Source organism: Bacillus sp. A015 (assembly GCF_053851875.1).
On sequence record NZ_JBSPZB010000009.1, the window covers coordinates 57,672 to 115,342 of the forward strand.

General features: G+C 43.0%; 46 protein-coding genes (1 of these 46 only partly in view). 28 read left to right on the forward strand and 18 right to left on the reverse strand.

Annotation, left to right across the window (positions count from 1 at the left end; all coding sequences use genetic code 11):
• Window positions 1-3: 3 nt before the first annotated feature.
• Genes proC through ACSLGF_RS09950 form a run of 3 tightly spaced genes read left to right on the forward strand, consistent with a single transcriptional unit; the run spans window position 4 to window position 3,234 of the window.
• Complete coding sequence (gene proC / locus ACSLGF_RS09940; RefSeq protein ID WP_456004873.1) at window positions 4-801, forward strand: pyrroline-5-carboxylate reductase; 798 nt, start codon at window positions 4-6, stop codon at window positions 799-801.
• A 27-nt stretch (window positions 802-828) separates the two neighbouring features.
• A complete protein-coding gene (proB, locus tag ACSLGF_RS09945) occupies window positions 829-1,947 on the forward strand; it encodes a glutamate 5-kinase (protein WP_456004875.1) in 1,119 nt (372 codons plus the stop codon).
• Window positions 1,948-1,965: 18 nt separating this feature from the next.
• Complete coding sequence (locus tag ACSLGF_RS09950) at window positions 1,966-3,234, forward strand: glutamate-5-semialdehyde dehydrogenase (RefSeq protein ID WP_456004878.1); 1,269 nt, start codon at window positions 1,966-1,968, stop codon at window positions 3,232-3,234.
• Between the two features lie 62 nt (window positions 3,235-3,296).
• Here ACSLGF_RS09950 and ACSLGF_RS09955 read toward each other — a convergent pair whose 3' ends face one another.
• Entirely contained in the window at window positions 3,297-3,866 is a 570-nt protein-coding gene (locus ACSLGF_RS09955; protein WP_456004880.1) for a GNAT family N-acetyltransferase, read from the reverse strand.
• Window positions 3,867-3,954: 88 nt separating this feature from the next.
• On the opposite strand from ACSLGF_RS09955, the gene ACSLGF_RS09960 reads away from it, so the two are divergent.
• A complete protein-coding gene (locus ACSLGF_RS09960; RefSeq protein ID WP_456004883.1) occupies window positions 3,955-4,776 on the forward strand; it encodes a MerR family transcriptional regulator in 822 nt (273 codons plus the stop codon).
• Between the two features lie 60 nt (window positions 4,777-4,836).
• Here ACSLGF_RS09960 and ACSLGF_RS09965 read toward each other — a convergent pair whose 3' ends face one another.
• The 3 genes from ACSLGF_RS09965 to ACSLGF_RS09975 all read right to left on the reverse strand — a co-directional run bounded on the left by ACSLGF_RS09965 (window position 4,837) and on the right by ACSLGF_RS09975 (window position 9,393).
• Window positions 4,837-6,666, reverse strand: coding sequence for an ABC transporter ATP-binding protein (locus ACSLGF_RS09965; RefSeq protein ID WP_456004885.1), 1,830 nt, complete (start codon window positions 6,664-6,666; stop codon window positions 4,837-4,839).
• Window positions 6,663-8,396 carry an ABC transporter ATP-binding protein gene (locus ACSLGF_RS09970; protein ID WP_456004888.1) on the reverse strand — a complete coding sequence of 578 codons (1,734 nt, stop codon included), beginning with the start codon at window positions 8,394-8,396 and terminating at the stop codon, window positions 6,663-6,665. The genes ACSLGF_RS09965 and ACSLGF_RS09970 overlap by 4 nt, the downstream gene beginning before the upstream one ends.
• Window positions 8,397-8,490: 94 nt before the next feature.
• A complete protein-coding gene (locus ACSLGF_RS09975; protein ID WP_456004890.1) occupies window positions 8,491-9,393 on the reverse strand; it encodes a LysR family transcriptional regulator in 903 nt (300 codons plus the stop codon).
• 153 nt (window positions 9,394-9,546) lie between these two features.
• Here ACSLGF_RS09975 and gltB point away from each other — a divergent pair, with 153 nt between their 5' ends.
• Together gltB and gltD are read left to right on the forward strand one after the other, a co-directional pair.
• Entirely contained in the window at window positions 9,547-14,118 is a 4,572-nt protein-coding gene (gene gltB / locus ACSLGF_RS09980; protein ID WP_456004892.1) for a glutamate synthase large subunit, read from the forward strand.
• A 16-nt stretch (window positions 14,119-14,134) separates the two neighbouring features.
• Window positions 14,135-15,619 carry a glutamate synthase small subunit gene (gene gltD / locus ACSLGF_RS09985; protein ID WP_456004895.1) on the forward strand — a complete coding sequence of 495 codons (1,485 nt, stop codon included), beginning with the start codon at window positions 14,135-14,137 and terminating at the stop codon, window positions 15,617-15,619.
• 62 nt (window positions 15,620-15,681) lie between these two features.
• Here the strand turns inward: gltD and ACSLGF_RS09990 are convergent, their stop codons facing one another.
• A complete protein-coding gene (locus ACSLGF_RS09990) occupies window positions 15,682-16,884 on the reverse strand; it encodes an MFS transporter (protein WP_456004898.1) in 1,203 nt (400 codons plus the stop codon).
• 172 nt (window positions 16,885-17,056) lie between these two features.
• Between ACSLGF_RS09990 and nirB (ACSLGF_RS09995) the strand changes: the two genes are divergently transcribed.
• The 8 genes from nirB (ACSLGF_RS09995) to ACSLGF_RS10030 all read left to right on the forward strand — a co-directional run bounded on the left by nirB (ACSLGF_RS09995) (window position 17,057) and on the right by ACSLGF_RS10030 (window position 29,158).
• Complete coding sequence (gene nirB / locus ACSLGF_RS09995; RefSeq protein WP_456004901.1) at window positions 17,057-19,333, forward strand: nitrite reductase large subunit NirB; 2,277 nt, start codon at window positions 17,057-17,059, stop codon at window positions 19,331-19,333.
• Entirely contained in the window at window positions 19,330-21,468 is a 2,139-nt protein-coding gene (gene nasC / locus ACSLGF_RS10000) for an assimilatory nitrate reductase catalytic subunit NasC (RefSeq protein WP_456004904.1), read from the forward strand. Before nirB (ACSLGF_RS09995) ends, nasC begins: the two co-directional genes overlap by 4 nt.
• Before the next feature lie 91 nt (window positions 21,469-21,559).
• Window positions 21,560-23,971: a nitrite reductase large subunit NirB gene (gene nirB, locus ACSLGF_RS10005; protein ID WP_456004906.1), complete on the forward strand. Its 2,412-nt coding sequence runs from the start codon at window positions 21,560-21,562 to the stop codon at window positions 23,969-23,971.
• 23 nt (window positions 23,972-23,994) lie between these two features.
• Window positions 23,995-24,318 (forward strand): nitrite reductase small subunit NirD, encoded by a 324-nt coding sequence (gene nirD / locus ACSLGF_RS10010; protein ID WP_456004909.1) that lies wholly within the window; start codon window positions 23,995-23,997, stop codon window positions 24,316-24,318.
• Window positions 24,319-24,384: 66 nt separating this feature from the next.
• Window positions 24,385-25,086, forward strand: a complete 702-nt coding sequence (locus tag ACSLGF_RS10015; RefSeq protein WP_456004911.1) for a DUF421 domain-containing protein — start codon at window positions 24,385-24,387, stop codon at window positions 25,084-25,086.
• 89 nt (window positions 25,087-25,175) lie between these two features.
• A complete protein-coding gene (locus ACSLGF_RS10020; RefSeq protein ID WP_456004914.1) occupies window positions 25,176-26,156 on the forward strand; it encodes a pectinesterase family protein in 981 nt (326 codons plus the stop codon).
• Between the two features lie 130 nt (window positions 26,157-26,286).
• A complete protein-coding gene (gene dacB / locus ACSLGF_RS10025; protein WP_456004917.1) occupies window positions 26,287-27,771 on the forward strand; it encodes a D-alanyl-D-alanine carboxypeptidase/D-alanyl-D-alanine endopeptidase in 1,485 nt (494 codons plus the stop codon).
• 19 nt (window positions 27,772-27,790) lie between these two features.
• Window positions 27,791-29,158 carry an MATE family efflux transporter gene (locus tag ACSLGF_RS10030; RefSeq protein WP_456004920.1) on the forward strand — a complete coding sequence of 456 codons (1,368 nt, stop codon included), beginning with the start codon at window positions 27,791-27,793 and terminating at the stop codon, window positions 29,156-29,158.
• A gap of 75 nt (window positions 29,159-29,233) precedes the next feature.
• Here the strand turns inward: ACSLGF_RS10030 and ACSLGF_RS10035 are convergent, their stop codons facing one another.
• Complete coding sequence (locus tag ACSLGF_RS10035; RefSeq protein WP_456004923.1) at window positions 29,234-29,413, reverse strand: hypothetical protein; 180 nt, start codon at window positions 29,411-29,413, stop codon at window positions 29,234-29,236.
• A gap of 429 nt (window positions 29,414-29,842) precedes the next feature.
• Here ACSLGF_RS10035 and ACSLGF_RS10040 point away from each other — a divergent pair, with 429 nt between their 5' ends.
• Entirely contained in the window at window positions 29,843-30,862 is a 1,020-nt protein-coding gene (locus ACSLGF_RS10040; protein ID WP_456004926.1) for an LLM class flavin-dependent oxidoreductase, read from the forward strand.
• 37 nt (window positions 30,863-30,899) lie between these two features.
• On the opposite strand, the gene ACSLGF_RS10045 is transcribed toward ACSLGF_RS10040, so the two are convergent.
• Window positions 30,900-31,520, reverse strand: a complete 621-nt coding sequence (locus ACSLGF_RS10045; protein ID WP_099727847.1) for an acetate uptake transporter — start codon at window positions 31,518-31,520, stop codon at window positions 30,900-30,902.
• A 142-nt stretch (window positions 31,521-31,662) separates the two neighbouring features.
• Between ACSLGF_RS10045 and ACSLGF_RS10050 the strand changes: the two genes are divergently transcribed.
• Window positions 31,663-32,484: a uroporphyrinogen-III synthase gene (locus ACSLGF_RS10050; RefSeq protein WP_456004929.1), complete on the forward strand. Its 822-nt coding sequence runs from the start codon at window positions 31,663-31,665 to the stop codon at window positions 32,482-32,484.
• Window positions 32,485-32,523: 39 nt separating this feature from the next.
• Here the strand turns inward: ACSLGF_RS10050 and ACSLGF_RS10055 are convergent, their stop codons facing one another.
• The 3 genes from ACSLGF_RS10055 to ACSLGF_RS10065 are packed head-to-tail and all read right to left on the reverse strand — an operon-like array spanning window position 32,524 to window position 34,412.
• Entirely contained in the window at window positions 32,524-33,126 is a 603-nt protein-coding gene (locus ACSLGF_RS10055; RefSeq protein WP_456004931.1) for a DedA family protein, read from the reverse strand.
• A gap of 52 nt (window positions 33,127-33,178) precedes the next feature.
• Window positions 33,179-34,000, reverse strand: a complete 822-nt coding sequence (gene galU / locus ACSLGF_RS10060; protein WP_456004933.1) for a UTP--glucose-1-phosphate uridylyltransferase GalU — start codon at window positions 33,998-34,000, stop codon at window positions 33,179-33,181.
• A gap of 4 nt (window positions 34,001-34,004) precedes the next feature.
• Entirely contained in the window at window positions 34,005-34,412 is a 408-nt protein-coding gene (locus ACSLGF_RS10065; protein ID WP_456004935.1) for a GtrA family protein, read from the reverse strand.
• Window positions 34,413-34,576: 164 nt separating this feature from the next.
• On the opposite strand from ACSLGF_RS10065, the gene ACSLGF_RS10070 reads away from it, so the two are divergent.
• Window positions 34,577-34,807: an excisionase family DNA-binding protein gene (locus tag ACSLGF_RS10070; RefSeq protein ID WP_099727842.1), complete on the forward strand. Its 231-nt coding sequence runs from the start codon at window positions 34,577-34,579 to the stop codon at window positions 34,805-34,807.
• 45 nt (window positions 34,808-34,852) lie between these two features.
• Here ACSLGF_RS10070 and ACSLGF_RS10075 read toward each other — a convergent pair whose 3' ends face one another.
• From ACSLGF_RS10075 to ACSLGF_RS10100, 6 genes are all read right to left on the reverse strand, one after another.
• A complete protein-coding gene (locus ACSLGF_RS10075; RefSeq protein WP_456004938.1) occupies window positions 34,853-35,953 on the reverse strand; it encodes a Ger(x)C family spore germination protein in 1,101 nt (366 codons plus the stop codon).
• Window positions 35,950-37,047, reverse strand: a complete 1,098-nt coding sequence (locus tag ACSLGF_RS10080) for a GerAB/ArcD/ProY family transporter (RefSeq protein ID WP_230030251.1) — start codon at window positions 37,045-37,047, stop codon at window positions 35,950-35,952. The genes ACSLGF_RS10075 and ACSLGF_RS10080 overlap by 4 nt, the downstream gene beginning before the upstream one ends.
• Window positions 37,048-37,059: 12 nt before the next feature.
• Window positions 37,060-38,547: a spore germination protein gene (locus tag ACSLGF_RS10085; protein WP_456004941.1), complete on the reverse strand. Its 1,488-nt coding sequence runs from the start codon at window positions 38,545-38,547 to the stop codon at window positions 37,060-37,062.
• Window positions 38,548-38,625: 78 nt separating this feature from the next.
• Entirely contained in the window at window positions 38,626-39,963 is a 1,338-nt protein-coding gene (locus ACSLGF_RS10090) for a (Fe-S)-binding protein (RefSeq protein WP_456004943.1), read from the reverse strand.
• A complete protein-coding gene (gene glcD / locus ACSLGF_RS10095) occupies window positions 39,960-41,369 on the reverse strand; it encodes a glycolate oxidase subunit GlcD (RefSeq protein ID WP_456004946.1) in 1,410 nt (469 codons plus the stop codon). Before glcD ends, ACSLGF_RS10090 begins: the two co-directional genes overlap by 4 nt.
• A 78-nt stretch (window positions 41,370-41,447) precedes the next feature.
• Complete coding sequence (locus ACSLGF_RS10100) at window positions 41,448-42,581, reverse strand: CdaR family transcriptional regulator (RefSeq protein WP_456004948.1); 1,134 nt, start codon at window positions 42,579-42,581, stop codon at window positions 41,448-41,450.
• A 125-nt stretch (window positions 42,582-42,706) separates the two neighbouring features.
• On the opposite strand from ACSLGF_RS10100, the gene ACSLGF_RS10105 reads away from it, so the two are divergent.
• A complete protein-coding gene (locus ACSLGF_RS10105; RefSeq protein ID WP_456004951.1) occupies window positions 42,707-43,285 on the forward strand; it encodes a branched-chain amino acid aminotransferase in 579 nt (192 codons plus the stop codon).
• Window positions 43,286-43,356: 71 nt separating this feature from the next.
• Here the strand turns inward: ACSLGF_RS10105 and ACSLGF_RS10110 are convergent, their stop codons facing one another.
• Complete coding sequence (locus tag ACSLGF_RS10110) at window positions 43,357-44,118, reverse strand: DeoR/GlpR family DNA-binding transcription regulator (protein WP_456004954.1); 762 nt, start codon at window positions 44,116-44,118, stop codon at window positions 43,357-43,359.
• 149 nt (window positions 44,119-44,267) lie between these two features.
• On the opposite strand from ACSLGF_RS10110, the gene ACSLGF_RS10115 reads away from it, so the two are divergent.
• From ACSLGF_RS10115 to ACSLGF_RS10160, 10 genes are all read left to right on the forward strand, one after another.
• Window positions 44,268-45,074 (forward strand): tyrosine-protein phosphatase, encoded by an 807-nt coding sequence (locus tag ACSLGF_RS10115; protein WP_456004956.1) that lies wholly within the window; start codon window positions 44,268-44,270, stop codon window positions 45,072-45,074.
• 24 nt (window positions 45,075-45,098) lie between these two features.
• On the forward strand, window positions 45,099-46,637 hold the full coding sequence (locus ACSLGF_RS10120) for a glycoside hydrolase family 10 protein (protein ID WP_456004958.1): 1,539 nt from the start codon (window positions 45,099-45,101) through the stop codon (window positions 46,635-46,637).
• 160 nt (window positions 46,638-46,797) lie between these two features.
• Window positions 46,798-47,940, forward strand: a complete 1,143-nt coding sequence (locus tag ACSLGF_RS10125) for an acyl-CoA dehydrogenase family protein (RefSeq protein WP_456004960.1) — start codon at window positions 46,798-46,800, stop codon at window positions 47,938-47,940.
• Window positions 47,941-47,982: 42 nt separating this feature from the next.
• A complete protein-coding gene (locus ACSLGF_RS10130) occupies window positions 47,983-49,620 on the forward strand; it encodes an AMP-binding protein (RefSeq protein WP_456004962.1) in 1,638 nt (545 codons plus the stop codon).
• Between the two features lie 8 nt (window positions 49,621-49,628).
• Window positions 49,629-50,978 (forward strand): acetyl-CoA carboxylase biotin carboxylase subunit, encoded by a 1,350-nt coding sequence (locus ACSLGF_RS10135; RefSeq protein WP_456004965.1) that lies wholly within the window; start codon window positions 49,629-49,631, stop codon window positions 50,976-50,978.
• Complete coding sequence (locus ACSLGF_RS10140) at window positions 50,975-51,190, forward strand: acetyl-CoA carboxylase biotin carboxyl carrier protein subunit (protein WP_456004967.1); 216 nt, start codon at window positions 50,975-50,977, stop codon at window positions 51,188-51,190. The genes ACSLGF_RS10135 and ACSLGF_RS10140 overlap by 4 nt, the downstream gene beginning before the upstream one ends.
• A 12-nt stretch (window positions 51,191-51,202) precedes the next feature.
• Entirely contained in the window at window positions 51,203-52,111 is a 909-nt protein-coding gene (locus ACSLGF_RS10145; RefSeq protein WP_456004970.1) for a hydroxymethylglutaryl-CoA lyase, read from the forward strand.
• 12 nt (window positions 52,112-52,123) lie between these two features.
• Window positions 52,124-52,906: an enoyl-CoA hydratase gene (locus ACSLGF_RS10150; protein ID WP_456004972.1), complete on the forward strand. Its 783-nt coding sequence runs from the start codon at window positions 52,124-52,126 to the stop codon at window positions 52,904-52,906.
• An 18-nt stretch (window positions 52,907-52,924) separates the two neighbouring features.
• Window positions 52,925-54,448 (forward strand): acyl-CoA carboxylase subunit beta, encoded by a 1,524-nt coding sequence (locus tag ACSLGF_RS10155; protein WP_456004975.1) that lies wholly within the window; start codon window positions 52,925-52,927, stop codon window positions 54,446-54,448.
• A gap of 17 nt (window positions 54,449-54,465) precedes the next feature.
• Window positions 54,466-56,397, forward strand: coding sequence for an AMP-binding protein (locus ACSLGF_RS10160; protein WP_456004978.1), 1,932 nt, complete (start codon window positions 54,466-54,468; stop codon window positions 56,395-56,397).
• A 29-nt stretch (window positions 56,398-56,426) separates the two neighbouring features.
• On the opposite strand, the gene cysI is transcribed toward ACSLGF_RS10160, so the two are convergent.
• Window positions 56,427-57,671 carry the 3' portion of an assimilatory sulfite reductase (NADPH) hemoprotein subunit gene (cysI, locus tag ACSLGF_RS10165; RefSeq protein WP_456004980.1) on the reverse strand. It continues 474 nt past the right edge of the window, so the window shows 1,245 of its 1,719 coding nt (coding positions 475-1,719); its start codon lies beyond the right edge, outside the window; its stop codon occupies window positions 56,427-56,429.

The following is a 57,671-nucleotide window of genomic DNA, read 5'->3' on the forward strand; positions in this document are numbered from 1 at the left end:
TCTATGGCGGAAGGAATGATTGCAGGTATTGTGCGATCAGGACAGCTGCCGCTCAACCATATTTACGCAACAAACAGAAAAAGTCAAGTTCGATTGAATGAACTAACGAAACGATACGGGATACAAACAGCCGCAATGGATTCATTTCCTTTTGAAGAAATGGATATCTTGATCCTGGCAATGAAGCCAAAGGATGCTGAAACAGCACTTGAATCATTAAAACCTCATATTCAGCCAGATCAGCTCATCTTGTCTGTACTTGCAGGTGTTAAGCAATCGTATATTGAAGACATGCTGCATGGGGGTCAGCCCGTCATGAGGGTGATGCCAAATACGTCAAGTACGATTGGGGCGTCAGCGACCGCTCTATCTGCTGGACGTTATGTGAAAAAAGAACATGTGAGCATGAGTCAGGCCCTTTTATCTGAAATGGGAGAAGTCTATACCATTCAGGAAGAGCAAATGGATATTTTCACAGGAATTGCCGGAAGCGGGCCAGCCTATTTTTATTTCTTAATGGAAAGAATCGAAGAAGCAGGAGAAGAAGCAGGTTTATCAAAGGAAATGTCTCGCCAAATCGGTGCACAGACACTTCTCGGTGCAGCGAAAATGCTTCAAGAAACAGCTGAAAATCCTTCTGTCCTAAGAGAAAAAATCACGTCACCGAATGGAACAACTGCTGCAGGACTGAATGCATTAGACGATTTTGGCGGGGGAGAAGCAATCAAGCAGGCCGTCAAACATGCCGCCAATCGATCAAAAGAGATAAGTGAACAGCAAAAACAAAAAGTAACGATATAAATAGAGCCTCAATACAGGAGTGATAAGGTGTACGCAGATAAAGAGAGAAAACGAATTGTTGTGAAAATCGGAAGCAGCTCTCTTACTAGCTTTCAAGGTGAGATTAGTTTAAAAAAACTAGAAAACCTCGTCAATCAAATTGTGAAACTGAAAGATGAAGGACACGAAGTCATTTTGGTTTCATCAGGTGCGGTTGCAGCTGGTTACCGAAAACTAGGATTTATCGATAGACCCAAAACACTGCCAGAAAAGCAGGCATCTGCCTCAATTGGGCAAGGGCTTTTAATGGAATCATATTCCACTTTATTTTTATCGCACGGTTATATTGCCTCACAGCTTCTCATTACAAGAAGTGATTTTTCAGATGAAACGCGCTATCAAAATGTGCGAAACACCATGAATGTGTTATTAGATAGAGGCATCATCCCGATTATCAATGAAAATGATACAGTGACGATCAATCGGCTCAAGTTCGGGGATAATGATACATTGTCTGCAAAAGTAGCTGGATTAATTGATGCGGATTTCCTTGCCATTTTATCTGATATTGATGGCTTGTATGAAGATAACCCGCATACAAACCCAAATGCGAAGAGAATTCTCGAAGTCACAGAAATCACAGAAGACATCGAAGCAGCTGCTGGAGGTGCAGGAAGCAGCGTTGGAACAGGCGGAATGAAATCGAAGCTCGACGCCTTTAAAATTTCAATGGCCGCAGGCATCAATGGCTTTCTAGGAAAAGCGGATACGCCGCACATTTTAGACAAAGCGATCAATGGCACAGAGGACGGCACTTATTTTACAGCTGATGAAAATTTAGCGCCGCTGAATTATAAGAAGCAGTGGATCGCATTTCATTCTGGACCAAAAGGCGAGATCGTTGTTCAAGAGAAATCACAGGAGCACCTCATGCACCGTGAGAAAAGCCTTGATTCTGATGGCATAGTAGATGTGAAGGGTACGTTTAAAAAAGGCGATGTCGTCCGTATTTTAGATCAAGATAGAAGAGAAATAGGGCTTGGCATTGTGAATTATACGTCTGACGAACTCGCGCTAAACAGTGACTTGTTACAAGATGAAGTTGTTCATGTCGTCGATCTTGAAGCATTTGTTTGTCATTTAGATCTATCTATACCAGTTTGCTAACCAAAAGGGAGGAATTTCATGACACTGACAGCTGAAGTTGTCACATCGGTCAAAGAAAAAGCGAAAAAAGCAAAGCACGCATCAAAAAAACTAGGTTTACTTCAAACAGAGGAAAAGAATGAGGCGCTGCTTAAAATAGCTCAAGCGTTAGAACAACAAAGCAGCTTCATTTTACAGGAGAATCAAAAGGATTTAGACGCAGGAAAAGAAAAGGGCTTCTCTGAGGCATTGATGGATCGATTAATGTTAAATGAGGAGAGAATTCATGAGTTTGCTGAAAGTTTGCGGCTTGTGACGAGATTAACAGATCCTGTTGGAGAAATATTGGATGAATGGACTCTTGAAAACGGCTTACATGTGGAAAGCCGAAGAGTACCGCTCGGCGTGATCGGTATGATCTATGAAGCGAGACCGAATGTCACTGTCGATGCAGCAGGACTTGCCTTAAAGGCGGGGAATTCAGTGATTTTAAAAGGCGGTTCCTCCGCTATTTCTTCCAACAAAGCCATCGTCAGCGTCATTCATGAAGCTTTAGATGATACAAAGATCCCTCGTGATGCGGTCCAATTTATTGAACAAACAGACCGTTCATCTGTTCAAGCGATGTTTCATCTAAAGGAATGGATCGATGTGTTAATTCCAAGAGGCGGGGCTTCTTTAATCAAAACAGTTGTTGAAGAATCAACCATCCCAGTCCTTGAAACAGGAACAGGGAACTGCCATGTTTTTATTGATCAAACAGCGAATATCGATAAGGCCATTGAGATTGTTATCAATGCGAAAACGAATCGTCCAGCTGTGTGTAATGCACTTGAGACACTAATCATTCATCGTGATTGGCTGAAAGAGAATGGCGCAGCATTGAATGAAGCACTGCTTCACCATCACGTCACTGTACATGGCGATCAGGAAGCACAATCTTTCTTTTCAAATGCGGTTCCTGCTGAGGAAGTGGATTGGACAGATGAGTATTTAAGTCTTGATCTTGCGGTAAAAGTAGTGGATTCAATCGAGGAAGCGATTGACCATATTGACCAGTACGGCACAAAACATTCAGAAGCCATCGTGACAGAAGATGAAAAAAATGCACTGACGTTTCTAAACGAAGTCGATGCGGCTGCGGTTTATCATAACGCATCCACCCGCTTTACAGACGGCGGCGCACTTGGATATGGGGCTGAAATAGGCATCTCCACTCAAAAGCTGCACGCAAGAGGGCCAATGGGGCTTCCTGCGCTTACGACAACTAAGCTGCTTTTGTCTGGTGATGGTCAGATTAGAGGCTGAGAAAAAATGTTAAAAACACTACCTTCTTCATGGGGTAGTGTTTTTTAATAGGTTCAATACTTTCATTCGTTTGAACAGTCTTTCTTCATGACTTTCTCAAATTTAAAGAACTCAAATGTCTCAGGTGCTAAAGAGTCATTTTCTTTATCACTGGTATGAGGAAAGTTTGGGTCTGGATGGTGTAAGTGATAGAACTCTACAATTTGAAACCCGCATTTATTGACATAAAAATGAATGTTCCGTTTTTCAAAATAAGGGGTCACAACCTCCCATACTTTGGTTTCTGGATATTGCGCCTCAATAGCTTTCCATGCAGCCTGACCAATGCCGCGGCTGTGTGATGATGAAGAGATGTAAAGTAAGTCAACTGAATTGTGATCTGTTTGTGGGTTGATTTTTAATACAACGCCTCCAGCCTTTTCACCATTTAGCAAAATATGATAAACATGGGCCCCGGCCGCATGAAAAGATTCATCAATCGCTTCATCTGGAGGAATCGGTTCACCTTGTGCATCGCCAAATGCCTCGATCACGCCAGCTGTAAAAGCCTCCTGTAATTCTTTTTTCATAGAAGGGAAATCCTCTTTATTTGCAAGTGATAATGTGACTTGATGTTGAGATGTTTTGTTCATTTTTATATCCTTTCTCCACGTAAGTGGTGTTGCTACATGTTATGATAAAGGATGGAGTAACTCCATAGTCAAGAGAGGAGACATGCAGATGATCAATGATGTCCAAAAAACATTTTTCACTGGAGAATTTGCGAAGTTATTCGATGTGAAGAAAGATACACTGCTTTATTATGATAAAATCGATTTGTTTAAGCCGGCTGGTGTCCATGAAAATGGGTACCGTTACTATACTCTCGAGCAATTTGATCACTTTATTGCCATTCAGTCCCTTCGAGCTGTTCAATTTCCCATTAAAGAGTTAAAACAATACTTTACAGAGCCTTCACAGGATAGACTGCAAAGCCTTGCGATTGAACAAGTCGGAAAGGTCAGGGAGGAAATTCAAAAACTGCAGGATATCCAATCTTTTCTCTTACGTGTGATTGAGACAACGAATGAATTATCATCTGTGAAGACAGGGGAGGTCTTGTTTCAAGAGCTGCCAGAAGAACCGATCGTACTAAGTGCATCAAACCCGATTGATTTGAATACACCCGTAGAAGAAATATCTCGTATTGTAGGAGAGTTTCTAAAAGAAATTGGCATTAAAGGCGCTGCGGCAAATGGTTCCGTTTTAAAAAAGGAGCAGTTCCTTCAGCGTCATTTTCATCAGTCCGATTTGCTGTTTTGCCGAATGGAAGGACCAAATGCAGTCAAAAAACCCGCCGGCCTCTATGCAGTCATGTATCATCAAGGAACATATGAAGAGGTTGAATCTGCCTATTCACGTTTATTAGATGAGATTGAGGCAGGGGAAATGGTGCTAGATGGAGATGTATTTGAGGAGTATTTGCTTCATTCGCTGATCTCTAAAAATGAAGCAGAATACATGACCAAACTCAGTGTAAAGGTGAGAAATAGGTCAGATTGAGAAATGAAAAAAGAGGATAGGCATGCATTTTTTCCATGCTGTCTATCCTCTTCTTTGTTTTTAACCGACTTGATGCTCGGCAAATTGACTCATATATAAGTCAGCATAAAAGCCTTTTTCTTTCAAAAGTTCACTGTGAGTTCCTTTTTCAATGATGGTGCCATCTTTCATGACTAAAATGAGGTCGGCATCCTTGATCGTCGAAAGTCTGTGTGCAATGACGAAGCTCGTTCTGCCTTTCAACAGGTCATTCATTGCTTTTTGAATGTGCATCTCTGTCCGCGTATCGACACTGCTTGTCGCTTCATCTAATATCAAGATCTTTGGATCAGATAAAATCGCACGGGCGATGGTTAAGAGCTGACGCTGACCTTGTGACAGGTTGCCGGCATCTTCTGTTAAGAGTGTGTCATATCCGTCTGGAAGCGTGCGGATGAAATCATCTGCATAGGCATGTTTTGCGGCTTTGATAACATCCTCTTTTGAGACGTGCTGCCTGCCATATGCAATATTGTCGTAAATCGTGCCTTCAAAAAGCCACGTATCCTGAAGAACCATTGCAAATAAATCACGTACTTGCTGACGGCTGAGGTCGGTTGTTTTGACACCGCCAATGCGAATGGAGCCTTGATCTAATTCATAAAAACGCATTAATAAATTGATAATGGTTGTTTTTCCCGCGCCAGTTGGCCCGACAATGGCAACCGTTTGTCCTTCCTGGACATGTAAATTCAAATCTTTAATAATCGGATGATCTTTCTCATATCCGAATTGAACTTGTTCAAAGGTCACATCTCCTGAAAGTGATTCAAGATCAATCACCGCATCCTCTTCGGCACTTTCTTCTTCCTCATCCAGGATTTCAAAGACCCTTTCAGCAGAAGCGATCGCAGATTGAACTAAGTTTGCGACACTTGATGCTTGCACAAGCGGCTGAGACATTTGCTGCGTGTATTGAATAAATGCCTGCACATCCCCAACACGAATATTCCCGTTAATGACAAGAATACCGCCGGCTACACTTACTGCCACATAGCCAAGGTTCCCGATAAAGGTCATCATTGGCATCATTAAACCAGAAATAAACTGCGCTTTCCTTGATGATTCATACAGCTGTTCGTTTAATTGATCAAATGTATCGATCGCTTTCTTTTCATAGCCATACGCACGAACGGTCTGATGTCCTGTGAACATTTCATTAATATGCCCATTGATCATACCGAGCTCTTTTTGCTGCGCCTTAAAATGCTTTTGAGAAAATGACGTGATGCCGCGAATCGCAAATAGACTAAGTGGCAGCGTCAAACAAACAAGCAAGGTGAGTAACGGACTAATGAAAAGCATCATGACGACAATCCCAATGACCGTAATCACAGATGTAATCACTTGGGTGAGTGCCTGCTGAAGCGATGTATTAATATTATCGATATCGTTCATCACACGGCTCAGCGTGTCCCCGTGGGTTGTTTTATCAAAATAACGAAGGGGGAGACGTGTGAGCTTGTCATTTGCTTCTTGCCGTAATTCAGCAATGGTCTGTTGGGAAACACCTGCCATCACGTATTGCTGAACGAATGAAAAGAGAGAGGCAACGACGTATAACAGGACAAGCAGCAATAAAATGCGTGAAATGACATCAAATTGAACGGCTGTCCCTTGTGTAAAGCTTTCAAATAGGGAAGAGGTGGCATCCCCGAGTAGTTTAGGACTAATCACGCTAAAGACGGTTGAACCGATCGCTGCAATCAGTACAAGAATCAGCTGAAATTTCCTCGGTTTTAAATAGCCAGTCAAACGAAGAAGTGTTTTCTTAAATTCCTTCGGTTTTGCAACCGTTTCCTTAGGGTGACCGCCTTTATGTCCCATTCCAGAAGACATTTTCTTACTCATCCTTGGTCCACCTCCTGACCTTCCTGTGATGCGACAATCTCTTGATACACAAGATTGTCCTTTATTAATTGTTCATGTGTTCCGATACCTGCGATTTTCCCTTCATCTAGCACAATGATTTTATCGCTATGCTTCACTGTACTGATTCTTTGGGCGACAATGATAAGGGCTGCATGCTCTTTTTCGGCTTCTAATGATGCCCGAAGCTTCGCATCCGTTTTGTAATCAAGTGCAGAGAAACTATCGTCAAACAGATAGAATGAGGGCTTTCTGACAAGTGCTCTTGCAATGGAAAGCCGCTGCTTTTGACCACCAGAGAGATTTGATCCACCTTGGTCTATCTCAGCATCGATTCCGCCATCTTTCTGCAAAACAAATTCCTCAGCCTGTGCGGTTCGCAGCGCTTTCCAAATGTCTTCATCGCTTGCATCCTGCCGGCCAAAGCGCACATTATCGGCAATACTTCCGCTGAATAAAACGGCTTTTTGAGCGACATAGCCCATCTGACTTCTTAGTTTTTCTTGGGGCAGCTCTCTGATATCTACACCATCTAGTGTAATCCGTCCTTCTGTCGCTTCGTAAAAGCGTGTCATCAGCTGGAGGAGAGTCGTTTTCCCGGAACCCGTACTTCCGATAATGGCAGTCGTTTCACCAGTTTTGGCTTCAAACGTAATATGTTGAACGGCCGGTTTCTCAGCATTTGAGTAATAAAATGAAACATCCTCAAAGCGAATGGATTGTGCGGGTTGATGAAGCTTGGTAACAGACTCTTCTTTGTCTTTAATCTTCGGTTCCGTGTTTAACACTTCGTTCATGCGTTTAGCTGATGCCTGTGCTCTTGGGACCATAATAAAGCTCATTGACAGCATAATGAGTGCCATTAAAATCATCATGGCATATTGAATGAAGGCAATGAGATTCCCAACTTCCATCTCTCCGGCATCAATCCGGTTTGCACCAAGCCAGACAATGCCAATATTCGTGAAGTTCATAATGATGAGCATAAATGGAAACAAGTATGCCATTAATCTGTTGACCTTGAGCCCGGTATCCTTATAGGATGTGTTGGCTTCTTGAAAACGTGCCTTTTCATCATCGACCCGGTTAAAAGCTCGAATGACCCGGATGCCAGAAAGAGATTCTCTCATAATTAAATTCAGACGGTCCGTTTTTTTCTGAAGTTGGCCGAATAGCGGTATGGCTTTTCTTGAAACCAAATAGATAAACCCGCCAAGCAGGGGAAGAGCTGCTAAAAAAATAAGAGACAGGACAGCATCTCTAGAGACAGCTAAAATAATTCCGCCCACAAGCATGAGAGGAGCTCTCGTCATCATTTGTAAGATCATGATCGTTACATCTTGGACTTGTTTCACATCATTTGTTGATCTTGTAATAAATGAAGACGTCCCGATCTTTTGAAATTCTTCTAGTGAAAATTGTTCGACATGAACGAACAGCTGTCTTCTCATATCACGGCCGAAGCCAAGTGCAGTCTTTGATGACAGGTAAGACTTCCAAATCGTGAGCAAGATGGCAAGTAAAGAACAGGCAACCATCCAGCCGCCAACCTTCCATATGTAAGCGATATCTCCTTGTACGATCCCGACATCTACGATATCTGCTGTCAAAGTCGGTAAATACAGCTGGAGCATACTGCTTAAAAAGGTGAGGATGACAATGGACACAACGGATAGCCGATATGGCTTTAAAAACGATAAAATTGATTTCATACGAATACCTTTCTTCCATATAGTCTGTTGTTCTGTAACCCATCATATACAAAGAGGAATTATTTCTACAAATGAAATGTCTTGTTTTAATGGATTATTTATATTGTTCAATTTTTGAAAAGAAATCCTTTACAAACACATAGAAATCATGTGCAGATGGAGACATCTCTCGAGACTTAGACGCGATAATACCAACGGTTCTTCTCACTTGCGGAAAGTCGATCGGAATTTTCACTGTAAATCGTGGTGTTGTTTCATAAAAGGCACTCTCGGGTAATAAGGTAACGCCCATATCAGCTGACACGAGACCTTTAATGGCATCCAAATCTTCTCCTTCAGATGAAATGGTTGGCTCATAGCCTGCCTGCTTACAAGCATCTACCGCAATTTGTCTCAGCACATACCCTTCAGGAAATAAAACGAAATGATCCTTTCTTAAATCACTTAAATGAATACTCCTTTGCCCGCTAAAGGGGTGGCTAAAAGGCAAAAGGGCATAAATGCTTTCTGAAAACAAAATATTTCCTTCTATTTGCGGATCGTTTGTCGGTACAGGTCCTAAAAAAGCGAGATCAATATCTCGATTTTTTACAGCTTCAATGAGAAATTTATAGGATCCTTGACGAAGTAAAAAATCGACCTCTGGATATTCCTGCTTAAATGCAGATATGACAGAAGGAAGTACTTGGCTTGCTAGACTTGTAGGAAAGCCAATATTCACCGTTCCTTTGTGCGGGTCTAAGTATTCATCAATTTGCTCTTTTGCGTAATCAATGGCCTTTAGTGCAGTTCTGACATGATCTAAAAATTGTCTGCCAATCTTCGTTAATTTAATATTTCGTCCTTCTCGTTCGAATAAAGCGACTCCAAGTTCTTCTTCTAAATTGGCAATCTGCCGGCTGATGGCAGATTGGGCAACATGTAAGTTTTCAGCCGCTTCTGACACGTGTTCACGGTCCGCAACTTCTACAAAATAACGTAACTGACGAAGCTCCATTTTTGCACTTCACACCCATCTATCTCAAAAAGAGATTGTTTTGATCTAAATTATATATTGTTTATATTAATTTGAAAACTTAAAATAAGTTACAGAGTTTGTGAGATTTTATTACTGTGAAAAAACGGATCTTTTAAACGGGGGAGAGAAACGATGACTTATAATCAACTACCACAACCACAAGGTCTCTACCGTCCTGAATTTGAACATGATGCATGTGGAATCGGACTGTACGCCCATTTAAAAGGGGAGGCGACACATAGCATCGTCAAAAAGGGATTACAAATGCTGTGCCAGCTTGATCATCGCGGCGGGCAAGGCAGTGATCCGTATACAGGTGATGGTGCTGGCTTAATGGTACAACTGCCAGACGCATTCTTTAGAAAGAACTGCAAAGAATTTGTACTTCCTGAAAAGGGCCGTTACGGGGTAGGAATGGTCTTCTTTTCAAAAGATGATGATGAAAAAACGCGTCAAGCTATCGAGCAGAAAATCAACGGGTTCATTAAACAAGAAGGTCAAACATTAATTGGCTGGAGAACGGTTCCTGTCGATGCTGGGAAAATTGGTACTGTTGCAGCGAAGAGCTGTCCGGTTGTCAGGCAAGTCTTTATCGGGGCAAACGACAACGTAACAGATCGTTTGTCATTTGAAAGAAAATTATATGTTATTCGTAAGCAGGCTGAAAACTGGGGAACAGCAGAGGAAAAACAATTTTACTTTGTCAGCCTATCAAGTCAGACCATTGTATATAAGGGGCTTTTAACGTCAGATCAAGTCGATGCTTTTTATCTTGATCTTCAGGATGAAACATTTGTTTCTGCATTTTCGCTTGTTCATTCAAGATTTAGTACAAATACATTCCCTACATGGGAAAGAGCCCATCCAAACCGTTACTTAATTCACAACGGAGAAATCAACACACTAAGAGGAAACATCAATTGGATGAGAGCAAGAGAACAACAATTCGTGTCTGAAGCCTTCGGAGAAGATCTAGACAAGATTTTGCCAGTGCTGAATGCAGACGGAAGTGATTCATCCATTTTAGACAATGCCTTTGAATTTTTTGTACTTGCAGGCCGTACTCCTGCTCATACAGCCATGATGCTCATACCTGAGCCTTGGACTGAAAATACGCACATGTCGAAAGAGAAACGGGCATTTTATGAATACCATAGTTCTTTAATGGAGCCTTGGGACGGGCCAACAGCGATTTCTTTTACTGACGGTAAACAAATTGGGGCCATCTTAGACCGAAACGGATTAAGACCGGCAAGATACTATGTCACAAATGACGATCATATCATTTTCTCTTCTGAAGTCGGCGTGATCGACACCAATGAAGAAGATGTCAAATATAAAGACCGTCTTGAGCCGGGCAAAATGCTGTTAATCGATTTAGAAGAAGGAAGAATTATTTCTGATGAAGAAGTGAAATCGACGATTGCGAATGAGCTTCCTTATCAAAAGTGGCTCGATGAAGAAATGGTCCACGTCAATCGCTCTGAAGAAAATTCAGAAAATTCTAGTATAATGGAGGATGTATTGACACGTCAGCGTGCTTTCCATTATACGTATGAAGACATTCAAAAGTATTTAATTCCTTTACTAGAGGAAGGCAAGGACCCCATCGGTTCAATGGGTAGTGACACACCGCTTGCTGTGTTATCAGATCGTGCGCAGTCTCTTTTTAACTATTTCAAACAGCTGTTTGCACAAGTGACGAATCCGCCGATTGATGCGATTCGTGAGCAGCTTGTGACATCAACCATGACTTGGTTAGGTGCTGAGGGAGATATTTTACATCCAAATGAATATTCATGCCGAAGAATTAAACTTTATACACCGGTCTTAACGAGCGGGCAATTTAACGGCTTGAAAACGATTGTTCACAATGCCTTTAAAAGCAAAACGATTCATACACTTTTCACCGATGATCTAAAACGCGGGCTGGATGCGATGTTTGAAGAGGCGGAAAAAGCCATTCGCGCGGGCGTATCTTTATTAATTCTTTCAGATCGTGAAATGACGGAAGAAAAAGTGCCGATTCCACCACTTCTTGCGTTAAGTGCACTTCACCAGCATCTTGTGCGTCAAGGCTTACGAACAAAGGTGAGTCTGATCGTCGAATCTGGAGAAGTAAGGGAAGTCCATCATTTTGCTGCACTGATTGGCTATGGAGCAGATGCGATCCACCCTTATCTGGTCTATGAAACGTACAAACAGCTCATTGAAGAAGAAGCGATCTCCATCAGCTTTGATGAAGCTGTCACAAAGTTTGGCAAAAGCGTGACCGAGGGTGTAGTCAAAGTCATGTCTAAAGTGGGTATTTCCACTGTGCAAAGTTATAGAGGGGCGCAAATCTTTGAAGCCGTCGGCATTAGTGAAGACGTCATTCAGGCGTATTTTACAGGAACAGCTTCGCAGCTTGGCGGTATCGATCTTGACACCATTGCTAGTGAGGCAAAGCTTCGTCATGAAGCAGGGTATCAGGCAGCTACTGACCAAACACTCGAATCAGGCAGTGAATTCCAATGGAGAAAAAATGGAGAGCATCATGCCTTTAATCCAAAAACGATTCATACCCTTCAGTGGGCATGCCGCAACGAAGATTATGACCTATTCAAGCAATATACAAAGGCAGCGGATGAAGAAAGAATTGGCTTCCTTCGAAATCTATTCGCTTTTCATCCAAAACAAAAGCGAGTTTCTCTTGAAGAGGTAGAATCTGCTGAATCGATTGTACGCCGCTTTAAGACGGGTGCGATGTCATTTGGTTCATTAAGTAAGGAAGCGCATGAGGCACTTGCCATTGCGATGAACCGAATTGGCGGTAAAAGTAACAGCGGGGAAGGCGGCGAAGATCCTGCTCGCTTTACAGTAGATGAACGCGGCGATGATCGCAGAAGTGCGATCAAACAAATTGCTTCTGGCCGCTTTGGGGTTAAGAGTCATTACTTGGTTAATGCAGATGAACTGCAAATTAAAATGGCACAAGGAGCAAAGCCTGGAGAAGGCGGACAGCTTCCGGGAAATAAAGTATATCCTTGGGTCGCCGATGTACGAGGTTCTACTCCAGGTGTCGGCCTGATTTCACCACCACCGCATCATGATATTTATTCCATCGAGGATTTGGCTCAGCTGATCCACGATTTGAAAAACGCTAACCGTGATGCTCGCATCAGTGTCAAGCTTGTGTCTAAAGCTGGCGTTGGCACGATTGCAGCAGGTGTAGCAAAAGGTACTGCGGATGTCATTGTGATCAGCGGATACGATGGCGGCACAGGGGCTTCGCCGAAAACAAGTATTAAACATACAGGACTTCCTTGGGAGCTCGGTTTGGCAGAAGCGCATCAAACCCTTGTCTTAAACGGTCTTCGCGAGAGAGTGGTTCTTGAAACTGACGGAAAGTTAATGACAGGCCGCGATGTTGTCATGGCTGCGATTTTAGGAGCAGAAGAATACGGCTTTGCGACAGCTCCACTAGTCGTTTTAGGCTGCGTGATGATGAGAGCATGTCATTTAGATACTTGCCCGGTCGGTGTTGCGACACAAAATCCAGAGCTTCGTAAAAAATTCATGGGTAACCCTGATCACATTGTGAACTTCATGATGTTTATTGCAGAGGAAGTAAGAGAAATCTTAGCTGAACTTGGCTTTAGATCAATGGATGAACTAATTGGGCGCACAGACGTTCTAGCGGTCAGTGAACGAGCAAAAGCTCACTGGAAAGCAGGACAGCTAGACCTTGAAACACTTCTTTATCAACCAGAAGGGGCGCGAACGTTCAGAACACCGCAAAATCATAAAATTGATGAATCACTTGATATGAATGAGATCCTCCCTTATGTACAGGAAGCGCTGAATCATCAAACACCGGTTGATCTATCACTAAACATTCGCAACATCAACCGTGTGGCCGGAACGATTACTGGCAGTGAAGTGTCTAAGCGCTACGGGGAAGAAGGATTACCAGAGGATACGATCACACTGCGTTTCACTGGTTCAGCTGGACAAAGCTTCGGCGCATTTGTGCCAAAGGGCATGTCCTTATATTTAACAGGTGACTCAAATGACTATATCGGCAAAGGACTCTCTGGAGGCAAAATTGCTGTCAAAACCTCTGATCACTTTGTGCAAAATGGACATGAAAACGTGATTGTTGGAAACGTCGCATTCTATGGTGCGACAAGCGGAAAAGCTTATATTAACGGGCGTGCAGGTGAACGATTTGCTGTTCGTAATTCAGGTGTCAATGTGGTCGTTGAAGGAATCGGGGATCACGGCTGTGAGTATATGACTGGCGGACGTGTTGTGATTTTAGGGAACGTCGGGAAAAACTTTGGCGCAGGCATGTCTGGCGGTGTGGCTTACGTGCATACATCTGATGCGAAGCAGTTCAAAAGAATGTGTAACATGGAAATGATCATGTTTGAAAAGCTTACAGATCATGAGGAAGAACAAGAAGTGAAGCAAATGATTAAAGAGCATCTTGATTATACAAACAGCTCAAAAGCATCAGCACTTCTAGAAAACTGGGCGCAAGAAAAGGACCAATTCATTAAGATCATTCCGAGAAATTACAAAATGATGCTTCAAAGCATTGAAGAACAAAAACAAGCGGGTCTCAGTCATGAAGAAGCAGTGATGTTCGCTTTTGAAGCAAATACAAAACCGAAAAATAAAGAAACGGCAAACGGGCAAAAAGCAGCCCTCGCTCATTAAGAAAGGGGAGAGGACAATGGGCAAAGCAACAGGTTTTATGGATTATAAAAGAGAAAAGCCAAATGAACGTGACCCTCTCACTCGTCAAAAAGACTGGAAAGAATATTCAGCTCCTTATACAGATGAGGTATTAAAAAAGCAGGGCGCTAGATGTATGGATTGCGGAACACCGTTTTGTCAAATTGGGATGGAAATCAGGGGCGGCGTGTCTGGCTGCCCGATCTATAATTTAATTCCAGAGTGGAATGACCTTGTCTATCGCGGGAGATGGAAAGAAGCGCTCGAAAGACTGCAAAAAACGAACAATTTCCCTGAATTTACTGGGAGAGTATGTCCAGCGCCTTGCGAAGGCTCATGTACAGTCGCCATCAATGATCCAGCTGTTTCGATTAAAAATATCGAACGCACGATCATTGATAAAGGCTTCGAGAATGGATGGATTACACCAAGAATTCCTTCAAGCCGTTCAGGGAAAAAGATTGCGATTGTCGGTTCAGGGCCAGCAGGACTTGCAAGTGCTGATCAATTAAACCAAGCAGGACACGCAGTGACAGTGTTTGAACGATCTGATCGACTTGGCGGACTGCTCACCTATGGCATTCCGAATATGAAGCTGGACAAAGAAGTCGTTGAGCGCAGAGTGAAACTTTTGAGACAAGAAGGCATTGACTTTGTCACGAACACAGAAATTGGCGTGGATATCACTGCCGATGAGCTAAAAGAGCAATTTGATGCGGTCATCCTTTGTACAGGTGCACAAAAGCAGCGCGACCTATTAATCGAAGGCCGTGAAGCAAAAGGGATACACCTGGCGATGGATTATTTAACACTCGCAACAAAAAGCATGCTTGATTCAGGATTTAAAGATAAAAATTTCATTGATGCAAAAGGAAAAGACGTGATTGTCATTGGCGGAGGAGATACAGGTGCTGACTGCGTAGCAACTGCGCTTCGCCAAAAAGCAAAAAGTGTTGTTCAATTCGGAAAGCATCCAAAGCTTCCAGATACACGTGTAGGGGATAACATGTGGCCAGAGCAGCCTTATGTCTTCTCGCTCGATTATGCTTATGAAGAAGCACAAGCAAAATTCGGAGAAGACCCGCGTCAATATTCGATTCAAACCACAAAGATTGTGGCAGATAAAAATGGGAAATTAAAAGAGCTTCATACCATTCAAATGGAAAAGGTGAAAAACGAACATGGGAAGTTTGAATTTCATGAGATTCCAGGAACAGAGAAGGTATGGCCTGCTCAGCTTGTCTTTATTGCAATTGGTTTTGAGGGAACTGAACAGCCGCTAGTGAAACACTTTGGCGTGGACAGCAAAAACAATCGCATTGACGCAAAGTATGGGGAATATACAACAAATGTAGAAGGCGTATTTGCAGCGGGAGATGCAAGACGCGGCCAAAGTCTGATTGTTTGGGCAATTAACGAAGGCAGACAAGTGGCACACGAGGTAGACCGTTATTTAATGGGGAGTTCGGTTCTGCCAAAATAGGTCAAATAAAGGGTGTTTACACATATAGAGAAAAGCCATGACCAAAGAGTGGTCATGGCTTTTTATGATTCAGAGATGGTGTGATTGATGATCACTTTTTTACGTTTAAGCTGCGATACGACTAAACAAAGAAAGACGACAAGCACAATAAGTGAAATGGTTAAAAAGCCAAACATATACGAGCCAGTCATTTCTTTGAAACTGCCAAGAACATTTGGTAAAAAGAATCCGCCAATGCCTCCCGCAGCACCAACAATCCCAGTCACAATGCCAATTTCCTTATGGAACACCTGCGGCACCAGCTGAAAAACAGCCCCATTCCCCATACCAAGACACATCATCCCGACAAATAAAAGCGCAATGACCACAGGTAAAGCTGGAAGACTGCTCACTGCTCCTAAGCAGATGCCGATGACTGCGAATAATCCAAGCAGCGCCTTCATTCCACCTATTTTATCGGCAATGAGACCGCCAACAGGTCGAAAGAAGCTGCCCGCAGCAACACAAAGAGTCACAAAATCACCGGCATGTATTTTCGAGATCCCATATTGATCCACAAAGAAAATACTTAGAAAACTTGAAAGCCCGACAAACCCTCCGAAGGTAATCGCATAAAGTAAACAGAAAAACCATGTTGATTTTACTTGAAATACTGAAAAATACGACCGAAGCGGCTGAGGAGCAGGCTGATTTGGTGCATCCTTTGCCGTGAAAATAAAAAACAAAAAGACAAGACTTAACGGGATAAGGGCGAGCCCCATCACTGCATGCCACCCGTAAATCTCGGCAAGTCTTGGCCCAAATAGCGTGGAGATCAGTGTTCCGCTATTTCCGGCGCCCGCAATCCCCATGGCTACTCCTTGTAAATGAGGAGGATACCAGCGGCTGGCCATTGGCAAAGCGACAGCAAAACTTGCCCCTGCCACTCCTAGCAAAATACCAATCAGCACAAGCTCCGAAAGGGTTGTACCAGCGATGAACCCCCAAATGAGCGGAATGGTGGTTAAGAGCATTCCCATCACCGCAGTCTTTTTAGGGCCTATTCGATCGGTTAATAAGCCCAGCATAATCCGAAAGAAAGAACCAGATAGAATCGGAATTGCGACAATCATACCTTTTTCCACTGTCGATAAAGCAAAATCTTGCGCAATAAAAGCCCCCAGCGCCCCTAATAAAACCCAAATCATAAAACTCACATCGAAATATAAAAATGATCCAAACAATGTCTTAGGATGACCACTTGATTTTAACTCTGAGAGTTTCATAAAACGCCTCCTATATTTTTGAATTTTCTGACTTAAAGATAGCGGGTTCATCAACATAATGAAAGTATTATGTTAGAAAAATTGACATGAATAAACACTTTTTTACAGCTTTGTGCCATAATCTAGCCATACTAATGTTTTGGAGCAAGAGGCTTAGAAAGGTTGATCACACATGGCAAAACGTAAACTCGTGTTTATCGGAAACGGCATGGCGAGTATGAAATGTATCGAGCAGATCGTTCAAAAGCAACCAGAACGCTATTTCATTACAATCATTGGAAAAGAGAAGCACCCTGCCTACAATCGAATAAAACTTTCGTCGATTTTACAAAAAAGCGAATCATTATCTCAAATTGAACTAAAGGAAAAAGAATGGTACACGAGGCATGACATCACGATGTACAGAGGGGAAACAGTTGTGCACATCGATACAAATCGGCAATGCATCATGACAGATGCGAGCCGGAATATTCCCTATGACAAGCTGGTGATCGCAACAGGGTCATCACCTTATTTCCTGCCTATTCAGGGCGTGTCCAAAAAAGGGATTTACGCTTTTCGTACGATTGATGATTATGAGGCCATTCACGCTGATTCCTTGCGTTATCAACGTGCAGCAGTGATCGGAGGCGGTGTGCTTGGCGTTGAAGTGGCGGCTGGACTACAGATTGCCGGACTTGAGACAACCATCATTCATCATACAGAGTGGCTCATGCAGCGCCAATTAGATGAAACAGCTGCCGGCCTATTACATCAACAATTAACGCGTAAAGGCATTCAGGTGAAAACAAATGCCCATACAATTGCATGCTTAGGAGATGAGAGGGTAGAAGGCGTTCTACTGAAAAATGGAGACATCGTGGATGCTGATCTCGTTGTTTTCACTACAGGTATCCGTCCGAATATACAGCTTGCAAAAAATCACGGCATTCACACTAGAAAAGCTATTGTCGTAAATGACGTGATGCAAACAAATGTCCCGAATATTTATGCCATTGGGGAATGTGCAGAGCACAAAGGAATGGTGCACGGTCTTGTTCAGCCCATTTATGAACAAGCAAGCGTGCTTGCCAAGCATCTATTAGGCGAACAAATAACACATGCACCTCATCACATTTACTCAACAAAATTAAAAACAAGTGACATGCCCATCTATTCTGCCGGATGTATTGAGAACCGTTCCCCATATACTTCGGTGGTGACCTATTTAGACGAAGAAATAGAAGTATATAAAAAATTCGTGTTTGAACGTGATGCCCTAAAAGGCGTTTTATTAGTTGGTCAGCTGGAGAAAGCCGATCAGCTTTTTCAAGATGTAAAAGTGGGGCGTGATAAAAGTGTGGTTATGACATTTCTTCATGAAGAGCAGCCATCCCCTCTAGATACATTAAAAATGGAAGACCTCGTCTGCCAATGTCAAACGGTTACAAAAGGAGCCATTTTAAAAAGCATATCGGTCCATCAGCTGACAAGCCTAGAAGAGATCAAAAAACAGACAGGGGCAGCAACCGGCTGCGGGGGCTGTCAAGAGCTTGTCCGTGCTTGCTGTCAGTTATCATCAAATGAACAAGTGGAAGCGCTGACCTCTTTTTGTCCATGTACAGATGTAGATGAACAGACCATTTTTTCATTTATAAAAAAACAACAGCCGGTGAATGTAGAGGAAATGAGAAAATACTTCGATTGGAAAACAGATAATGGCTGCGACATCTGCCGAGCAGCCATTCCATACTATCTCGAGCAGTTTCATGACCACCTGAAAAATGACAGTGCATCCGGTCAAGAGCATACATTGATTCCTCAGTTATATGGAGGCCGTCTTGATCTGAAGTTCTTGCACCTCATCACCTCTTTATTAGAGAAAAATCAGATTCAGCAGGCGGAGCTGACAGAGCATAAACGAATTCGGCTCATCGGCGTTTCAGAGCAGGCCGCACAGATCGTAAAAGAACATTACCGGGTCATGCCTAATGAGAGAAGGAGGCTATCTCATGTCCTTTCATGTGATTGTCGTCACGAGCCAGCTGTCACTACACTTGTCATGGAGATGGAAAGACAATTAGAAGACACGCTTTTACCAACAGTCACATCAATTCATGTAACCGGCTCTTTCTGCACGTGTAAACTCGGCCCAATCTATGACATCTGCATCAAGAAACAGCTGGATGAATGGAACATTTATTTAGGAGGCGACGTGCGTCATCCTAAGGCCGGTCAGCTTTTTTACGCTTTACCTCATTCAAGTGAGCTGATTCCTTTTTTAAAAGCGCTGCTCGAAGATTATAGAAAAAGTGCATACTTTGAGGAATCCATTGGGAATTGGCTTCTCCGGTATGGGGACATTTCCATTCGAGAAAAATTGCTTGATGAGGACATGAGAGAAGAGCTCTGTGGGCAATTTGACCAAAGCAGACAAGGGAATGTAAGACAAAAGGATGTGAAGGTATGAGTCAGTCTTTTTTACAATATGCGCAGCAAAAATCAGAACTGCAAGAGCGAAAGCGAGTGTTTCCATCCCAATGTCCATTTTGCAGTATGCAATGCAAAATGCAATTAGTCGAGCAGCATGTGGAGGGACGAACACGTTATCAAACGATTGGCGTTCACAACCCAACCACGCTCGGAAGAATTTGTATGAAAGGACAGCATGCACACCAGCACGCACTGCACCGAGAACGATTGAATCACCCGCTCATCAAAAGAAACGGACAATTTGTCAAAGCGACATGGCAGGAGGCACTTGACGAAATCAAAACAAACATTGAAGCCCTTCAGCTCGCGCATGGCCATGATGCCATCAGTGTGTACGGAAGCGCATCAATTACAAATGAGGAGGCTTACTTACTCGGAAAGTTTGCAAGGGTGGCGCTGAAAACGAAATACATTGATTACAATGGAAGACTATGTATGTCGTCGGCAGCAACAGCATCTAACCAAACATTCGGACTTGACCGTGGTCTCACGTTTCCTCTTTGTGACATTAAGCATACACGGGTGTTGATATTAGTTGGAACGAATATAGCCGAATGTCAGCCAACCCTCATGCCGTACATCGAAGAGGCGAAAAAGAACGGAGCGTTTCTTATCGTCATCGATCCGCGCAAAACACCGACAGCCAAATTAGCCGATTTACATGTAAGCCTTAAACCAGGGTCAGATGCCGCGCTGGCAAATGGCATATTGCACATCATGCTTCATGAAAACTTAATAGATGAAGCATTTACTAGAAAACGAACGTCAGGTTTCCAAGAATTAAAGGAGCATGTCTCGCGCATCTCTCTGTCAGACATCGCTGAGCAGACCGGTGTGACGACTGAAGTCCTTCAAAAAATAGCGAGGAAATTTGCCCAAGAAACGACAGGCATGATTCTCACCGCAAGAGGCATTGAGCAGCAAATAGACGGAACAGCAGCCGTTCGTAATTTCCTAAATATTCTGCTTGTGACTGGGAAGATCGGTCGCTTTGGATGCGGTTACGGTGCGATTACTGGACAGGGAAATGGACAGGGGGCAAGAGAGCATGGACAAAAAGCAGATCAGCTTCCAGGTTATCGTGATATCACAAACCCTGTTCACAGAAAAGAAATCGCAGGAATATGGAACATCGATGAAAAAGAACTGCCTGGAAAAGGCGTGTCTGCTTTTGAAATGTTTGAAAAAATGCAGGAAGGTGAGATAAAAGCGCTCTTTTTAATGTGCTCTAATCCTGTTCAATCTGGCCCGCATGCGCGCTTTATTAAAAAAGCGATCGAGCAGTTATCCTTTTTTGTGGCGATTGATTTATTTGTCTCAGAGACTGCTGAGCTGGCAGATGTCATTTTACCTTCTTCGTCATATTTAGAGGACGAAGGTACCATGACAAACGTAGAGGGGCGCGTTACGCTGAGAGAAGCAACATATCCACTCAAGCATCAAAGAAAGCACGATTGGCAAATCATTTGTGACATAGCAGCTGTATTAGGCAAAGGTGGCTATTTTTCCTTTTCATCAGCAGAAGATATTTTTGAGGAATTAAGGGCTGCATCGAAAGGAGGAAAAGCTGATTATTCCGGTATGACCTATGAAAGGCTGAGGAAAGAGCAAGGCATATTGTGGCCTTGTTCGAATTTAGAAGATCCAGGAACAGAAAGATTATTTGAACATGAATTCTCACACTCTGACAGTCTAGCAAAGTTTGCAGTCGTCGCGCACAAGCAAAAGGTTGCAAAGGAACCAGTCAGTCAAGAATACCCTCTTTATTTAACGACCGGCAGGGTGATGGCTCACTACCAAACAGGGGTTCAAACAAGAAAAAGTACCTCTCTTGTTGCCCGGCAGTTTGAAGCTTATGCAGAGCTTCATCCTGACACCGCGAAAACGCACGGATTTCAGCACGGGGAGCTCATCATCATCCAGTCGAAAAGAGGTCGTGTCATCATGAGATGCCACATATCAGACACCATTCGAAAGGATACAGTGTTTGTACCATTTCACTGGAGCAAACATCAATCCATTAATCAATTAATTGGTGATGACCTAGATCCTCACAGTAAGATGCCAGGCTTTAAATATTGTCCTGTACAGCTGTCAGCCTACATGAATTGAAAACTATGTGAGAAATCATAACATGTATTTTCCATCTTTGTTAAGATTATGGTATTTTCTAAAAAATGATCACATGAGGGGTGTTTTTATCATGAAAGAAAAACTCGTACTAGTTGGAAACGGTATGGCTGGCATTCGAACGCTTGAAAACATTTTAAAAACAGACAGCGAACGATTTGACATGACGGTATTTGGAAGTGAACCGCATCCTAACTATAATCGAATTCTTTTATCGAAGGTTCTTCAAGGAGATACGAAGGCAGATGATATTACGTTAAACGATTGGAATTGGTATCAAGAACATGATATTCAGCTGTTTACAAATGAAACCATCGTGAAGATCGATACAGTGAGTCAAACAGTAATTAGTGATCAAGGACGGACCGTACATTATGATCGGCTGATTTTAGCGACGGGCTCTCTCCCATTTATCCTGCCAATTCCAGGGAGTGATAAAAAAGGTGTAACAGCCTTTCGTACATTGCAAGACACTGAGGAAATGGTGAATGCCTCCACTAAGTATAAAAAAGCAGCGGTCATTGGAGGCGGGCTCCTTGGACTTGAAGCGGCACGCGGTCTATTAAACTTAGGCATGGAAGTGACCGTCATTCACCTCGGCTCTCATTTAATGGAACGCCAGTTAGATCCTATTGCAGGCCAGCTTCTTCAAAAAGCATTAGAAGCACAGGGCATGTCCTTCCTGTTAGGAAAACAGACAAATGAGATGTTAGGAGATACAAGAGTTGAAGGATTAACATTCTCAGATGGCTCCACACTTGAGACAGATCTGGTCGTCATGGCAGTAGGAATTAAACCAAGTAAAATGCTTGCAGAAACAAGTGGTCTTGCAGTCAACCGAGGTATTATCGTCAATGATTTTATGGAAACAAGTGTCCCAGGCATTTATGCCGTCGGAGAATGTGTAGAGCACAGGGGGCAAACGTACGGACTTGTCGCTCCTTTATACGACCAAGCGAATGTGCTCGCAAAACATGTATGTGACATGAATCCTGCTCCATATGAAGGCTCCGTTCTCTCGACACAGCTGAAAGTATCAGGAGTTGACGTGTTTTCAGCTGGTGATTTTATAGAAAACGATGAGAAAAAAGCGATTAAGATTTTTGACGAACAAAAAGGCATTTATCAAAAACTAGTTTTCCAGCAAAACCGATTAGTAGGCGCCGTGATGTTTGGAGAAACAAGTGATGGACCTCGATTATTCTCCTACATTAGAGAAGGTGTGGATATGTCGGATATGGAAAAGGTATCCGTCTTAACCTCAAATGATCTGGCGCAAGAAAGCACGATAGAGAACATGGCAAACGACCATATCGTTTGTGGCTGTAATGGTGTATCAAAAGGTCAGATTGTGCAGGCCATTCAGGAAGAAGGCTTAACAACGATTCAGGAAGTCAAGCAATGTACAAGTGCCTCACGATCATGCGGAGGCTGCAAGCCCGTTGTCGAAGAGATTCTATGGCACACTTTAGGCGATGATGCGAACCGCACAGCGCAAAAAGAAACCATCTGCGCCTGCACCACTCTTTCACGAGATGAAGTGATTCATGAAATCAAAGAAAAAGGCTTGCAGCATGTCAAAGAAGTGATGAATGTACTCGGCTGGGAGACAGAGGAAGGCTGTTCAAAATGCCGGCCGGCACTGAATTATTATTTAGGGATGCTTCATCCTCTTGAATACAAAGATGAAAAGAGCTCACGATTTGTGAATGAACGTATGCATGCCAATATTCAAAATGATGGCACCTATTCCGTTGTTCCACGTATGTATGGAGGTGTCACAAATGCAAACGACCTGAGAAAAATAGCAGACGTCGTCGACAAATATCAAATACCGCTTGTGAAAATGACTGGCGGTCAGCGTATCGACCTTCTAGGTGTAAAGAAAGAAGATTTACCTAAAGTCTGGGCGGATCTGGATATACCATCTGGTTATGCATATGGAAAGTCTTTAAGAACGGTCAAAACATGTGTCGGAGAACAATTTTGCAGATTCGGAACGCAGGACTCCATTTCTCTTGGGATTGCGCTTGAAAAGAAATTCGAAGGACTTGCTACCCCACATAAAGTGAAAATGGCCGTGTCTGCTTGCCCTAGAAACTGTGCAGAATCAGGGATCAAAGACCTTGGCATTGTAGGGATTGATGGAGGATTTGAATTGTACGCCGGCGGAAATGGCGGTACACATTTACGTGCTGGAGATTTATTGATGAAGGTAAGTACAGCAGAAGAAGTAGAACAAATGGCCGCAGCTTACCTTCAATATTACAGAGAAACAGCAAATTATTTAGAGAGAACGTCTGCTTGGGTCGAACGACTCGGACTAGATCATATTAAATCAGTACTCTTAGATGACGAGAAACGCGAAGCATTAATCCAAAGAATGGACATCGCACTTTCAACGTATGAAGAGCCTTGGCGGGAGCTTCGCGAGAACCAAAAAGACACGAGACAATTGTTTCATAAAGCTACGGCTTCCGTATAAATCAATTGAAGGGATGAGATCAGATGACAGTTTCCGTTGTGAAAGTTCACATTGGTACCATATCAGATTTTCCGCTGCAGCTAGGGAAAACAGTCGCAGCTGGTACACTTGAATTAGCTGTTTTTCAAACCTCAAATAAACAATTCAAAGCCATTGAAAATCGCTGTCCTCATAAAGGCGGCGTACTGGCTGAAGGAATGGTGAGCGGAGATCATGTTTTCTGTCCGATGCATGATTGGAAAATCGATCTTTCATCAGGTAACGTTCAAGCACCAGATCACGGATGCGTCAAAACGTATGAAACATTGGTTGAGGGGGAAAATGTCTTTATTTTATTGCCCTCATAAACAGTTTAGATCCTTCCTTTCATGTATATGCTGTAAGTAAATGCAGCAAGAAAGGAAGGAAGCTCTGTGCCGTTTTTGAGTATTCTAGTTGAACTCTTTATTGGATTTTCCGCCTTATTTTTTATTACAAAATTATTAGGGAAAACACAATTTGCACAAATCACGCCGTTTGATTTTATTTCTGCGCTGATTTTAGGGGAAATGGTCGGAAACGCCATCTTTGATCCAGAAGTCAAGATTCAGCACATTTTGTTTGCTGTTGCGGTATGGGGCGTTTTGATTTACACAGTTGAATGGCTTTCGCAAAGATTTAAATCCATTCGGGCTCTTTTAGAAGGAAGACCAACACTTGTGATTGATAAGGGGAACATTCGCTACAATCGCTTGAAGAAGAATATGCTTGATTTAAATCAGCTGCAGACGCTTATACGAGCGAAAGGACATTTTGCTCTTCACGAAATTGAATATGCGATTTTAGAAACGGACGGCTCTGTCAGCGTTCTTCCGAAAATGAAATACGCACCAGCCACAGCAGAAGATGTGAACGTGAAAGGAAAAGAAGTCAAATTGCCTAGAACGTTTATTATCGACGGGGAAATCTTAAGAAAAGACTTACAGGAAGCTGGATTTGATGAGGCATGGCTGCGCGGGCAATTAAAAAAGCAGCACATTTCTTCCTATAAAGAAGTCCTATTTTGTGAATGGATTGAAAATGAAGGAATTTATGCGATGAAATATGAGAAATCTGAAAAAACATCCACAACATAACGCGGTGGGTGTTTTTTCGTGTGGTGAATGAATAAGATCAAAAAGAATGCTTCAATGAAAACGTTCACAAAACAAGGAGGAGATGTGTGATGAAGTATGGGAAAGTACTGCTTGTGATGGTATTGTCTTTATTCCTTTTGGACTCGGCTTCACTTCAAGCAGGTGGACACAAAAATCAAACGAACCGTGTCCTTGTGGTCGATCAAAAAGGAAATGGTTCATTTCGAACCGTTCAGTCCGCCATTGATGCGATTCCAGCAAACAATCAACAGCCAACGACGATATATATGAAGAATGGTGTTTATAAAGAAAAGATCCTCCTTCCGCAAAATAAGCCGTACGTTTCCTTTATCGGAGAAAATCAGTACAAGACGATTCTGACGTATGATGATACAAATGCAAGCACCGGCAGCACGACAAATAGCTCGAGCACAATGATTCGTGCGAACGACTTTTATGCAGAAAATATCACCTTTCAAAATACAGCTGGCAGACATGCAGGTCAGGCTGTGGCCCTTTATGTGTCTGGAGACCGGGCAGCGTTCAAGCAAGTACGTGTCCTTGGCTATCAAGATACGCTTTATGCAACAGGCACTGGCCGGCAATATTACGAAAACTGCTATATTGAGGGAACGGTCGATTTCATTTTTGGTTCAGCCACGGCTGTGTTTAAAAAAGCTGAAATAAAAAGTCTTGGAAATGGGTATATTACTGCGGCATCCACAACAGAAGCGCAAAGGTACGGATACGTTTTCATTGATTCCACGCTAAAAAAAGGAACGGCAGCTGCTCAATCTGTTTATTTAGGCCGTCCGTGGAGACCTCATTCCGCTGTGACGTTTCTCCATACAAAAATGGAAGATCATATCAAAACAGAGGGCTGGCATAATTGGGATAACCGTGACAATGAAAGAACTGCCCGGTACAAAGAATATGGATCAATGGGAGCAGGGAGCAATGTGACAAATCGGGTGAAATGGTCAACGATATTAACAAAAAACGAAGCAAGTCAAATCACGGTTCAGGCTGTCCTTAGCGGCACCGACGGCTGGAATCCAGAAAAGAGGTAAAGGGCTTGTCAGTTTTCGTCAAAGAAAGCTGACTTTTCTGTTTAAAAAACCTTTGAGAACAAACGTTCTTTTGTGTATAATGAACATAATCTTCTAAAATTGGCTGCTGCCCTAAAAAAGGAGGAATTGCGTGAAGCGTTTTTCACAGTTCATGTTTTTACAAATATGTATCCTGTCGATTTTATTTCTCCCTTTTGCAGTAAAAGATGAACCACTCACAGCTCGTGATGATCAATCAAAATGGATCACAGCTTTAGACGAATTCATACGAACAGCACCTGACTTAGAGGGCGCTATCTCCGGCATCAGCGTCCGCGATACTTCTGACACTTCTCTTCTTTATGAACATCAAGCTGATACCCGTCTTACTCCTGCTTCAAATATGAAACTGCTCACATCAGCCATCGCCCTTGATATACTTGGAGAAACACACACATTTTCTACAGACATCTGGATGGATGGTTCTATTCAAAAGAAAACGTTACATGGCAACCTTTATCTTCGCGGCACTGGAGATCCGACTTTATTAGAGGCGGATTTTGCAGCATTGGCCAAACAAGTCAAAAAGGCTGGAATACATACAGTTCACGGGCAGCTTGCGGCAGATGACACTTGGTTTGATGACACGAGATATTCCATTGATTTGCCGTGGAGTGATGAGGATCAATATTACGGCGCACAAATATCTGCTCTCACCGCTTCACCGAATCAAGATTATGATGCAGGAACCATTATTCTCGAAGTAAAGCCAGGAAAGAAAGCAGGGCAGAAAGCCACCTATGACATGATCCCGAAGACTGATGTTGCTCAAGTCATCAATCGAGTGAAAACTGTGCCAGAAGGCGGAAAAAAGAAGATCTCTTTTAAGCGCTCTCACGGCACAAACAAGATTACTTTGACTGGAACCATTCCGCTTAAAGCAAGTTCATCTAGACAATGGGTAGCATTATGGGAGCCGACAACCTATGCTTTAGACTTAATGAAACGAGCGCTAAAAGCTGAAGGGATTCAGGTGAAAGGACCACTCAAAACAAAACACGTTCCTAAAAGAGCCAAGAAAATCGCCTCCCATTCATCTATGCCTTTATCAGAGCTGCTTATTCCCATGATGAAATTAAGCAACAATACCCATGCAGAAATTTTGCTAAAGGAACTTGGCAAACAAGTGAAGAACAAAGGGAGCTTTGAAGATGGGCTGGACGTGATGTATGAACGGCTTCCTGCTTTTGGCTTCGATCCTTCACTTGCAGTGCTGCGAGATGGATCGGGCATATCACCTATTAACCTTGTTTCTGCAAATCAATTCACTTTATTTTTAACAAACATTCAAAGGGAAAAATGGTTTAAGACCTATGAACATGCGCTTCCGTTAGCAGGGGCAAGTGAACGAATGGTGGGAGGAACGTTAAGGAACAGATTGAAAGAACCAGCTACACTAGAAAAAGTACGTGCGAAAACGGGATCATTAACAACGGTCAGCACACTTTCTGGATATATTGAAACGCAGAGCGGAAAGACGCTCGCTTTTTCTATCCTATTAAACCATCTTGTAGATGACGAAAAAGGAAAGGATATAGAAGACCGTATTGTCAGCATCTTAGCTGAGGATCTTTAGACAGAGAAGGAGAACCATCATGTCGTTAGATAACAATCAATCTTTAGTAAAAACCATGTCCATTTTTCTCATTCCACTTTTGCTAAGCAATATTTTGCAATCAATCGGACAGCTTGTGTCCATAGTACTTGTCGGCAGATGGATTGGAGAGGATGCAGTAGCTGCTATTTCTGCATTCTTTCCGCTTTTCTTTTTACTCGTTTCATTTTCCATTGGAATTGGATCAGGAAGCTCCATCCTAATTGGACAAGCATATGGAGCAAAAAATGAACAGAGATTAAAAGAAATTATTGGCACAACGCTTTCGTTCACCTTTTTGATCGGACTTTCTTTAGCTATCATTGGAGGTTTATTCGCAACAGATATCCTTAATCTAATGGGAACACCCGCAAATATTGTGGAGGAAAGTGTAGCATATGCCAGAATTCTATTCATCTCAATGCCGATCTTATTTCTATATTTTGTTTATACGACCTTTTTACGAGGGACAGGAGATTCGAAAACGCCTTTTTATTTCCTAATGATTAGTACGGCAACGAATATGTTGCTGCTGCCGATTTTATTATTCGGCTGGCTAGGACTGCCGGCTTTTGGTTTATACGGCGCTGCGTATTCCTCTGTGATTTCAACAATTGTGACGTTCATCATTCTGCATATCTATCTATATAAAACAAAACACCCGCTGCGCATCGATGCGTCGGTTAGAAAGCATTTATTGATGAAAGGGGATCTATTAAAAACGTTATTAAAGCTAAGTATTCCTTCAAGTATGAATATGATTCTCATTTCTTTATCAGAAATTGCTGTCATTTCTTTTGTAAACGATTATGGATCACAGGCGACAGCTGCCTATGGTGTTGTCAATCAGGTCGTGAGTTACGTACAGATGCCGGCAGTGAGTCTTGGTATTGCGGTCTCTATCTTTGCAGCACAATTCATTGGTGCAGGGAATATGAATCGTCTCAAAGATGTCATTAAAATTGGGCTGGGACTAAACTGCGCCATAGGCGGATTGATCATTATTTTCGTCTATATATTTGCACCGCAGATTTTATCCATCTTTTTAACAGATCCTAGGACGATTGATATTGCGTATAGTTTGGTTGTCATTACACTATGGAGCTATCTCATATTTGGGACGGCTCAAATCGTTGCAGCCACGATGAGAGCTAGTGGTACGGTTCTATGGCCGACGATCTTTAGCATTTGTTCCATTTGGCTTGTTGAAGTACCAGTTGCTTATGTGCTATCACACTATACATCGCTTGGTATCAAGGGAATCTGGATAGGCTATCCTGCAGCTTTCTTTGTGAACTTATTACTTCAATATGGCTACTATCGATTGGTATGGAAGAAAAAACAAATCGTTGCTCTTGTTCAATCATAACGACACTAAACATTGGGAAGTTTTGTTCCATCGCAAACGAAGTGCTGAAAAGAAGACAAAGGGCTAAAATAAAGATCATTTTAGCCCTTTGTCAACAATCTTAGAAAGGCTGAAAAAGCCTTTCTTTTTTAGTTTAGCTGAGCTGTATGATGTCAAAGTAGCACCAGCAGCAGCACCACGGCCTACCAAAACAGCTGTTACAACGGCTCCTAAAAGCTGAAGTGAAATCGTATTTCCAGCTGTTAAATTGCTCAAACCGCCGGCCGGTCCAGCGAGGCCTGCTGAACCTCTTCTTCCAATTGTTTGATTTGGCTTTCAATGTTTTTCTCCTTTTGCAATGTGACAAGGCTGATTTACTTGTGAGGCGATTTGTTTTGGATGTTCTTGTCTGACGAATGGACAGTCTCTTCTTTGAGGAAGGTCATGCTGTGATCTTTTGTAATGAGGCTACTCATGATATTTACCGCAAAAGGGACATTTGTGATCGAATTGATTATACAAATTGCCCACCTCCTAAAGTTGATATTTCGTTCTATGTGCGAATTTTCAAATTGGAAGTAAAACCTAGAAATTCATCATTTCGAAAATCATCGAATCAAATAATTTAAAAGTTAAACGATTTTATGTTATGGTGTTGAAAGTATGAAACTAGTATGATTTTTGACAGAAATGGGGACATCATTTATGAGTCAATCAGTTTTACAGCGCACTGCATATTCCGTTTTAAATTTATCCTCTGTAACAGAAGGCGGCACCATTAAAGAGTCTTTTGAGCATAGTATGGATCTAGCAAAAAAGGTCGAGAAGTGGGGCTATCATAGATACTGGCTTGCAGAACATCACAATATGGAAGGGGTTGCGAGCTCTGCAACATCTGTTTTGATTGGATATATTGCGGGAGGAACCGAAAAAATTCGGGTGGGTTCTGGCGGTATTATGCTTCCAAACCACTCATCACTTATTATTGCAGAACAGTTTGGAACACTTGAGACATTGTATCCGGGGAGAATTGATTTAGGTCTTGGCAGAGCACCGGGAACGGATCAGTTAACGGCAAGAGCTCTCAGACGTAATCTTCATAATGGAGAAGATTTCCCGGAGCAGCTTGAAGAGCTTCGGCAATATTTCAAACCGACCGGTCAGGTCAAAAAACATGTAAAGGCCGTTCCAGGTGAAGGACTGGAGATTCCTATTTGGCTCCTTGGTTCAAGCGGTTTTAGCGCAAGGCTTGCAGGAGAACTTGGGCTGCCATTTGCCTTTGCTGCACATTTTTCACCTAAAAATACAATTCCTGCATTAGAATTGTACAGACAATCATTTAAACCTTCTGATGTGTTAAAAGAGCCTTATGCCATGGTGGGTGTGACGGTTTTTGCTGCTGATCAAACAGAGCGAGCTGAATATTTGGCAACCTCCCATTATCAGCGGTTTTTGAGTCTCATTCGCAATACTCCAGGAAAACTCAAGGCCCCTGTTGACAGTATGGATGGCCTTTGGAGCCCTTATGAAAAAGCGATGGTTGATGAACAATTAAGTTCGACAATGATCGGGGATAAACAAAAGGTGAAAAAAGAATTGGAAGCCTTTATTGAAGCCACTCAAGCAGACGAAGTCATGATTAATTCTGATATGTTTGATCATCAAGAAAGAATGCGCTCTTATGAAATCATCGGAGAGATATTTCAAGAGGAACAAGGAAAATAAGCATCAAAAAGAACTGCACAGAGCAGTTCTTTTTGATTTATGCTTTTATAAAAATGCGAAATGGTTGTCCAACTGGCAGCACAGTACGGCCAAAATGTGTATTGAGGACAACAGCTGCTGAACCATAAAACGAAAGCAGGGAAATGATCAGTTCTGAAACGCCTGCAATAGTATGGGTCACATCGTACATCACACCAAACGAGCTAAGGGAAAGACCGATAAATAAGAAATCAATAAAGACGAAAATCAAAAATAACACTTTATGTGTTTCCATTGCACCGATCGTCATAAACAAGCTGAAAATCAAATAACCAATAAAAGCAAAACCTAGTTGTTTTGGATCCGCAGCTCCCGCAAGCGTTTTCCCAAAAACGCCGGCTTGAATGAGCCAAGTGGTTCCAACGCCCATCCAAAAAAGACCGAATGCGCCAAAGGCAGTGGCACCAAAAGTATTCTGATGCTTTGAATCTTGTATGGACGCAATAAGCTGCGCGATTCCTCCAAGGAAGATAGCCCAAGGTAAAATAAGGGAAGTGCCATCTGTGATTCCTAGTTTTTGTGAGGACGCAACGAGCGTCACCATTGCTAAACCAAACAAACCAAGTGGTGTTGGGTCTGCAATTGATAATCGAATTGCTTGAACATTCTGTTTTTCCATAATGACCTCCTACAATTTGCACTTACAAAAGATACTCGAATTCCACAGAAACGTCAAGCTCTTTTTTAGTAGACACTTGCAACCTCTTCCAAATAAATCTATATTTAATACATATCATATGTGATAGAAAAAGAGGGATAGAATGAGTAAAGGATTAGCTGGAAAAACGATTGCCATTTGTGGAACGAGAAAAACAGAAGAAATGCGTACACTTGTTGAAAAGCAAGGAGGACAAGCCGTTATTCGCTCTCTTCAAGGAACAGTGTTTTTAGCCAAAGAGGAGTTAAAACCAGGCATCGAAACCTTTGTGAAACAAGGGGCTGACTGGGTGATTTTAACAACAGGCATTGGCACAAATACATTAATTGAGAGTGCAGAAGAACTAAATCTCGGAGAAGCATTTATGAACATTTTATCAAAAGCCCACATCGCTTCAAGAGGGTACAAAACCTTTGCCGCTCTCAAAAAAAACGGAATTCAGCCAGATGTTTCGGATGAAGATGGAACCGTTCGTGACCTCATCTCAAAGCTTGAAGACAAAGAGTTTCAAGGCAAACGGGTCATGGTTCAGCTTCACGGCGAAAATGCGCCAGCTCTCATGCAGTTTTTACATGATAAGGGGGCAGATGTTTTGCCGCTATTACCATATCAGCACACGCCTCCTGAATCAGAGGCTGCTGAAACCTTGCTTCAAGAAATGAAAAATGGAAAAGTCCATGCCGTCTGTTTTACGACCGCTGTCCAGGTTCATGCCTTTTTTAAACTAGCAGAAGAATGGGGCAGAATAGAAGAACTGCAAAATCTATTTGAGCAGCAAGTACTGGCAGTGGCTGTCGGAAAAGTAACAGCTGAAGCTTTAAAAGAAGAGGGAGTAGACCGCATTCTTGCCCCGTCACTTGAGAGAATGGGTGCAATGATTATGGAATTATCCCAATATATGAAAAAGCAATCGACACCCTCATAGCAAAAACGCCTTTCACAGAATCAGTGGAAGGCGTTTTCGTTAGATTGTCCGTTTTCGATTCGTGCGAATTTTTTTTAGCATGAAATACAGAACGATAAGGACGATGGCAATAGCCATAATCGGTGTAGTATAAGTGTGGGCAACACTTTGAATGTGATCCCACTTTGTCCCAAGCTGCATCCCGAGATAAATAAATAAGATGGACCAAGGGATAGCGGCTAATCCCGTCAAAAGAACAAATTTGAAAAATGGCATTTTGGCAATGCCGGCTGGAATCGAGATGGCATGGCGCACAACAGGGATAAAGCGCGCTGTAAACACCACACCTGTTCCATATCGGTCAAACCAGCGCTCTGCAGTGGCAATATGATGCTCATGGATGAATAAATATTTTCCGTACTTTGTTAGAAAAGGTCTTCCGCCGTAAAGACCAATCCAGTAAATAAAGCACTGAGCAAGCGTGCCTCCAATGACCCCAGCAATGACAGCCCCAACAAAACCAATGGTTCCTGTTGATACCATATATCCGCCATAGGCAAGGACAATTTCACTCGGAATGATTTCAATCATGAGTCCAAGTGCAACACCTACGTAACCAAGGCTTGTCAGCCATGTTAAAATTTCATTAAAAAAGGTTCCCATTCATTTCACACTGCCTTTAAATACGATTTTCTTCAAGCATTCTTATAAGAGCCTATGCTTGTTTTGCTTCTCTCATGAGTATGCTTTCTATATATGCTAGCATGGCTGGTCTCATATCATGACGCATTAATCCAATTTCAGTCGCTGCCTTAAAACAGCCAAGCTTATCTCCAACATCAAATCTCAAACCATCTAATCGTCTTGCATAAATGGGTGATTGATGTGCAATCTCTTTCAGAGCGTCTGTCAGCTGTATTTCGTTGCCAGCACCTCTGCCGATTCTTTCTAACACAGAAAAAATCGATGGGGTTAAAAGATACCTGCCCATCACAGCTAAATCGGAAGGTGCCTCATGAATGGCTGGCTTTTCCACCAAGTCTGTGACTTCAAACACATGACCTTCTAATCTAGCTGGTCTTATCATACCATACTTACTGACATCTAGACGATCTACTTGCTGAACACCCATTACCTCTGTTTGTTTGTCTTCATAGACTTCCATGAGCTGAGAGAGCGCGGGCTTGTCTGATACCATCACATCATCACCTAAAAGAACAGCAAAAGGATCATTTCCGGTAAAATGACGTGCACATAACACTGCATGTCCGAGACCTAGAGGTTCCTTCTGACGAATATAATGAATATTGGCCATATCCGCAATATGCTTGATTTCAGCCAGCTGTTCCTTTTTCCCTTTTTCGAGTAAATTTTGCTCTAGCTCAATGGACCGGTCAAAGTGATCTTCAATCGATTTTTTATTCCTTCCTGTAATAATGATGATATCTTCAATGCCTGATTGAACTGCTTCTTCGACAATATATTGAATGGCAGGTTTATCGATGATGGGCAGCATTTCCTTTTTTTTAATGTTCATTGAATCATCGCTCCATTTCTGATTGTTGATTTTCTGTTTGAAAGACCCAAACGCGGCTTCCAGTAAAAGTGATCATAAGACCAAGAAGGGTGCCGACCAATTTACTGATGAATAATGAGAAATCTGCTAGCTGCATGACATATAAGACGAAGTAGGTAAGAAAACACGCTGCCCCATTGACAGTCATCCATTTGATCCATTCCCACTTGTCAGCTTTCTTTTTCACTTGAAATGTCCATTTTCGATTCCAAAAATAGCTGTTCATCATCCCTGCACTATAGGAAAGGCACTGCGCGAGGAAGGGGGGGACAAAGCAGGCCGTTAGAAAGAAAAAAAAGATTAAGTCAATGAGCGTATTGCCTGCTCCTACAATTGAAAACGCGGCATAGGTTCGAATGTTTTTCCTTGTCATGTGAAGAATGGTCACCTCCTATAAATTGTGTGTATGAATACTGTACAAAAGGGAGTTGACGAATCAGTGAAGAAAAGATGAAAAAAACATGAACAGGCTGTATCCGTTTTTCCAGCAGCTCGTGATATAATTTGTAAGATGAAACGAACTGGTGGTGCACATACATGTATTTAACAATCGCAGAAACAGCTGAATACCTAGAAGTATCAGAAGCGTATATTGAAAAATTAATCCAGCAAAAAAAGATCCGCTACGTATTTGACGGGGAATCTTACCTGATTTATCAAGGGCAGTTTCAAACACATATGAAGCAGCTTGAACAATATAAAGAGCTCGTCCAAGAGATCTTAAATGAACCGATACCTGATGACCCGGATGTAAAAGATGAAGATTAAAAAAAAAGACTGTCTGAGAAGGGAAGACCCTTTTCACAGTCTTTTTTATTGGCTAACTCCTGTTTGGACAACCTTCATCTGGCATTTGATTTGTACATCCGCATCAGGGTAGATTTCCTGCCATTTCTCAGGTGTCATTGCTTTGTCTTTAGAACGATACCTCAGACCAAGTCCAAGCGGATCTATTTTTTGCCTTTTAAATGACTGAACAAGGTTTTGTCCTTGCTGAGCCACACGCTTCTCAATTTCTTTTTCGACATGCTGCAAGATCGAAGGTGAATCAATTTTTTTGGACTTCATGAATTCTTTTAATTCACCTTTAAGCTTGATGTCAATGGTGATGTGAGGCTTTTTTGTGAGATTTTCAGTTGGTTTGATATGATAGGACACATGTGATTTGATATTTTCAATGACGACATGGGTCTTCGCCTTATCATTCAATCGAAATTCATAAATGCCGTTTTTATGATTTTCAATCATGGCTTTAAATGCAAACGTTTTTTCTCCAGGGATATGACCTACCATTTTTTCTTGATTAAAAAGTGCGACACCAGAGACTTTGATGGCATTACTTGTTTTTTTGATGTAAGGGAGGTATGCATCAACACCTTTTGCAAGCATCTGGTTCATAAAAATGTGCTGATTGGTGACCGGTTCATTGCCATTTCGCATATTTTGAGCTAACAGGTCTGAAAGATACATACCAACATTTAAATTGGTTTGATTCATTTTTGTGTGCAATACATCTTCAACCTCTCCTTCAACGATTGCAAAAACTTGTCTTGACCCAATAATAGGGTCGCGGTAAATGTAATTCATCAAATCAATCATACCGACTTCTTTTGCTAGCTTTTCACTAATTAAAATAACAAGCACTTGTCCCATGACAACTGGGAAGGGGGATTTTTCTGAAACGAGAAACTGAATATTACTAATGGTATTTGACTTAGCGCTTAATATTTGATAATTTCCTTGCTCTTCACTTTTAAAGACTGGGAAGACAAAAAAGCCCTTCATTTCTCCATCTTCCACTAAATCAAATCCTGCCGCCTGAGAGATATTTAATTCATCTAAAAGGCGAGGCTGTGCACAGCTAGTTAAGAAAAGACTAAATAACATGAGACCCACGAGAACATAATGTTTCATGCTCGTTTTTTCACCCACCTTTTTTTCAGCATCAATCCAATAATCATACATACAATCAATCCATATACAAGCATGTATCCGCTGTATTCCACCCATTTGTTAAAGGATTCAAAAGAGGTAGCTCCGACAAAAAACGAAAACATTACCAAAATAAGAACGCTGAGAACAATTAACGTGATACGCTGACTCGTATGAAATACTTGTTTCGCCATTCTGCTGGCTGCCCATAATGGAATGGCGATATTTGGTATAACTAGTAGAAGCCATAGGGACACTTCAATAAATTCAAAGCGCTGGATAAAGGGAAGTTTCACGATGCTAGTTAACGTCAATGTCGGCCATTTCGTGAGTTCAAGCTGAGCACTTGAGTAATACGCAATTGACACGAGAAAAACAAGCAAATTGAGGGATGTGGTCAATAATGCCCCCAGATGGGCAAATTTTTGAGATGTTTTTGCATTTTTAATAAAGGGATAATAGACAAGCAGCGTTTCAAAACCAAACATGGATAAAGAAGCATCTTTGACTCCCGCCATGATTTGCGAGAAAGAATGATCAAACATTGGGAACATAAAGCGAATGTGACTATATTTCATGACATAAAAGCAGATAAAGGTCATCCAGTACGTTAGGACAATGCTAAAGTAAGCCCAGCCAGCGATTGTTCTAAAACCGCCAGTATGTATGTAATAGACAAGCAGCAGCAATACAGACGCAAACAAAAGACCGGGGATTTCTTTAAACAGCCACACATGGATCACATCCATATAATGGACGAGAACGGTCAACGACAAAAATGAAAAATAGAAGATATAGAGAATATTGAATAATTGCCCAATCCATTTGCCAAACACGTATTGTGTAATATCACCAAATTCATTAGAAGGGGCCTTGCGAAACATAAAATAAATCAGAAAAATCATCAGATTAACGCTGATGCCGGAAATAAGAATGGCGATCCAGCCATCATTATTCATTGAACGAACAAGATTCGTTTGAAAGTTTAAAATGCCGACACCTACTTGATTGGCATTGATGAGAAAAAACACAAAAAAAGGGGAGATTTGAAATTTTTCTTTAACAGAAGAGCCCATACTTTCACTTCCTTATTCGTAAAAATCATTTTTCCCCTTCCGGCCTTGCTTAGGCTTTGGCTGGTGAATGGTTCTATTTTCTCCACGTAAATTATCCGGTCTTTTATTCAAAAAGCGGAGCTGAGGACGAATCAAGCTGCCCTTTAAATCAGCCAGACGAAGTGGATAAATAGGCTCTAGATAAGGCCGGCCAATAGACGTTAATTTCATTAAATGGGTAAGAAGAAAAGACCCCATCATAGCAATTCCTAATGCACCCCAAATCTGTGCCGAGAAAAGAAAAGGGAATCTCAAAAGCCGAATGGTAGTCCCCATTTTGTATATAGGTGTGACAAAAGAGGCAAGAGCAGACAGGGCGACAATAATGAGTAAGATATTGCTTGTTAAGCCTGCTGCCACCGCAGCCTGCCCAATGACAATCCCTCCAACAATCCCAAGTGTCTGTCCGACCTTTGCTGGCAGGCGAGACCCGGCTTCTCTAAGTAATTCAATGGAAATCTCTAAAAATAATGCTTCGATAATCGGTGGAAATGGGACAAGATAGCGTGAGGCCACAATCGTTTCTAATAAATCCTTAGGAATCAGTTCATAATGAAAGGTTAAAACGGCTACATATAAAGGCGTCGCAAAAATAGAAAATATCACTGCAAATATACGTAATAGCCTAAAGCAGGAAGCGGCAATCCACGACATGTTATAATCTTCCATTGTTGAGAAATACTCAAGTAAAATCGTCGGGGCAAGCAAGACATGAGGCGACCCATCTACCATAATGGCAATTTTTCCTTCCGTAAGACCTGAAGAAACTCGGTCTGGTCTTTCTGTATTTAAGAACAATGGAAAAATCGTATTGGACACATCATAAAGCATTTGAGCCAGATAATTCGCATCTAAAATTTGATCATAATCGACGTCCTCAATTCGCTGAAGAACGGTTTCTATGTTTTGCGGGTTGGCGATTTCTTCAATATATAACACGGCTACTTTTGTTTGAGTAAGGGTGCCAACAGTCTTTTCGGCCACTTTGAGGTCCGGCGTCGGAAGCCGTCGCCTAAGCAAGTTTAAGTTGGTATCCAGAACCTCAACAAACGCTTCCTGTGCACTAATAATGCCAAATTCAATCTCAGGTGGCCCCACTTGTCTGCCTTTTTTTTCTTCAATCGGCAAAAGAAGCGTTTTGCCCCAGTCCGTCTCGAGTCGAATGGCAATACTGCCTCGATGAAGGGCTTGTTCCACTTCTTGAAGGTCACTCGTGATCACAGCCTGTTCAATCGGGATGTGTTCTTTTAGCTCCTCCAGAGTGGGTGTCAGATGCAATTGTTTGATGAAGGGCAGAATTTGTTCATGTAGTAGATTTCCATTGATTAAGGAACGAAAAAAAGAAATTCGATAAAGAAAACCTTCACTGCGAGATAACTCATTTGTAAAATCAGAGGAACGCGATAATGCCTCAAATACTGAATTCGGGTCCTTCTGATGTTGTTTGTTTTTTTTCAGCATTTGAATCATCTCCTTCCGCGATTTGCATCTATTATCCAACCAATCGTCTGAAGATATGCATGAAAAAAGCGTTCAGCTTTATGAGCTGGACGCTTCTTTTCCATATTGGACGGCTTCTAATAATAAGTCAGCGAGATGAACGGCCCTCATGCTGGGCGGGTGCCCTGAGCGTTTGATCCCTGCCACCATTTGCAATTGACAGCCTGGATTAGATGTGACAATGGCAGCAGCCGTTGTTTGACTTGCTTCTGTCATTTTATGATCTAAAATTTGCATCGACATTTTTGGCTGCAAGATGTTGTAAATCCCTGCTGAGCCGCAGCAGCGACCTGCATCCTTCATTTCTTTGAACGAAACACCATGAATAGCCTTCATGAGCACCCTTGGCGCACTTTGTACACCCATTCCATTCCGTAAATGACAAGAGTCTTGATAGGTGATGACTTGCTCAGGCAAAGCCAAAGGAATGCGGTGATGAAACGCCAGCTCCACTAGAATGTCTGATATATCCGTGATTTTCTTTGAGAAGGCTTCACTTCGCTTTTGAAAAGCCGGATCATTGTGAAGCAAATGATCGTAATCACTTAAAAAGGCACCACATCCGCCCGCATTCATGACAATCGCATCTACATCCGTCTCCTCAAAGGCTTCAATATTCTGCTTTGCTAACTGTTTTGCTTGCTCTTTTTCTCCACTATGGCCATGAAGCGCTCCGCAGCACGTCTGAATAGGAGGGACGACAACGTCGCAGCCTGACAGCTGCAGAAGCTGGATCGTCGCTTCATTTGTACTGGAAAAAACCGTGTCCATTAAACAGCCAGAAAAAAATGCCACACATTTTCTTGCTGGACCAATGGCTTTGTATTCATTCAAACGGCTTTTCTTTTGACGCGGCACCTTTGGGAGTGCCTGTTCCATCAGCTGTAAATGCGAAGGAAGCACCTTCAGCATACCAGTCTTACGGGCAGCAGTTTGCAGACCAGATGTTTGATAAAATCGAAGAAGACCTGCGGCTTGTCGCATACGGCTTTGTGAAGGGAAGAGACCTTTAAAAACAGCACGCCTCATCAATTTAACAGGAAACGATTGCTTTTTATGCTGCTGAATGATGTCTCTTGCATCTTCAAGTAATCGCCCATACTTGACGCCAGAAGGGCAGACCGGTTCACATGCACGGCAGCCAAGACAAAGATTAAGTGAATGTTTGACATCTTCATCTGGTTCAATCACACCGTCTCTTACCGCCTTCATTAAAGCAATTCGGCCGCGGGGAGAGTGCGTTTCTTGTTGTCCGGATTCAATATAGGTAGGGCAGGAAGGGAGGCAGAAGCCGCAGCGCATACAATTGAGCAGCTCCTTTTCATCCATTTGCTGCTGGAATTTTTGCTGAATCTCTTTTTGTTTAGAGGAATTCATGAGACCACCACCCGCTTTCTTGTTGCTTTCCCAAACACTTTATCAGGGTTCATGATATTTGCTGGGTCAAGTGCCTGTTTAATCGCTCTCATTGCCGCGATTCCTTCTTTTTTGACCTTTAGCTCCAAATAAGGAGCTTTCATGAGACCAACGCCATGTTCTCCGGTAATGGTGCCGCCAAGTGAGACCGCTTTTTCAAAAATGGCTTGAAAGGCTTCTTCCACACGTTCCATTTCTTCTTTATTTCTTGCATCTGCTGCACAAGTGGGGTGTAAGTTTCCATCACCTGCATGCCCAAACGTACAAATTTTCACCTGATACTCTCGCGCAATTTCTTCGATCGCACGCACCATGTTGGCAATTTCAGAACGAGGTACTGTGGCATCTTCTAAAATCGTTGTGGGGCTTAACCGGGCAAGGGCAGATAAAGCAGAGCGTCTCGCCGTTAAGAGCGCACTTGCCTCTTCTTCAGAATGTGCGATATTGACGCTTTTTGCACCGTGCTGCTGACAAACTTCTGCGATTGTTTGCATATCACGGGAAACCGCCTCAGGATTGCCGTCCTGTTCGATTAATAGCACCGCTTGAACGTCAGTAGGCAGACCAATTTTCGCAAAATCCTCAACGACTTCAAGAGTTGGCTGATCCATAAATTCTAATGTGGCGGGGATGATCCGCTCTGCAATAATGGCCGAGACAGAAGTAGCGGCTTCCTCTAGGCTTTCGTATAAGCAAAGCATCGTTTGTTTTGTTTCTGGAAGCGGCAAGAGCTTCAGCGTTGCTTCTGTGACAATCCCTAGCGTTCCTTCTGAACCAACGAATAAACGGGTCATATCATATCCAGCCACGTCCTTTGCGAGCTTGCCGCCTGTTTTGATGATGTCACCGTTTGGCAGAACCACTTCAAGACCAAGGACATAATCTCTTGTCACTCCATACTTTAAGCCTCTTAGACCACCTGAATTTTCATTAATATTTCCGCCTAACGTGGAGATTTTCATAGAGCTTGGATCAGGTGGATAGAAGAGACCTCTTTCCTCTACTTGGCGAATGAGCTCCTGCGTAATCAAGCCAGGCTGCACCGTTGCGGTGAGATTTTCTTCGTCTATTTCTAATAATTGGTTCATTCTTGTAAACAGCATCACAAGGCCGCCTTGTGTGGGACAAGTTCCTGCGCAAAGATTGGTTCCTGATCCTCTTGGCACGATCGGCACGTTGTATAAGGCGCAAAGCCGGACAATTTGCTGCACTTCCTCGGCTGTGTGAGGGCTCACGATGGCATCTGGCATATGCTGAAAATTCGGTGTCGCATCATAAGAGTAGGTAAGACGATCCGCCTTGCTGTCTTGTACATAAGACGCACCGACAACCTTTTTTAATTGATTTGAAAATTCAGAATCTAACATGTACATTCACTCCCACTGATTTTGACGTATCATTTCTTCCAGTATAAAAAAAGAACCGCTTCATGCCTATGGACGATTCTACAAAATATCGGACTGTTTTTTTGATTTTTTTGTATCATGATCTAGCAGCATCAATGCTAAATAAAAGAGCATCGCATCTTGCATGCGCTTTGGATCAAGTGTCGTTAAATCTTGGATGCGTTTTAACCTGTAATGCAGCGTATTAATATGTACATGCATCGCTCCAGCTGCATATTTCAATGAGTAATCCGATGTCATGAGTACCCGCAATGTTTTCACCAGCTCAGGATAGGGGAGAAGGGGCGTAATCGTTCGATCAAGGAACACTTCTTTCGTTTCCTGACTAACTTCCTCGATAAAAAGCTCAAGCGTCAAATCTTCATCAAACACAATCGGTGTATCAGCATGCGCCAATTTTAATGCACGAAAGGCTTGATGAAAGGATTGCTTCATCAAATGAGAAGCTGCTGGTTTCCCCGCACCAATCAATATCTTCGAGGTGGACAGCGCTGAGAGCGAGGCATGCATGTGAAAAAGGCGCTGCTGCAAAGCGTCACGATCTTCCGCAGTTGTTTGCAGCATGAGCAAAAAACGCGCATGTCCCCAGCGCACGATGATCTCCTGCTTGGTGAGATGCAGCACAGCCTTCATCGCTTTGTATTGATCCTGTTTCATAAATGATTCATCCTGACAATCGATCAGGACAACCGCACGCTGCTTTTGAACATCAAGCTGAAGCCGCTGCGCCTTTTCAGTGATATCAATGGATGTCTCCGGCAGATGAAGCCAGTCGAACACAAACGCTTCTAGCTGCCGTTCATCTGTTTCAGACTCTTGAAAAAATTCATGTTCTTGTATGAGCAGCTCTGTCATTTTTCGTAATATTTCGCCAAAAGGGGACACATGTACAGGGTCTCCTGTCATCCCAATTACACCAATGACCTCTTGCTCAAAGTAAATAGGCAGATTGATGCCAGCTTTGACGCCTTTCATATGCTGTTCATCATTCTTTGTGAGGATTCGTTTCTGCCCTTCCAAGGACGTAACATATGCCCCTTCATGAAATTGACCAATGCGCGCTGGATCTGTTGCCGCAATGATGGTACCGTTTGTTTGTGCGATGATGACTTCCTCAGTCAGCACTTTTTTGACCTCGTCTACGATTTTTTCTGCCAGTGTCATTGTGAGCAAAACGTACCCCTCCGAGATGTTTCTTTTTACACTATGATACCATCATATACTGGGACATATCTTTCTTTTCGTGTGTTATGCTAAAATAATAAACGCAAATGAAGTAGATGAAAGGAGACATAGCCATGTCATTGCAAAATCGCTTACAAGATTTATTGAAAGAAGGGCAGGCGCTGACAGACTTTGAATATGACGAAGCGACGCGTCACAATTGGACGTTAGAAGGTGCAAGAATAAAGGAAGAAGCACGCTTTGGCGATGTATATATAGAGCGTGTGGACAAGGAATCAGAGGATTTGATTCAAACGGAAGCCTCCTCATTTTTAAACACACCGCTTACATATGTAAAAACACAACAAAAAGAATTCATTTATATCGAATCGAAGTGGTTTGATGTGGTGAAAGTCGATGGATTAGCCATTGAATGGGACGAAGTGTTTCAAACGTATACCGTGTTATTCGGATTAAAGCGTCCTAAAAAAGACACAGGCATTCTAAAGGAAATGCTGTCGCAATTAAATGGTGCTCAGCTTCAATTTAATGGACAAGACGGCTTATTTGATGTGAATTTACAGCTTCTTGAGCTTGAGGACATCCAAGAAGATACGTCTTTCATCGACGTCATCTCGGCAGTGTACCGATTTTTATTCCACTTCATTATGCAGCTTGAGATGAATGAATCAAAAAACGGCTCAAATTCCTGAGCCGTTTTTTTTAGCAGCCTTTCTTTTCTCCGTTTTGGACCGTAGAAAGCTGTTACTAGCCTTCGTGTCTCCTAAGTTGCTGAAGGCGTGACAAACTGCACATCATGCTCTTTTCCATATTGAAGATAATCTTCATTTGGCTGCTTATTGGTCACGACGACATCAATATCTTGTAAATCACAAAACGTGGTCAGTGCATAATGATCGAATTTACTGTCATCGACTAATAAAAACGTTTTTGCACTTTTTTGAACGAGTGTTTTTTTAATATCCGTTTCAAGCGGGGAGGAATTCGTGACCCCGTGATCAATGGATAAACCAGTTGACGCAATAAATGCTTTATTGACATTATATGCTTTTAGACGTTCTACACTTTGATAGCCAACGAAAGAATTCGTTTTTCGCTCAAGCATCCCGCCAGTCGAAAAGATGGTGAGATTCTCAAAAGGCATCGCCTGTGTAATGAAATCCACGTTATTTGTCACAACGGTCACCTGTTTTTCCGTCAAATACGGAAGCATCTCGAGCGTCGTCGTACCAGAATCAACAAAAATCATATCTCCATTTTCGACAAAAGCGGCAGCGGTCTGACCGATCAATTGTTTTTTACTCAGCTGACGTGTCTTACGCTCTTGATACACCACTAACGTTGAGTGGTTCACAGCCACACCGCCATATACTTTCTTTAGCACGCCGGATTCTACCAATGCTTGTACATCTCGGCGTATCGTGTTTTTGGAGACGCCAAAATGCGCTACAAGCTCATCAAGTGAGGCAGATTCCCGGTCAAACACATACTCTTTGATTTGCTGAATCCGTTTTGTTTTTATCATGCTACAATCTCCAATCAATCCGAATGTCTTTTTTTCATTATACCAATAATTCCTCTTACATGATGATCCGTCGTCTGCTTCTCTTTTCTCCTTTTCTATAAAAGCGTATGATAGAGAAAGGAATGATGAAGGAAAGGACTTTAACTTCTATGAATCAGTCAAACAACCAATTTTCAAAGCTTGCAAATTTTAGAGAAGTAGGGGGACTTCAAACAACAGACGAGATGGTGATCAAGCGGGGAATGCTTTATCGATCCGCAGATTTATCCCGTCTGACAAAACAAGATATCGCGATGTTCTCGAAGCTTGGGATTCAAACCGTTTGTGACCTCCGTACAACCTCAGAACGTAAATCACATCCACCAAAGATCAAGGAACACGACAAAATTGTTCATATCCCTATGCAGCCTGACAGTATGATGCCTAGTAAATGGAACATGTTTCGTATGCTGGTAGCAGAAGCAAAGTCTCTATCATTTACGCCGATCATGAAAGATTTATATCAAAGTATGCTCACCGAACGAAAAAAAGAGATTCAGCAGTTGTTCACACTACTGTCAGACGAGAAAAATTATCCGCTCATGCTTCACTGTACGAGCGGAAAGGACCGTACGGGTTTTTTATCTGCCCTTATTCAATTAGCAGCCGGTGTACCGGTACATATCGTTTTAAGTGAATACATGCGTTCAAATGAAGGAGTGCAAATGCTTGTCAAAAGGCAGGAACGATTTGTCCGAATGATGAGTTTATACCGGGTATCAAAAAAGCAAATTCAGCCGCTGCTTGGTGTGCAGCAAGATTATCTTGAAGATGTGCTAAACGAGATGATGGATACATACGGGAGTGCAGAGCGGTATTTAATAGAAGCCTGCGAAGTACCTGAAGCTCAGCTCAATGCAATGAAAAACATCCTGCTTACACCATCTGCTGGCATTCCATCACAAAACGCAGAATAAACTTGATATGAGGTGATGCAAAACATGCTGAAAAAGATCAGTATGATGTTTCTGACAATGACTTTGATGTTTGTATTCTTATTGATTCCATCTAGCAGTCTAGCTCGTCAAATGCCAAAAGGGAAGCTTGAAAGCAGCAGAGAGATGCGTGCGGTTTGGGTCGCATCAGTTTATAACTTGGATTGGCCTTCAAAGAAAGGACTGTCTGCCGCAGACCAGAAACAAGAGTTCATCCATCTGTTAGATAAGATCAAAGCGATGAATATGAACGCCGTCATCATGCAAATTAAACCAACAGCAGATGCCTTTTATCCTTCGGCATTCGGACCGTGGTCAGAATATTTGACCGGGACGCAAGGGAAAGATCCTGGATATGACCCGCTTCAATTCATGATAGAAGAAGCACATAAACGAGGCCTGGAATTTCATGCTTGGTTTAACCCTTATCGAATCACAATGAATCATACAGACCTCAGCCGGCTATCAGCCGATCACCCTGCAAGAAAACATCCTGATTGGACGATCGCCTACGGAAATCAGCTTTATTACAATCCAGGCATTCCTGATGCTCAGGACTTCATTGTAGGCGGCATAGAAGAAGTAGTGAAAAACTATGATATTGATGCGGTGCATATGGATGATTATTTTTACCCGAATAAAATTGCTGGTGTGCCATTTCCAGATCAAGAAACATATGAAACATATGGAAAAAAAGCATTCACACATATAGAAGATTGGCGAAGAGATAATGTGAATCAATTGGTGCAGCAAATCAATGAAACCATTAAGAAAGAAAAGCCGTATGTGAAATTTGGTATTAGCCCGTTTGGTGTATGGCGCAATATAAAAGATGATCCAACTGGTTCAAACACCACAGCGGGGATGACCAATTATGATGATTTGTATGCTGATACAAGAGAGTGGATTCAGCAGCACAATATCGATTATGTCACCCCGCAAATTTACTGGAGCATCGGCTTTCAGGCAGCCGCCTATGATGTGCTGACGAAATGGTGGTCAAATGAAGTGAAGGGAGAGCCCGTTCACCTATACATTGGTCAGGCGACTTATAAAATCAATCAAAACAGTGATCCCGCTTGGTCTGATCCCGAGGAATATTTTCGCCAAATCGAGCTGAACCGGCAGTCTCCACTCGTGCAGGGAAGCATGCATTTTAGTCTAAAGGATATCAATCGTAACCCTTTGAATGTAAAGGATCGATTAATAGAGGAGACATATAGCAAACCGGCTCTCATTCCAGAAATGCCGTGGCTTCATCAGAAAGCTCCAAAAAAACCAATCATCCAATCTGTGAAAAAGACAGCAGATGGCGCGGCTTTACAGATCAAAAATGACCCACATTCTACTGCATCCTATTATGCGGTCTATCGATTGACGAATAAAGGGACATATGAATTACTGCAAACGGTCAGAAAAGAAAAAGGCACGATGACATCTGTCAAAGACCTTTCAGTGAAGCAGAAGAAGAGTGCGATCTACAAAGTAACGGCTCTTAATCGCCTTCATCATGAAAGCAAGCCTTCTACAAAAACAGTAAAATAACGAAAAAAAGCATGAATGAGAACTTTCTTTCATTTATGCTTTTTTCATTTCCTCGTTTTTCTACTATTCTTATTTTAATTTTCTGAATTCAATCAAGCTTGGCATGAAGCAGCTACTTGATTAATAAATATGATAGAGAAGAGACAAAGGAGGAAGTAAGATGGACTTTGAATTAACGAAAGAACAACAAATGATCCGTCAGATGGTCAAAGAATTCGCAAAAGCAGAAATTGCACCGCTCGCTCAAACGATTGATGAACAGGCAGTATTTCCTGTCAAAACATTTCAAAAAATGGGGGAGCTAGGCTTTATGGGCATACCCTTTCCAGAAAAATATGGAGGCTCGGGTGGAGATACGATATCGTATGCACTGGCTGTAGAAGAAATCGGAAAACAGTGTGCAAGTACAGGTCTTAGCTATGCCGCTGCTGTCTCCTTAGGTGCAAGCCCGCTTTATTATTTCGGTACAGAGGAGCAAAAGATGGATCACCTTGTCCCGCTAGCATCTGGAACAGCACTCGGTTCCTTCGGATTAACAGAACCAAACGCAGGTTCAGATGCAAAAGGAACGAAAACAAAAGCGATCAAAGACGGACAAGAATACATCATCAGCGGGGAGAAGTGCTGGATCACAAATGCCAATTTTGCCAGAACCATTATCGTCACCGCTGTTACGGATCATGATGAACACGGCCGCCCGGTCATCTCAGCCTTCATTGTTGAAAAAGGACAAAAAGGGCTATCAATTACAAATCCATATGACAAAATGGGGGTGCGCGGATCAGATACGGCTGAAATCATTTTAAACGAAGTGCGCGTACCAGCGCATCATATATTAGGGGACCCAAACAAAGGATTCAAGCAGTTTTTATATACATTAGACGGGGGACGAATTTCGATTGCCGCCCTTTCTGTTGGAATCGCGCAAGCGGCACTTGACGCCTCGCTTTCCTATGCAAAAGAAAGAAAGCAATTTGGTCAGACCCTCTCATCCTTTCAAGCCATTCAGTTTAAACTGGCGGATATGGCGATGCAAATAGAGCTCGCAAGACAAATGGTATGGAAAGCCGCTTGGCTGAAAGATAACGGCAAGCCGTTTACAAAGGAAGCAGCTTATGCCAAGCTTTTCGCTTCTGAAATGGCGACAAAAGCAAGTCTTGATGCAGTCCAAATTCACGGCGGAACAGGCTACATGAAAGAATACGGTGTAGAACGACTCGTGAGAGATGCCAAGCTGATGGAAATCGGAGAAGGGACATCTGAAATTCAGCGGCTCGTCATCGCAAGACAACTGTTAGCGTAATTCTGCAATGAAAACGCTTACTATTTGTGAGGGAGGAAACGAATGATGTCGATTCAGCCACAGACGATCGGCTCCCTATTAAGAGAAAAAAAGGAGCAGCACCCAGCACATGAAGCCATTGTTTATCCAGAACGTTCTTTACGTTATTCATACGAAGCGTTTTATAGAGAGGTCAAGGAAACAGGTAAAGGTCTAATGGCAATAGGGGTTCAAAAGGGTGATCATATCGCCATCATGGCACCAAATGTACCTGAATGGCTCATTCTGCAATTCGCCTGCGCCTCCATTGGAGCTGTTCTTGTCACCGTGAATACGAATTTTCAATCACAGGAACTCGCTTATTTACTAAAGCACTCTGATAGTAAAATGCTGTTTATCGTAGACGGGTTCAAAGAGACATCCTATGTCAGAATGATTGAAGAACTGATCCCGGAGCTTCAAACAGCTCATCAAGATGAGATCACATCCGCATCATTTCCTTATTTAAAAAGCTGCGTGTATATTGGCCAGCACGTACCAAACGGCATGCGCAGCTGGGACAGTATTCAAGTTGCTGCCAAAAGAACCGCAGATCATGAATGGGAGAAACGAATGGATGCGCTGGTGCCTGATGATGTGATAAATATGCAATATACCTCGGGCACAACCGGCTACCCAAAAGGAGTCATGCTCAGCCATACCAACATCGTCTGCAATGCCAGCCAAATCGCAGATTGCATGAAGCTCACCCAACAAGACCGAATGTGTATCCCTGTACCCTTCTTTCATTGCTTTGGTTCTGTGCTTGGCGTGCTTGCTTGCCTGACAAAAGGGGGAACGATCATCCCAGTTGAATCTTTCCATCCAGAGCGTGTGCTGCAAACAGTTGAAATAGAAAAGTGTACCGTTCTTCACGGCGTCCCGACGATGTTCATCGCAGAGATGGATCACCCGAATTTTCTCCATTACGATCTGTCCACATTACGAACGGGTATTATGGCCGGCTCACTTTGCCCATCTCATGTGATGAAGGCAGTCATTGAAAAAATGGGGTTGAGGGAGCTCACGATTGCCTATGGTCAGACCGAAAGCTCTCCTGTCATTACCCAAACAAGAACCGATGATTCATTTGAAAGACGGGTTCAAACGGTCGGGCGGGCGCTTCCTCACATCGAAGTGAAAATCGCCAGACCAGGCACGTCGAGTGAGGTGCCAAGAGGAGAACAGGGGGAACTGTGTACAAGAGGCTATCATGTCATGAAAGGCTACTATAAAAATGAAGAAGCAACAAATAAAGTCATTGATAAGGACGGGTGGCTTCATACGGGGGACTTAGCTGAGATGGATCATGACGGCTATGTGAAAATCACAGGCCGCCTGAAAGATATGATCATCAGAGGCGGAGAGAATGTTTACCCAAAAGAGATTGAGGACGTTCTTTACACTCATCCGGCCATTCTTGACGCACAGGTCGTTGGCATTCCTGACGAGACATACGGAGAAGAAGCAGCCGCATTCATTCGGCTCAAACAAGGGAGTACGGTCACGATTGAGACATTAACCAGCTATTGTCAGTCCCAAATGGCACGCTACAAAATCCCGAAATACTTTTTCATTACAGATGAGTACCCGATAACCGCCTCAGGGAAGATTCAAAAATTTCGACTGAAAAAGCAGGCGCTTGATCTAATAAAGGAGTGAAGTCAGCGATGTTTCAACAAGTACTGATCGCCAATCGAGGCGAAATAACCCGACGAATTATTCGGACCTGTAAACGGCTCGGGATCAAAACAGCCGCCGTTTATTCAGAGGCAGATCAGCATGCACTTCATGTGCAAGAAGCAGATAGCGCATTTCCGATCGGAGGCGCAAAAGTATCTGAAAGCTATTTAAATGTGGAGGCAATCATCGAGGTTGCCAAACAAACAAATACAGATGCCATCCATCCTGGATATGGTCTTTTATCAGAGAACGCCGCTTTTGCTGAGCGCTGCCGCAACGAAGGAATGGCCTTTATTGGACCATCTGCACAAGTCATTCAGCAAATGGGGAATAAAATTGAAGCGAGAAAAACGATGGAACAAGCGGGCATCCCAATCGTTCCAGGAGTTTCAGCCCCACTGCATGACGCAGATGAAGGGGTCAGTAAAGCGCAGTCACTCGGTTATCCGATCATGCTAAAGGCATCGAGCGGAGGCGGGGGGATTGGCATGCAGCTCGTTCGAAATGACGAGGAGCTGTACAGAGCGTTTGAAGGAAATCAAAAAAGAGCGCAAAGCTTTTTCAATGACGGTACTTTGTACATGGAAAAGGTGATTGAACACGCGCGGCATATTGAAATTCAAGTCCTCTTTGATTCCTTCGGCCACGGGGTTCACTTATTTGAACGAGACTGCTCACTCCAGAGAAGACACCAGAAAATCATTGAAGAAGCACCAGCCGCCTGTCTCGATGACTCAGTGAGACTTCAAATGGGGCAAATGGCCGTCAAAGCAGCCAAAGCGATTGGCTATGAAAATGCAGGAACGATTGAATGTTTAGTCGATCAAAATCAACAATTTTATTTCCTAGAAATGAACACGAGGTTGCAAGTAGAGCACCCTGTCACTGAAGAAATCACAGGGATTGACCTTGTCGAGGAGCAGCTGAAAATCGCTGCATCAGAGCCGATTTCCTTCAATCAAGAGGATATTCATCAAATCGGGCATGCCATCGAAGTCCGAATCTATGCTGAAGATCCGGTCACATTTTATCCATCACCAGGTACAATCACTACACTTTCTGCACCAGCCGCCCCGTATATACGCCATGAGTCAAGTGTGACAAACGGCAGTGTCATTACCCCATTTTACGATCCGATGATTGCCAAAATGATTGTTTACGGTGATACACGAAAACTTGCAATAGAACGATTAAAAGCAGCATTACAAGCATATGAAATAGGAGGGATCAAAACGAATTTACCACTTTTAAGGGAAATGGCCGGATCATCTGCTTTCTTACACGGAAGGATCACAACCGATTTTCTGATGAAAAAAAGGGAGGAAAACCGTTCATGAAAACCGTCACGATACAAATGGCCGGGAACTTATGGAAGCTTCTTGTGAAACAAGGTGATAAAGTGCAAAAAGGACAGGAAGTTGCCATCTTAGAATCAATGAAAATGGAGATTCCGATCGTTGCAGAAGAGGCAGGTGTGATCAGCAAAGTGTATAAGGCAGAGGGAGAATTTGTCGATGAGGGAGAGGTGCTACTGGAGCTGACAGAATAGGAGGGAAGCCAAATGGCATTACCAAAAAGTGTGCTTATCAGGGAGGTCGGCCCGCGGGACGGACTGCAAAATGAATCAGCTTGGCTGGACACAAACGAGAAGCGAACATGGATCGATTTACTTGCGGCAGCCCATCTCCCTTATATTGAGGTCACATCATTTGTCCATCCGAAATGGGTTCCAGCCTTAAAGGACGCCAAACAATTAGCCCAATCCTTAAACAAAAAAGACGATACCACCTATGCCGCACTTATTCCTAATGAAAAAGGCTTGGCCTATTTTTTTGAAGCAAATCTTGATGTAGGCGCTATGTTTATCTCTTCGAGTGAAACACATAACAAGAAGAATATGAATCAATCCATACATGAAACCCTTCCTGTCATCAAACAAATGACAGCAGATTTAAAAGCAGAAGGACGAAATACTCGCGCATATATTTCTACCGTGTTTGGCTGCCCTTATGAAAAACAAGTGTCAATGGATCAAGTGCTGCGGTTAACGGATATTCTGCTCTCCTACGGCATCGATGAAATATCACTCGGTGACACCATCGGAGAAGCCCATCCGCTGCAAGTAGAAAGACGATTAGACATTTTACTTGAGCGCTTTCCTGCTGATAAAATCGCTCTTCATTTTCATGACACAAAGGGGATGGGTCTTGCGAATATATATACGGCATTAAAGGCTGGAATCACGATATTTGATTCCTCTAGCGGCGGGCTTGGCGGCTGTCCATACGCACCTGGCTCTAGCGGGAATGTGGTGACAGAAGATGTGGTGCATATGCTTCAAAAACTGGGGATTGAAACAAATATCGACCTTCCTGGATTGATTAAAGCAGCAGAATGGATTGAAACAAAAGTAGATCGAACCCTGCCTAGTCACTGCTTACGTGCTTTTCACTCTCATACTACTTCATAAAGGATGAATGACATGACATCATTGGTCAATTTTTCGATACAAGATGAGCAGATTGGCATCATGACCTTAAACAGACCAGAACAAGCGAATTCCCTATCAGCTGCGATGCTGGAAGAGATCAATCAAACCATTCAAGAAATCAAACACGATGAAAGCATCCGCTGTTTGCTCATAACAGGAGCTGGCTCTAAAGTCTTTTGCGCAGGCGCAGATTTAAAAGAACGACGATTGATGACAGAAGAAGAAGCCAAAGAAGCCGTTCTTACGATTCAGCAAACCTTTACTGAGATTGAAGCCCTGCCTATACCTGTCATTGCAGTCATGAACGGACACGCACTTGGCGGAGGTCTTGAGCTAGCGCTGGCTTGTGATCTTCGCATCGCAAGAACTGGAGCAAGACTCGGCCTGCCAGAAACAGGACTAGCTATCATTCCAGGGGCCGGGGGTACGCAAAGACTTCCGCGCCTGATCGGACTCGGTAAAGCAAAGGAACTCATTTTCACAGGGGCTTCATTACAAGCAGAAGAAGCCATTCAAATTGGGCTGATTGAGCACATCTCTTTAGCAGATGCTCTCATGAATGACGCCATTTCTCTCGCAAAACAAATCTCTAAAAACGGACCAATTGCTTTAAAAGAAGCGAAACAAGCGATTCAAATGAGCCTTGATCACGATTTACGTACAGGTCTGATGAAAGAATACGAAGCCTATTTACGGCTCATTGATACAGAAGATCGAACGGAAGGTCTTCAGGCTTTTCAAGAAAAACGAACGCCTTATTATAGAGGCAAGTAGCAAGAAAGGGGAATGGGCATGATCGAGGAATATGAATTAAATAAACAGCGAATTCTTAAAGGAGGGGCCGAGCGATATCATCAAAAAAACAAAGAAAAAGGAAAATTGTTCGTCCGTGATCGGCTCCAGTTGTTATTAGATGAGGAATCGTTCATTGAAGATGCCATGTTTGCAGAGTGTAAAGATGAATATTTACCAGCAGATGGTGTCGTCACAGGGACGGGGCGTATGAATGGACAGACAGTTTGCATCATGGCGAATGACTCTACCGTCAAAGCAGGGTCGTGGGGCGTCAAAACGGTCGAGAAAATCATTAGAATCCAAGAAACAGCCGAGAAACTCAACTGTCCGATGCTGTATTTAGTCGACTCTGCTGGTGCTAGAATTACAGATCAGATCGCCATGTTTCCAGGCAGGAGGGGTGCAGGGCGCATTTTTTATAACCAAGTCAAGCTGTCTGGACGTATCCCGCAAATTTGTTTACTATTCGGCCCTTCTGCGGCCGGCGGTGCTTACATCCCTGCTTTTTGTGATATCGTCGTCATGGTCGAAGGAAATGCCTCCATGTATTTAGGCTCTCCGCGAATGGCCGAAATGGTGATTGGAGAAAAAGTATCCCTTGAAGAAATGGGCGGAGCGAAAATGCATTGCAGCATTTCTGGATGCGGAGATGTATTAGCGAAAACAGAGGAAGAGGCCATTCAAATCGCGCGTGATTATTTAACCTACATGCCTGCCAACTATACGGAAAGACCAAAAATGAAAGCCGCAAAAGCACCTAAACCATCTGAGATATCCATCCAAAACCTCATCCCTAAAGGTCAGAATACGCCTTTCGACATGTATCAACTCATTGATTTACTCATCGATGAAGGATCATTTTTTGAAATCAAAAAGCTGTTTGCCGCAGAGCTGATCACAGGCTTTGGCCGCTTTAATGGTCAGCCTGTCGGTCTTATTGCCAACCAGCCGAGGGTGAAAGGCGGCGTATTATTTCATGACTCGGCTGACAAAGCTGCCAAGTTTATTCAGCTATGTGACGCCTTTCATCTTCCACTTCTCTTTCTTGCGGATATCCCGGGATTTATGATTGGAACAAAAGTAGAACAAGCGGGCATTATTCGGCACGGGGCGAAAATGATTTCTGCTATGTCAGAGGCGACCGTACCGAAGATATCCGTCATCGTGCGTAAAGCATACGGTGCAGGATTATATGCAATGGCAGGGCCTGCCTTTGAGCCGGATTGCTGTCTTGCTCTTCCATCGGCCCAAATTGCTGTGATGGGGCCGGAAGCCGCAGTAAATGCTGTCTATGCGAATAAAATTTCCGCACTGCCTGCCGAAGAGAGAGCCGCATTTATACAAGAGAAACGCAAGGAATACCAGGAAGATATGAATATATACGAGCTTGCCTCTGAAATGATTGTCGACGGCGTCATCCCATTTGACCGTTTAAGAGCTGAACTGTGTAATAGATTACAAGCCTATACCTCTAAAGAGATGACATTTACGAGACGAAAACATCCGGTTTATCCGGTCTAAAGGGGGGCGTCCTCAAGATGAACCTGAAACCAGCATGGATACCGGGAGAGCAGATGATCAAAAAAACACGTCTTTATAAGTGGATGCACTCACTTGGTTTTTCTACCTATGACGCATTCTATCAAGCTAGTATCGAGCGCACAGAATGGTTTTGGAAAGAAGCTGAAAAAGCCATCGGCATTCAGTGGAAGGTGCCGTATGAAGCCGTATTAGGTCAAGATTCATTCATGTGGCCGAAGTGGTATAAAGGCGGCCAATTGAACATCACCGAAACGGCCGTGGACAAATGGGCGGAGAAAGAAGAGACCAAACATCAACCAGCGCTGATTTGGGGAAATGAAGCTGGGGAAGAAAAGAGTTGGTCCTACCTCCATCTTCAGGAAAAAGTCAATCGTCTCGCAGCTGGTTTTTTGAAGAGAGGGCTTCAAAAAGGGGATGTGGCGATCATCTATATGCCTATGCTTCCTGAAACGGTTGCCGTCATGCTTGCCTTTGCAAAGATTGGTGTGATCTTTAGTCCGGTCTTCTCGGGCTATGGAAGTGAGCCTCTTGCCGTACGCATTCGTGCTTCAGGTGCAACCATTGTCGTCACAGGGCATGAAATGACGCGCCGCGGGAAAACCATCAACATGAGAGAGTGTGTAGCTGATGCAATCCAAAAAACAAATACCGTCAAAACAGTCATTGTGCACGCTTCCTCTGATAATGAATATCAAGATGATGTAAGACTAAATGATGTATTAAAAGAACAGCCGATAAAAGACACGACCTATGTCACAAATGAAGACCCTCTCATGATCTTGTACACCTCTGGAACAACTGGCACGCCAAAAGGAGCCGTTCATACACACGCAGGCTTTCCTGTAAAAGCGGCTTTTGACGCCGGTCTTTGTATGGATGTCGCAATAGGAGACCGGCTGTTCTGGCTCACAGACATGGGCTGGATGATGGGACCGTTTCTAGTCTTTGGCGGCTTGATCAATGGAGCCGCGATTGTTCTATATGACGGCGCACCCGATTATCCAGATCAGCAGCATCTCTGGTCATTCATCCACCAGCAGAAAGTCACCCATTTTGGGCTTTCGCCTACATTTGTTCGTTCTGCGATGCAGCAAAGCCTTGCAGAGATTGAACTGCCGCATGTCAAAGCCATCATTTCTACCGGTGAACCTTGGAATGAAGCACCGTGGCAATGGCTTTTTGACACAATCGGTCAAAAGAACATCCCCATCTTAAATTACTCAGGGGGAACCGAAGTGTCTGGGGGTATTGTAGGAAGTACTTTGCTTCGCCCAATCAAACCGATTCTTTTTAATACGGCGATCTTAGGAATGGCGGCAGATGTGTATAACGAATCAGGTCAGAGCGTCATGAATGAAGTAGGGGAACTTGTTGTGAAAAAGCCTTGGGTCGGCATGACATGTGGTTTTTGGAATGAGCCTGAGCGTTATGAAGACACGTATTTCAAACGATTTAACGGGGTATGGACACACGGTGATTGGGTGATGCAAACAGAAGGCGGAGCATTCCATATCACAGGCAGATCGGATGATGTCATTAATACAGCAGGTAAACGTGTTGGTCCAGCTGAAATTGAATCAATTCTTGTTGGACATCCGGCTGTGCACGAAGCTGCTGTGATTGGGGTAAAGGATGAGGTGAAGGGGGAGGCACTCGTGTGTTTCATTGTCACCGGTTCACACTCTTTTGAAGAAGCCAAGCTCATTCAAGAGCTCAAAGCACATGTTGGTTCACATGCAGGAAAAGCGCTCACACCAAAAGAGATTCATCTCATTTCAGCTTTACCGAAAACAAGAAACGGAAAAATTGTCCGGCGTTTACTAAAAGGGGCGTATGAACAGAAGCCTTCACCAGACCTTTCTTCATTAGAAAACCCAAATGTGTATAAGAGCATTTCCGCATACCTGAAAAGGAAACAGAATCAATAGAAAAAAGACAGGCAGGAGCCCTGTCTTTTTTACTGCACATGAAAATTCGTTCCATCGGTTGTTTCTTTGACAATACCTGCCCGTATCACAAAATCACCGAAATGTTCATTTTCTTCTCGTTCTTTTGCGTAGCGAGGGAGCAAAGAGCCAAGCTCGTTTAAAATGTCTTCCTCACCCACGTTTTCTCGGTACAGTTTACTTAACCTGCTGCCATCAAACGCAGCGCCAAGATACATGTTGTATTTGCCAGGTGATTTTCCGATAAAGCCAATTTCACCTAAAGCATGACGGGCACATCCATTTGGGCATCCAGTCATTCGAATGGTGATTTCTTTATCACTTAAGCCGTTTTCTTCTACAATCTCTTCAATTCTATCAATCAAGCGAGGAAGGTAGCGCTCTGCTTCTGCCATCGCTAAGCCGCATGTTGGAAGAGAAACGCAAGCCATTGAACTGCGGCGCAGTGCAGAATGCTGCTGACCATCTGACAAACCGAATTCCTGTATCAGCTGCTCGATTTGTTTCTTTTTATGAGATGTGACATTTCCAATGATTAAATTTTGATTCGCTGTTAAGCGGAAGTCACCCGTATGAATCTTTGCGATTTCACGAATGCCTGTCATCAGCGGATAATCATCATAATCTGTGATGCGCCCGCCTTCAACAAACATCGTATAATGCCATCTTCCGTTAATGCCCTTTACCCAGCCATAGCGGTCACCGTTATGATCAAAGTGATAACCTCTTGCGTCTAAAAGGGCAAACCCAAGACGGTGTTCAAGCTCTTCTTTTACATTTTCAAGACCAAGGCGGTCCACCGTATATTTAAAGCGGGCATTTTTTCTTACTGAACGGTTTCCGTAGTCACGCTGAATGGTGATCACTTGTTTGGCAATCTCCACAACCTGCTCAGGTGTACAAAAACCGATGACCTTTGCAAGCTGAGGGTAGGTCGCTGTATCACCGTGAGTCATACCCATTCCGCCGCCAATCGCAACATTAAAGCCGACTAATTGATCATGTTCGATAATCGCAATGAAGCCTAGATCCTGTGAAAAGACATCAATATCGTTAGCAGGAGGGACCGCAACGCCAATCTTGAATTTTCTTGGTAAATAAAGCGGGCCATACATCGGCTCAACTTCAGTGTCTGGCGTTGCCGCTACCTTTTCCTCATCAAGCCAAATTTCGTGATACGCTCTTGTTTGTGGAAGCAGGTCATCACTTAATTTTTTTGCCAGCTCGTACACATCATGGTGCACTTCTGATTGATA

What these genes read in the sequence shown, in the direction of transcription:
- proC (WP_456004873.1), top strand. Translation starts at nt 4, where the DNA reads ATGGCGGAAGGAATGATTGCAGGTATTGTGCGATCAGGACAGCTGCCG.
- ACSLGF_RS09950 (WP_456004878.1), top strand. Translation starts at nt 1,966, where the DNA reads ATGACACTGACAGCTGAAGTTGTCACATCGGTCAAAGAAAAAGCGAAA.
- ACSLGF_RS09955 (WP_456004880.1), bottom strand. Translation starts at nt 3,866, where the DNA reads ATGAACAAAACATCTCAACATCAAGTCACATTATCACTTGCAAATAAA.
- ACSLGF_RS09960 (WP_456004883.1), top strand. Translation starts at nt 3,955, where the DNA reads ATGATCAATGATGTCCAAAAAACATTTTTCACTGGAGAATTTGCGAAG.
- ACSLGF_RS09965 (WP_456004885.1), bottom strand. Translation starts at nt 6,666, where the DNA reads ATGAGTAAGAAAATGTCTTCTGGAATGGGACATAAAGGCGGTCACCCT.
- ACSLGF_RS09970 (WP_456004888.1), bottom strand. Translation starts at nt 8,396, where the DNA reads ATGAAATCAATTTTATCGTTTTTAAAGCCATATCGGCTATCCGTTGTG.
- ACSLGF_RS09975 (WP_456004890.1), bottom strand. Translation starts at nt 9,393, where the DNA reads ATGGAGCTTCGTCAGTTACGTTATTTTGTAGAAGTTGCGGACCGTGAA.
- gltB (WP_456004892.1), top strand. Translation starts at nt 9,547, where the DNA reads ATGACTTATAATCAACTACCACAACCACAAGGTCTCTACCGTCCTGAA.
- gltD (WP_456004895.1), top strand. Translation starts at nt 14,135, where the DNA reads ATGGGCAAAGCAACAGGTTTTATGGATTATAAAAGAGAAAAGCCAAAT.
- ACSLGF_RS09990 (WP_456004898.1), bottom strand. Translation starts at nt 16,884, where the DNA reads ATGAAACTCTCAGAGTTAAAATCAAGTGGTCATCCTAAGACATTGTTT.
- nirB (WP_456004901.1), top strand. Translation starts at nt 17,057, where the DNA reads ATGGCAAAACGTAAACTCGTGTTTATCGGAAACGGCATGGCGAGTATG.
- nasC (WP_456004904.1), top strand. Translation starts at nt 19,330, where the DNA reads ATGAGTCAGTCTTTTTTACAATATGCGCAGCAAAAATCAGAACTGCAA.
- nirB (WP_456004906.1), top strand. Translation starts at nt 21,560, where the DNA reads ATGAAAGAAAAACTCGTACTAGTTGGAAACGGTATGGCTGGCATTCGA.
- nirD (WP_456004909.1), top strand. Translation starts at nt 23,995, where the DNA reads ATGACAGTTTCCGTTGTGAAAGTTCACATTGGTACCATATCAGATTTT.
- ACSLGF_RS10020 (WP_456004914.1), top strand. Translation starts at nt 25,176, where the DNA reads ATGAAGTATGGGAAAGTACTGCTTGTGATGGTATTGTCTTTATTCCTT.
- ACSLGF_RS10030 (WP_456004920.1), top strand. Translation starts at nt 27,791, where the DNA reads ATGTCGTTAGATAACAATCAATCTTTAGTAAAAACCATGTCCATTTTT.
- ACSLGF_RS10040 (WP_456004926.1), top strand. Translation starts at nt 29,843, where the DNA reads ATGAGTCAATCAGTTTTACAGCGCACTGCATATTCCGTTTTAAATTTA.
- ACSLGF_RS10045 (WP_099727847.1), bottom strand. Translation starts at nt 31,520, where the DNA reads ATGGAAAAACAGAATGTTCAAGCAATTCGATTATCAATTGCAGACCCA.
- ACSLGF_RS10050 (WP_456004929.1), top strand. Translation starts at nt 31,663, where the DNA reads ATGAGTAAAGGATTAGCTGGAAAAACGATTGCCATTTGTGGAACGAGA.
- ACSLGF_RS10055 (WP_456004931.1), bottom strand. Translation starts at nt 33,126, where the DNA reads ATGGGAACCTTTTTTAATGAAATTTTAACATGGCTGACAAGCCTTGGT.
- galU (WP_456004933.1), bottom strand. Translation starts at nt 34,000, where the DNA reads ATGAACATTAAAAAAAAGGAAATGCTGCCCATCATCGATAAACCTGCC.
- ACSLGF_RS10065 (WP_456004935.1), bottom strand. Translation starts at nt 34,412, where the DNA reads ATGACAAGGAAAAACATTCGAACCTATGCCGCGTTTTCAATTGTAGGA.
- ACSLGF_RS10070 (WP_099727842.1), top strand. Translation starts at nt 34,577, where the DNA reads ATGTATTTAACAATCGCAGAAACAGCTGAATACCTAGAAGTATCAGAA.
- ACSLGF_RS10075 (WP_456004938.1), bottom strand. Translation starts at nt 35,953, where the DNA reads ATGAAACATTATGTTCTCGTGGGTCTCATGTTATTTAGTCTTTTCTTA.
- ACSLGF_RS10080 (WP_230030251.1), bottom strand. Translation starts at nt 37,047, where the DNA reads ATGGGCTCTTCTGTTAAAGAAAAATTTCAAATCTCCCCTTTTTTTGTG.
- ACSLGF_RS10085 (WP_456004941.1), bottom strand. Translation starts at nt 38,547, where the DNA reads ATGCTGAAAAAAAACAAACAACATCAGAAGGACCCGAATTCAGTATTT.
- ACSLGF_RS10090 (WP_456004943.1), bottom strand. Translation starts at nt 39,963, where the DNA reads ATGAATTCCTCTAAACAAAAAGAGATTCAGCAAAAATTCCAGCAGCAA.
- glcD (WP_456004946.1), bottom strand. Translation starts at nt 41,369, where the DNA reads ATGTTAGATTCTGAATTTTCAAATCAATTAAAAAAGGTTGTCGGTGCG.
- ACSLGF_RS10105 (WP_456004951.1), top strand. Translation starts at nt 42,707, where the DNA reads ATGTCATTGCAAAATCGCTTACAAGATTTATTGAAAGAAGGGCAGGCG.
- ACSLGF_RS10110 (WP_456004954.1), bottom strand. Translation starts at nt 44,118, where the DNA reads ATGATAAAAACAAAACGGATTCAGCAAATCAAAGAGTATGTGTTTGAC.
- ACSLGF_RS10115 (WP_456004956.1), top strand. Translation starts at nt 44,268, where the DNA reads ATGAATCAGTCAAACAACCAATTTTCAAAGCTTGCAAATTTTAGAGAA.
- ACSLGF_RS10120 (WP_456004958.1), top strand. Translation starts at nt 45,099, where the DNA reads ATGCTGAAAAAGATCAGTATGATGTTTCTGACAATGACTTTGATGTTT.
- ACSLGF_RS10125 (WP_456004960.1), top strand. Translation starts at nt 46,798, where the DNA reads ATGGACTTTGAATTAACGAAAGAACAACAAATGATCCGTCAGATGGTC.
- ACSLGF_RS10130 (WP_456004962.1), top strand. Translation starts at nt 47,983, where the DNA reads ATGATGTCGATTCAGCCACAGACGATCGGCTCCCTATTAAGAGAAAAA.
- ACSLGF_RS10135 (WP_456004965.1), top strand. Translation starts at nt 49,629, where the DNA reads ATGTTTCAACAAGTACTGATCGCCAATCGAGGCGAAATAACCCGACGA.
- ACSLGF_RS10140 (WP_456004967.1), top strand. Translation starts at nt 50,975, where the DNA reads ATGAAAACCGTCACGATACAAATGGCCGGGAACTTATGGAAGCTTCTT.
- ACSLGF_RS10145 (WP_456004970.1), top strand. Translation starts at nt 51,203, where the DNA reads ATGGCATTACCAAAAAGTGTGCTTATCAGGGAGGTCGGCCCGCGGGAC.
- ACSLGF_RS10150 (WP_456004972.1), top strand. Translation starts at nt 52,124, where the DNA reads ATGACATCATTGGTCAATTTTTCGATACAAGATGAGCAGATTGGCATC.
- ACSLGF_RS10155 (WP_456004975.1), top strand. Translation starts at nt 52,925, where the DNA reads ATGATCGAGGAATATGAATTAAATAAACAGCGAATTCTTAAAGGAGGG.
- ACSLGF_RS10160 (WP_456004978.1), top strand. Translation starts at nt 54,466, where the DNA reads ATGAACCTGAAACCAGCATGGATACCGGGAGAGCAGATGATCAAAAAA.